Genomic DNA, 57,671 nt, shown 5'->3' with positions numbered 1-57,671 from the left:
TGGAGTGGGCGCCTTCACGGGTGAAAGCAAAGCCGCTGCCCTCCCGTCTGAAATCCACACCATAGCGGACCAGCTCGTCGATGATGTGCGGCGAGCTGTTAATCATCACCGATACGGCCTGCGGGTCGTTCTGGTAATGGCCGGCCTTCATGGTATCCTCGTAATAGCTTTTATAATCCTCAGGGCTCTTAAGCATACAGATCCCGCCCTGGGCCAGGAAGGAATCGCTGTTTTCAGCCTCATCCTTGGTAATCATGATAATTCTCAAATTCTGGGGCAGCTTAAGGGCGCAGAACAGGCCTGCCGCCCCGGTTCCGACGATAATAACATCGGCATGATTCTTCATTTTCACACACTTCCTTACTGTGCTAACGCGTGCATTTTTTTAAGGGAACGGGATGCCTGCACGCGTTGTGTTTCATCCATTTCCATTGTATTGTCAAAGGTTTCCAGGGTATGCAGCATCTTTTCCAGAGTATTCTTCTTCATGTTTTCACAGACGCAGAGCTCATCGACCATATAAAAGGCCTTGTCCGGGTACTGCTTTTTCATCTGGTGCAGAACCCCTTCCTCGGTGGCGATGATATAGCTGTCCCCGCCGTCCTTTCCCGGGAAGTCGATGATGCCTGAGGTACTGCCGATGTAGTCAGCCAGGGCCAGGGCTTCGGGAATGCACTCGGGGTGCATGAGTACCTTGGCGCCGGGATGCTCTTCCTTTGCCTTTCTGACAAGGGCTTCGCTGATCCGGGCATGGGTCGGGCAGAAGCCATTGTGAAAGTAAAAGGTCTTCTCCGGCAGCTTTTCGGCGATATGACGGCCCAGGTTGGAATCCGGCACAAAGTAGATTTCCTTCTCGGGCATGGCGGCCACCACACGCTCAGCATTGGACGAGGTGACGCAGACATCGGCCCAGGCCTTGGTTTCGGCGGTTGAATTGATATAACAGACCACTGCTGCGTCAGGGTATTCTGCCTTGAGCTTTTGAATATCCCCAGGGGTAACCATGTGGGCCATTGGGCAGTCGGCCTCCAGGTCTGGCATGAGCACCGTTTTATCCGGACTCAGGATTTTCGCGCTCTCTCCCATAAATTCGACGCCGCAGAACAGGATGACCTTTTCACTGGCCTCCGCCGCTTTTTTGCTGAGCAGGTAGGAATCGCCCACATAGTCAGCTATATCCTGGATGTCACCGGTCACGTAATAATGGGCCAGAATCACGACATCCTTTTCCTTTTTGAGCGCCAAAATCCGCTCAACCATTTCGTTCATAATTCTCCTCCGTGTATACAGTCTTTCCAACCATTATAGCATCTGTCTTGTCACATAACAAGCATCGTTGTAAATTTATCAAAGTTTTAGCTGAAAAAGCGCATAAAAAGACCCCTTTGTCATCAAAAATCGTTGACGAAGGGGCATGAGGACTCAGAGAACGGGCTTAACCGGCTCAGCCTGTGATAAACTGCGCCACGAAGATATTACTGTTGAGGATCAGCAGAAAGATCAGAACGCTGATGATGGAAACGTAGACTCGCTTCTGGAGCTTACTGGGTGTCTCCCGCCCCAAAAGGACCAGATCCCGGATGCCAAAGACCATGATAAACACAATGACTGCATTGACGCCCAGGGTATCGTAGGAAGCGAAATCGGTGGGGAGAAGGCCCAGATAATACATAAAGGCCAGAGGAACAAAGAGCAGCAGCAGGACCAGGTCTGCCGCCTTACGTCTGGTTTTATAATAGGTCACCAGCGACAGGATAAAGAAAAACAGGACGCAGAATACAAAGATGCCGGCCACCATCTGGTTGTACGGGGTTACCGCCAGACTGACGGGGTCTTTGTAATAGACCGCTGAGCCAAAAAAGGCTTCGACGATCTTGTTTAAACAGCCGGGCACCACGGTGCCGAAGAACCACAGCAGGCGGCCGCCGAATTCGCCGAGCGAGCCCACCGGATCCAGTCCCAGGTTCAGCACCCGCTCTGCCGAGCCGGCCAGCGCCTGGGCGATGCCGAAATAAATGGCGGTCCCCCACACAAAGAGCAAAGCGAAAAAGCCGACGTATTTCACCGAGGAATGGGCTGCCCGGTTAAAATAAACGTAGCCGGTCAGCAGCACAAAGGTCACCATGGTGGGAATCTGGGCCAGCAGGAAGGTTACGAGTAAAAAGACCAGGGACAGCAGCAGCGCGATGTAGGCGGTTTTGAGGTCGCGGTCTGCCAGGGCGCTGTCAAAACGGTCATACAGGATAACACACACGCCGGCACAGCAGACGGCCGGAATAAAAGCCACCAGGCTCGCGTAGGCCGTGAAATCTGTGATCACTGAGAAGGCCATGAGGACTGTGGTTACCAGAAAAGCCACCAGGTCGTTGTGGGATTTGCTGCGGCGCCACTGGTCCAGAAGCAGGCCAAAAAGCACAAGAAAGGCCACGTTAAAGGCTCTGAGCATCCAGGCACTCTCTGGTGTCAGGCCTGAAAAAATATTCTGGAGGACACCCTCAAAGGCCCGCCCGTTCTCGATGGCCCTTGGAATATTCTCATCAAAGGTCTGGGTAAAGAACAGATAGTCCGTGGGATAGCGGAACTGTGGCAGCAGTAAAAACAATGCGGTCAGAATAATGACCGCGGACAGCACCACGCCGTACCAGTTGTGCTGAATCCACTGCCTTGGCGTCTTTTGGGGGCCATTATTGGTAATGTACCAGACCACCGTGCCGGGAATACCGGGAAATAGGATCAAAAATGCAATTTCAAGGGGCAGCGGCCCTCCTGGCATCACGGGAATGAGCACAGCCCCCAGGGCGATCAGGACAATAAAATATGCGATAAAGCCGTTTCTGAGTTTTCGATTGTCTCCAATGGTTTTTTCCATTTCAATTTTCTCCTTTTTTCATCATATTCTTTGATTACCCAAAGGAGTCTGAAATGAAACAAATAAAAAAACGCGGCGTGCCATACCGGTACGCGGCGCTTCAGTATTAAAAAGTGTCCGCCCTATTTCAGCCGTTTCAGGTCAAAGACCATGCCCTGGCAGAACTTGAGGTTTTCTGCGGGCTGGTTGTCGATGATCTCAAAGCTTTCGTGGGGAATGTCGGTTCGGTAGGACCAGACATAGGGGCCCTTGCACCATCTTACCTCGATGGGGCTGGCCTTTGCCTTAGCCTCATGCGAATAGATGCAGTTGCAGGGGCAGTCCTCGAAAAGGCCTTTTTCCGTTATATAAAGAGTGCCGCCGTCAACGGTCTGGCGTTCCTCTTCGATGGCGCCGTGAAAAACCGTCCGGTCGTCGGAGCAGCCAAAGACAATGACAAAGCCATGTTCTCTGGCCTGTATGATTTCATCCTCTGTCATTTCCTTTTTGTATTCTCTGCCGTCTAACAGTGCCGCAAAATCCTGAATTGTTTTCATACTTACCCTCCTCAGCACGATTTCTAACTCTTATTATAGCGCAGATTTTCCATAATGAAAAGCCAGAGGCTAAAAAACCCGGATCTATGGGGGAGATCCGGGTAAAGTTTACTACATGTCGAATTTTTTATGAATATGGATCATAGCTTCCTTGGCGCGTTCCTTATCAATGAGACAGGAAATCTTGATTTCAGAGGTGCTGATGGTCTGAATGTTGATGCCCAGTTCAAAGAGGGCTTCAAAGAATTTAGAGGCGATTTCCGCATTGGCGACAATGCCGGTTCCCACAACGGACAGCTTGGCAACGCCCTTGTCAAAAGCAACCTTCTGGGCTTCCACCTCAAAGGCGAATTTCTGGGATACCTCTACGGCTTCCTGAAGCTCGTCGGCGTCCACGGTGAATGAGATATCGTTGACCGCGGTGCGGTTGACGTTCTGCACGATCATGTCGACGTGAATATTGGCAGAGGCCAGCATGCTGAACAGCTTGAAGGCAATCCCCGGCTGGTCTGGTACTTCAAAAATTGATATTTTAGCGATATTTTCGTCTAACGCGATTCCTCTGACTAACACTTTTTCCATTTTAACATCCTCCTTGATAATCGTTCCTTCGTTATTATTATAGCTCGATCTTACGATGAGCGGCATCTTGAATTTTTCGGCAAGCTCCACAGAGCGCGGGTGCAAAACGCCTGCACCGAGGCTGGCCATTTCCAGAACCTCCTGATAGGAGACCTCGTCCATTTTGGTGGCTGTGGGCACAACACGCGGGTCGGCGTTGTAGACCCCGTCCACATCGGTGTAAATTTCGCAGCATTTTGCCTCCAGGGCCGCCGCCACTGCCACCGCACTGGTATCTGAGCCGCCGCGGCCCAGGGTCGTGATATCGCGGTTTTCGTCCACTCCCTGGAAGCCGGCCACGATGACGATTTTCTCATCGGCCAGCTCTCTCTCGATGCGGGCCGTGTCGATACCGCTGATGCGGGCACGCTTGTGCACATCCGACGTCTGGATGCCGCACTGAGCGCCGGTCAGGGACACCACGTCATGGCCAATGGTCTGAATGGCCATGGCTAAAAGGGAAATGGATACCTGCTCGCCCGTGGCCAGCAGCACGTCCATCTCACGGCTCGGCGGGTTCGGGTTAATGGCCATGGCCAGGTCCACCAGCTCATCGGTGGTTTTGCCCATGGCAGAGACCACCACAACCACCCTGTTGCCGGCGTTTTTGGTTTCCACGATCCGCCGCGCGACGCGTTTGATTTTTTCAACCGTGCCGACGCTGGTACCGCCGTACTTCTGCACAATTAAATCTTCCATAAATACTCCTCTTTAACAATGTTCTCTTTTATTTATTCATAGATGCGCGCGTAGAAGCACTCGCTCTGTTTTTCCTTGATTTTGTCAACCATGGCGTCAAAGACATCGGCCGCCACCGGCTCTGTCATGAAGAATAACCGGTTGTCGCTGACAATGATGTTTTTGCGTGCGCAGACCTCGTCCACAGCGTTTAAGGCATGCTCGAAGGTCTCATGGCTGTCAATGTCCACACGCAGGTAATATTTGCCCTTGAAGGCGCCCACGCCTTTTTTTTCCAGCTGCTTTCTGAAAACCAGTGGTTTTGGGAAGTTATTATCCTTAATACAGTTGATGATGTAAAGGGCGTCGCCCACCACCGCGTTGGCGGTGGCGTCCTTGCCTGCGCCCTTGCCGTAGAACTGAAGCTCGCCGATAATATCGCCCACAATGGAGATGATGTTAAACTCGGAGTTAACATTACTCATGATGGAGGCTTCCTTGAACATCACCGGTTCCACGGTGGTGTAGACCTGGTTCCCTTCCTCTAACCGGGAGTGGCCCAGATACTTGATGACATAGCCGTAATCGCCGGCCATCTCGATGTCCACTGCACGCACGTCGGACAGGCCGCGTTTGCGCACATCCTCATCCTTAATGATACCGCCGTAGGCCAAAGAGGACAGAATCGCCAGCTTTCTGGAGACATCGTAGCCTTCAATATCCGCTGTCGGGTCGGCCTCTGCGAAGCCGATGCTCTGGGCCAGCTTCAGGGTATCTGCAAAATCCGCGCCTTCCTCGGTCATCTTGGACAGAATGAAATTGGTGGTGCCGTTGAGAATGCCCTTGATTTCATTGACACGGTTGATCTTCAACTCTTCCTTTAAAGAGCCAATGATGGGAATCCCGCCGCCGACACTGGCTTCGTAGCGCAGAATCACATTGTTTTCCGCCGCGATGGTCAGCAGCTCCTCGAAGTATTCGGAGATAACAGCCTTGTTGGCGGTTACCACATGCTTGCCGCTCTGCAGCGCCCGCTTGATCAGGCCATACTCAAAATCCATACCGCCGAGAAGTGCGATGACAATCTCGATATCCGGATCGTCCATGATGTCGTCCGGGTTGGTGACCACGCGGGCCACCTTGTCCTCTCCGGCTACCTGCTTGTTGGGATCCTTATCCAGAATTTTGGTGATCACAACCTTTTCGTCCAGGTTCTTGGCGAACCGTCCCTTGTTTAAATTGATGAGCTCGTAGACACCGGTTCCGATGGTTCCAAACCCCAATAATCCAATATTCAAATGATTTTCACCTCTGTAAATGTATTCATTAAAAAAACACTTGTTTTTATCTCGAAAACATTCTATCATATATATTAAGGATATTCAATAAAAATTTTGGAGGAACTATGAAAGAAAAATATGTCAGCACACGCGGAGGCGAAACGAACGTGTCCGCGTCGGAAGGAATTATCAAAGGAATCGCCAAGGATGGCGGCTTATTCGTCCCTTCATTCATCCATGACATAAAAATTGACCTGACCGCCCTGAAGGATGCAACCTACGGAGAAGTGGCTTTTGAGATTTTCAAGCATTTTCTGGACGACTTCAGTGAGGAACAGATTAAGGACTGCATCCACAATGCCTATTATACCGGAAAATTTGAAAATGAGGAACCCGTTTCCCTCAAAAAAGTCGATGACCGTTATTTTCTTGAGCTGTACCACGGCCCTACCTGCGCGTTCAAGGACATGGCCCTGACCATTTTACCCTACCTGATGACCACTGCCATGAAAAACGCCGACATCAGCAAGGACATCGTCATTTTAACCGCCACCTCCGGCGACACCGGAAAGGCGGCCCTCGAGGGCTTTGCCAAGGTGCCGCACATCAATATTGTGGTCTACTATCCAAAGGACGGCGTCAGCACCATTCAGGAAAAACAGATGCTGACCCAGGACGGTGACAACACCTGCGTCATCGGCGTGGCCGGAAACTTTGACGATACCCAGAACGGCGTCAAGGAAATTCTGAATAACAGCGGCCTGATCGAGGAGCTGCGTGAACAGGGCTATGTCTTCTCCTCGGCCAATTCCATCAATATCGGGCGCCTGCTGCCCCAGATCGTCTACTATTTTTACAGCTACATGCAGCTTTATAAGAAGGCGGTCATCGACCTGGGCGAGGCTGTCAACTTTGTGGTGCCGACCGGCAACTTCGGAAATATTCTGGCCGGCTACTATGCCCGCGCCATCGGCCTGCCGGTCAGCCGCCTGATCTGCGCGTCCAATAAAAACAACATCCTGACCGATTTCTTCAATACCGGCAAGTATGACCGCAACCGCGATTTCTACAAGACCATGTCCCCGTCCATGGACATTCTGATCTCCAGCAATCTGGAACGCCTGCTCTACGACGTTACTGGCGAAAACAGTGAGATGATCACAGACCTGATGAATAAGCTGAGCGCCGACGGCGCCTATGAGATGGACCGCCAGCTGCTTTTCCTGGGCGACGACCACGTTTTCTACGCTGGCTGCGCCAATGAGGACGAAACCGCCGGCGCCATAAAACGCATGTTTGAATACGAGCACTATCTCATGGACCCGCACACCGCTGTGGCCAGCAAGGTCTACAGCGAATACCGCGAGGACACAGGTGATGTTGAAACCCCGACCATCATTCTCTCCACTGCCAGCCCCTACAAATTTGGCCGCAGTGTGTACGAAAGCATCTTCGGCGAGGTGCCCGAGGGCATGGACGATTACGCGGTGCTCAAGGAGCTGGCCGCCCGGACCGAAACGGAAATCCCCGCTCCGCTGAGGGATCTGGATCAGAAGGAAAACCGACACGATAAGGTATGCAGCCCGGAAGAAATGGCCGGCTGTATCACAGCATTTTTAGAGAAATAGGAGCGTGAACCACTCATGATAAAAGTACGCGTACCCGCAACAACAGCCAATATCGGACCTGGCTTTGATGCCTTCGGTATGGCTTTTCAGTTATATAATATTTTCAGCTTTGAGGAAAGGGACAACGGCAAGCTTACCATCCGCGGCGTCGAACGGCGCTACCAGGGTAAGTCCAATCTGGTCTACAAGGCCATGCTCAAGGTCTTTAACCATGTCCATTACCGTCCGAAGGGCATTTACATTTACACCGATGTCAACATCCCTGTAAGCCGCGGCCTGGGCAGCTCTGCCGCCTGCATTGTCGGCGGCCTGGTGGGGGCCAACACCCTCTGCGGCGCTCCCCTGACAGGCAAGGAGCTCTTTGACATGGCAGTCGAGATGGAGGGCCACCCCGACAACGTGGCCCCGGCCATGTTCGGCGGCCTGGTGGTCTCCCTTGGGCTCAAGGAAGAAAACCACTATATCAAAAACGAGGTTTCCAAATGCTTTGAGTTCTACGGCATTATCCCGGACTTTACCCTGTCCACCATGGAGGCCCGCAGGGCCCTGCCAAAAAAAGTATTCCATAAGGACGCGGTGTTCAACGTGTCCCGCGCGACCATGACCTACCTCGCCCTGTCTGAGGGGCGGCCGGATATCCTGAAGGTCAGCGTCGAGGATAAACTGCACCAGCCTTACCGTCAGGGCCTTATCGCCCATTACGATGAGGTGGCCCAAAAAGCGCAGACCCTGGGGGCGCTTAACACCTGCATCAGCGGTGCCGGCCCCACCATTCTGGCCATCACCACCAGAGACAATGACCAGTTTTATGAAAAAATGGGTAAGTATTTGAAGGATAAGCTGCCGGGATGGACCCTGCTCAAACTGGAGCCGGACAACACCGGCGTTTGTACCGATCAGCACTCTTAAGGAGGAGCCTATGATACGTGATTATCTGATTGTCAGTAAAAAGATACTGCCGGAGTATTACAGCAAGGTGGTGGAAGCCCGCATTCTGCTGGAATCCTCCCAGTGCAAATCCGTCAGTGACGCGGTAAAGCGCGTTGGCATCAGCCGGAGCACCTACTACAAGTACAAGGATTATATCTTTAAGCCCTCGGAGGATTTCGGACGGAAATTCACTATTTCCATGATCCTCGACGATGAGCCTGGTATCCTGTCCAATGTGCTCAACATCCTGCGCGAGCACAAGACCAGTATTATCACCATCCATCAGGACATTCCCATCAACCATGCCGCAGTTGTCATTCTGACCCTGGACGGCAAGGACCTTTTGGGAAGCATTGAGGACCTGGTGGGCGACCTGGTGGTGCTGAGCGGCGTCCACAATGTCAATCTGGTGGCAATGGAATAGCCATGGAAATTCTGGAAGAAGTTCTCAACACCATTGTCCAGTACGCGATCCTGTTCTTTGAGTACGTGGGCGTGGGCGTACTGATCTGGTCCGGCATCAAGGGCATCTGGGGCTTTATCCGCCGCAGGCCCTCCACCCGCCTGGACCTGGCCAAGGGCATGGCCATGGCACTGGAGTTTAAGCTTGGCAGTGAGATCCTGAGGACCGTCATTGTCCGCCAGGCCAGCGAGCTCATCATCGTCGGCGGGATTATTCTGCTGCGGGCCGCCCTGACCGCCCTGATTCACTGGGAAATCAAGAATGAGGAGTCGGAGGTGCACAAGGACCGGATGGTCGAAGAACAAGGGCATGACCAAAATAAAAACAGCGGAGAGTAGGCACTCTCCGCTGTTTTTTTACCAGATATTTTATCTAACTAGATTTTTTCAATGCTGTCAATGGTCGCACCGCCCAGGCATACCTGGCCGTCGTAGAGGACGACCTCCTGGCCCGGGGTGACGGCTTTCTGGTCCTTGTCGAAATCGACATGGAGTCCGCCGTCGGCTTTGACGGTGACGTGGACGCCCTGGTCGGGCTGGCGGTAGCGGAACTTGGCCGTGCAGGCAAATTCCCCTGCCGGAGCCTCCCCGGCGACCCAGCTGGTGTCTGTGGCCTCCAGAGACCTTGAATACAGGGCCGGGTGCTTTTCACCCTGCACCACGTAGAGCACGTTGTCGCCCAGGTCCTTTTCAACCACAAACCAGGGCTCGCCTGTGCCCTGTCCGCCGATGCCCAGGCCGCGGCGCTGGCCCAGCGTGTAGTACATGAGGCCCTCGTGCCGTCCCTTGACATTGCCGTCGAGGTCCCGGATTTCTCCGGGCTGGGCGGGCAGATACTGGCTCAGGAACTGGGTGAAATTGCGTTCCCCGATAAAGCAGATGCCCGTGCTGTCCTTCTTGTCCGCGGTGATGAGGTTGTTCTTTTCCGCGATCTCACGGACTTCCTTTTTGTCCAGGTGCCCGATGGGAAACATCACATTTTCCAGCTGGCGCTGGCCGAGCTGGCAGAGGAAATAGGTCTGGTCCTTATTGTGGTCAAAGGCCCGGATCAGGCGGAATTTCCCCTCATGCACATCCTTCTGGGCATAGTGGCCGGTGGCGAGCACGTCGCCGCCGACCACACCCAGGGCGTAGTCTAAAAAGCGTTTGAATTTAATCTCTTTATTGCACAGGACATCGGGATTCGGAGTGCGGCCTTTTTTATATTCATCGAGAAAATAAGCGAAAACGTGATCGTAATATTCCCTGGTGAAGTTCACCGTGTAATAGGGAATATCAATGGTCTCGCACACGCGCTGGACGTCTTCATAGTCCTCGGTGGCGGTACAGACCCCGTTCTCGTCCTTTTCCTCCCAGTTTTTCATAAAAACGCCAATGACGTCATATCCTTGCTGCTTTAAAAGCAGGGCCGCGACGGAAGAGTCTACCCCGCCGGACATACCTACTACGATTTTCATTTTTTCCTCCTCCCAGTGCGGTCAGGCCGGCGAACGTCTTATTTGATGGCGGCGGCCATGGCATCTGCCAATGCCTTGAGCTTCGCTTCGTCTTCGGCGTCTGCCAGGCCCTGTATGTTGACCATATCGCCAACCACATCGGCCTTTGCCTTTTCGATAAACGCGTCGAAGTAACGGTCTGCCCCGTTGCTCCAGCTAAAATCTGTAAAGAAGCCCAGCTTGTGGTTCTTTACGCCAATTTCTTCCACCTTGTATAACAGGTTGGCCATTTTCGGGAAAATGCGGCCATAATAGGCCGGCGCACCCAGAATAAGGCCTGTGTACTTCCACATGTCGCTGACAATGTAGGAAATATCGGTTTTGGAAACATCGAATAATTTAACGGTCTTGACCCCGGCGTCCTTCAGGTAGCCTGCCAGCAGCTCTGCGGAGTGCAGGGTATTGCCGTACATGGTGCCATAGGCGATGACAACGCCCTCCTCGGTCTGGTAGCGGCTCATGCGGTCGTAGAAGTCCACAATATAGCCCGGGTTGCTTCTCCAGATGAGGCCGTGTGACGGGCAGATGGTCTGGATGTCCAGTGGTCCGAGCTTCTGCAGGGCCTTCTGGGCCTGTCCGCTGACCTTGCCCACAATGCAGGCGTAGTAGCGTCTGGTATTATCCTCGTAGGAGGCCACGTCATTTTCATCGTCAAAGATGCTGCCGTCGGTGCTGCCGAAGCTGCCGAACACGTCCATTGAGAACAGGACCTTGTCGGTTGCGTCGTAGGTGACCATGGATTCCGGCCAGTGGACCATCGGAGTCATGTAGAACTGCAGCTCGTGATGGCCCAGGTCCAGGGTGTCGCCGTCGGCGACTTCCATGATGTTCTGATCGATGTTGTAAAAGTTCTTCATGATCGGGAAGGTCTTCTTATTGCCGATGATCTGCATGTCCGGATAGACGGCCAGCAGGTCCGCGATGGAGCTGGAATGGTCGGGCTCCATATGGTTGACGATGAGGTAATCGACCTTCTTGTCACCGATGATGGACCGGATCTTTTCAATATATTCGCCCTGCTTAAAGGACTTTACCGTATCCACAACAGCGACCTTGTCGTCGTTGATGATATAAGCGTTGTAGGCCACGCCGTCCTGGTCGATGGGCCACATGCCCTCGAACAGGTAGGTTTCATGGTCGTTGACGCCGACCCAGTAAATATCGTTTTTAATTTGTACTGTTTTCACTTGATTTCTCCTTTGCACTTTAATCTTATAGTTTCATCTTACCCTGATGTCTTAAAGATACACAGTTGTTAGGTTAAGTTTAACCTTATTTCTATATGGTTTCAAGGGTAAAAAAGAGGTACAACCTTTTCAATTAGTGTACGTCGTAATCTTTGAAGCCCTCATTCAGTTTTTTCAGCTCTTTGTAGCTTTTTCTCATACCAAAAGACTGAATGATAAAGAAAAACCCAAGAATCCCCAGCACAATTCCAAGAAAGACAATGAAGAACACTGCCTGTCCCACAGGGTTCATAAACGTAAAAATACCAAAAATGATCAGAAGCACGCCGAGCACGATTTTCACCGCCCGGCCGACGCCCAGGGAGCTTCCGCCCATAACCAGCAGCACAATGCCGGTGATGATGGCCCAGATGCCCACAAGCACGACAAAGAAGGATATGATGGTGGTGGGCCAGAGCAAAAAGGCCGCCCCCACTAAAATATCGACAATGCCCCGCCCAAAGCTGAAGCCGTTGCTGACGCCGTACTCTACCCGGTTGGCGATGCCGACAATCAGGTAGAAAACCCCCATGGCCACACGGTAAATCCCGATGACCATCACGAGGAAGGATAAGGTGACATCGGGCACAAAAAGTGTCATCCCGCAGATGACCACCAGACAGATGCCCTCGAGCAGCATCATCCACCACTTGCCGTAGGCGCGGTCCAGAAGCTCGATGCCCTTCACTCTCATGTTTTCTTTATTCACGCTGTTTCCTTTCCGCCTCTATTCCTCCGCGTTCATTTTTTCAACGACACGCGCCAGAACATCGGCTGCACGTTGTTTTACAGGATCGCAGGCTTTTACCTCATCGCGGTGGTGTTCCTTGATGTAGCTGCAATCCAGACTGCCAAATTCCTTTTCAAATTCTTCGACTAAAAGCTTAGAGGCCTTCTTGGCTTTGTCCTGAGTGCTGGGACGCTCCTCGCCGTACATGGCGCTTAAGGTGGCCAGAGCGCCGCAGAACGCGCCGCAGGTACGGCCGGAGTTAAAGCCGCCGCCGAAGCCCTGCATCATTCTAAAGGCTTCCTCGGGCAGGTTAAGCTCATATTCCGAATTCCCGGTGCGCAGCAGAACCTCTGCACAGTTCATATGATACTGTTCTCTTTTGTCCGCCGGCTGGTCGCTGCCGTAAGCGTTGTAAACATCCACATAGTTAATTGACATTTTACTCTCTCCTTTATATTAAATCAACTTGATTTAATTATATATGGTTCTACCCAAAAACGCCACTACTTAATTAATATATTCGAATATTTTTAGTATTGCTCCGCCCTGGCCCCACCTTTACTTAACTGGTTAAATGGTGTATGATATATTCTTGTACGGAGATAAAAACAACACACCACATCAATTTACTTATGAGGAGGTCCATTATGGATAAAATATTAAGCAATCTGGAGCCCCAGCCGGTCTTTCACTATTTTGAAGAAATCTGTGAAATTCCCCACGGCTCCTTTGACACCAAGCGCATCTCGGATTACTGTGTCCGTTTCGCCGAAGAACGGGGACTGGCCTGCCATCAGGACGAGGCCAATAACGTCATCATCATAAAAGAAGCCAGCGAAGGCTATGAAAACGCCAAACCCGTGATCCTGCAGGGTCATCTGGATATGGTCTGTGAAAAGGCAGACGGCTCAGACCACGACTTTAAAACCGATCCGCTTTCGCTCATGATCGACGGCGACTGGATCACCGCGGACGGCACCACCCTGGGCGGCGACGACGGCATCGCCGTGGCCTACGGCCTGGCCCTGCTGGACGATAACACCCTGTCCCACCCCAAGCTTTATGTGATCTTTACCACCGAGGAGGAGGTGGGCATGGAGGGTGCGCACGCCATCGACCTGGCGCCTGTCAGCGACGCGGCTTATATGATCAACCTCGATTCCGAGGACGAGGGCATTATCCTGGCGGGCTGCGCCGGCGGTGTCCGCGCCAGCTGCACCTTTGACGTCAGGCGCACAGCCCGGAGCGGCCTCTCCTGCGAGCTGGCTGTATCGGGCCTGCACGGCGGCCACTCCGGCCAGGAGATCAACCGTTTCGGCGCCAACGCCAGTGTGCTGCTGGGCACCCTGCTGAACGACCTGGCCCAGGAGCTGAGCTTTGACATCATCGACCTGACCGGCGGCACCAAGGACAACGTCATCACCAAAAAAGCCACGGCCACCATTGTCATTGACCCCAACGACGAGCCAGCTGTAAGAGCGCGTCTGGAAGCCCTGGAGGCCTTTTATAAGAAGAATTTCGCCGCCAAGGACCCCGAGCTTGCCCTGAGCCTGAAAGCCCTGGAAAAGGGCGATTTCATGGTTTTTAACGAAGCCTGTGCCCGCCGCGCTGTCTTTGTGCTCATGCAGATCCCCAACGGCGTCCAGGCCATGAGCCTTGACATCGAGGGACTGGTGGAAACCTCGCTGAATCTGGGCATCATGTACACCCGGGAGGACGACTTCCTGGTCAGCTTTGCCATGCGCAGCTCCATCGGCACGGCCAAGGAGGCCCTGAGCGCCAAGGTCCGCGCCTTTACCGAATACCTGGGCGGCACCTACACCGAGGCGTCCTCCTATCCGGCCTGGGAATACCGCCGGGAATCGGCCCTTCGGGACATGATGTGTAAAACCTTTGAGGAAATGTACGGAAAGACCCCGGCCGTGGAGGCCATCCACGCCGGGCTGGAATGCGGCCTGATCTCCGCCAAGCTGCCGGAGCTGGACATTGTCTCCATCGGGCCGGACATGCACGATATCCACACCCCTGAGGAACGCCTGTCCATCTCCTCAACCGCCCGCACCTGGGATTACCTGCTGAAGGTTCTGGAAAATTTAAAATAAATTACTGCCACAAGGAGGAAGAAAAGAAATGAACAACATGCAAGCCCTTAAAACCAACCTGCCCGAGGACGTGGCCCTGCTCAAGGCCTGGGGCGACTTTGACAAAGCCGCCGGCCTCATCAAAAAGTATCTGGAACGCCCCATTCCAAAGGCCCTGGCCGAACGGCTGGAGCTGGAGCTGGCCATACTGGCCGAGCTGCCCATACAGTACCCCTACGCCTACGACGAGGCTCTGAAAATGATGCAGGAAAAGGTGCCTGGTTTTACCAGGGAAGACCTCGAGACCCTCAAGGACGACGGCTACGCGGACTGGATCTACGTGAACGGCACCGTGCATTTTCAGGACATGTTTGTGGCCAGCATTGCCAAAACCGTGCCCAAATACAAGGACATCGAGGTGGACGAGGACCAGAAGACCATTGAGGTAAGCCCTGTGGAAATCCTGGACGAGACGGTCAACGAGATGATCGAAAAGGGTGAAAAGAACTACTTCATCCACATCCGCCACAGGGTTAAGATCAAAAAAGAAGCCGAGGAGCTGGGCAGCCTCATCCGCGTTTACCTGCCCATTCCGCAGAACGCCGACCAGATCAGCAAGATCAAGCTCATTGACATCTCACCAGAGCCGGTGAAGATCGCGGACGAAACCTACGGCCAGCGCACCGTCTATTTTGAAAAACCCCTGGAAGCGGGCGACACCTTTACCGTGGAATATTCCTATGAAAACCGTGCGAAATACGTGAACCCGGACCCCGAAAAGGTGGACCCGGTGCAGCCGGATTTTGAGACCCAGGAGCTCCAGCCCCACATTGTCTTCTCACCCTATATCCGCGCCCTGTGCGAGGAGCTGACCGGCGGCGAAACCAATCCGCTGATCAAGGCCCGCAAAATTTATGATTTTATCACCACCCGGGTGCACTACTCCTACGTGCGCGAATACCTGACCATTGTCAACATCCCGGACTACATGGCCACCGGGCTCAAGGGCGACTGCGGCATCCAGGCCCTGCTGTTCATTACCCTGTGCCGCTGCGCGGGTATCCCGGCCAAATGGCAGTCCGGCTCTTACGTCAATCCGGCCAGCATCGGCAACCACGACTGGGCCATGTTTTACGTCGCGCCCTACGGCTGGCTGCACTGCGACTGCTCCTTTGGGGGCAGCGCCTACAGAAACGGCGCTGAAAACCGCTGGAATTTCTACTTCGGCAATCTGGAGCCCTTCCGCATGGCGGCCAACTCCGAGTTCCAGCTGGACTTTGACCCGCCGAAAACCTACCTGCGGGCCGATCCCTACGACAACCAGCGCGGCGAATGCGAATATGAAAACCGCCGCCTCACCTTCCATGATTTCGACGAGGAGCGCGTGATCGTGGAGATGGTTCCCATTGACTGACCACGCCTTAAACGCCGGCCTCCGGGCCTGGCGTTTTTTCTTTATCCAAACAAACCGCTTTTTGTTTTGAAAACGGTTTATCTGTGTTATAATAAATTTAATACCGATTATCCTATGGAGGAAGTTATGAAAAAACTATTTGCCCTGTTACTCACCGCGTTCCTGGCCCTGGGCAGCATGCCCGCCGCTGCTCTGGCCCAGACCGCGGAAGCCCCGGCGCCCATCACCGGCGATTACGTTGAGGGTGAGGCCATTGTCTGCGTGACGGACAGCCCCGCAGGCCTTTACAGCCGCAGCGCTGTCTCACCCCTGCTGGCCGGCGCCGAGGAACTGATGCCTTTAGCCAGCCCCTCAGACACCTACAGCCGCAGCGCCGGGCCCGCCGAAAGCCTGAAGCTGGTGCGCTCCGGCACCCTGAGCACCGCTGAGCTCATCGAGGCGCTGCGGGAGCTGGACACCGTCGTCTTCGCCGAGCCCAATTATCTCTACAGCGTCACCGAGGACCGCGCTGCCGCTTCTGGCACCAAGGACCTGACCCCGGACCAGTGGGCCTATGACAAAGACGGCCGCTTCAGCATGGCCGTTGAAGGCTGGAACTGCTACAAGAGCGACGGTACGCCAGACCCGGCGGTGGATACCGGCGGCACCGTGGTCGCCGTGCTGGACTCGGGCGTGGATTACACCCACGAGGACCTGAAGGATGTGATGTGGACCGCGGACGAGACTCTCCAGGCCGCCCTCGGCGGGGGCCAATACGGCTACAACGCCGTTGCCGCCAACAGCAGCGGCGCGCCCTACGACAGCCGCGACCCCATGGACGACAACAGCCACGGCACCCACTGCGCAGGCGTGATTGCCGGCTCCTGGAACCACACGGGCATCAGCGGCATTACCAGTGGCGCGCAGATCATGGCCGTCAAAATCGGAAACGACAGCGGGAGCATGCTGAGCTCAGACATTCTCAAAGGCTTTTCCTATGTGCTGAACGCAGTCCGCCAGGGCGTGAACGTCACGGTTACCAGCAACTCCTGGGGCGGCCCCAGCGGCGGCCAGGCCATTGACCGCGCCGTTACCGCCCTGGGCCGTGACGGCGTCGTGAGCGTTTTTGCCTCAGGCAATGAATCCTCAGACTGCGACACCGCCTCCAAGACCGTCTCTACCCTCCGGGACAACCCCTACGCCGTGGCGGTCAACGCCTCGGACATCAACGGCGATCTGGCGTCCTTCAGCAATTACGGCGCCATCACCACCGACGTGGCCGCTCCCGGCGACGAGATTTTATCCGCCATTCCCACCAGCATGGGCACCGCCGACCCGCGCTATGTCAAAAGCCCGCTCATGAACGGCTTTGAGGGCGGCGGCGCTGACACCTGGACCGTTGACCTTGAGCCCGGAACCGGGAGCACCGCGGAGCTGACCGGCACCCGGGCCTTTGAAGGCAGCCAAAGCCTGATGCTCACCCACGACTCGGCCGCTCCGGTGCTTGTCAGCCAAGCCCAGGATTTATCCCTGACCCCTTACCGCTACCTGTCCTACATGCTCTGGGCCGATCCCACCAATGAACAGAGCCTCTACCTGATCAATACCTTCATCGAGGTCCGGACCACCGGTCTCGACAGTGAGAACCAGCCTGTGTGGGAGGCCCTGACCCCTTGCTACGGCAGCGTGGACAGCTGGACCAGCGCGTCCTTCACCCTGCCGGCCAATACCGACTACGGACATTTCCAGGTGCGGGTATACACGGCTGGGCAGCTTCTGGACAATACCCCTATCACGCCCGGCACACTCTACTTTGACAATTTTTCCCTTGGCGATCAAACCGCTGCCTACGAATCCAAGAGCGGCACCTCCATGGCCACGCCGGCCGTTGCCGGGGAGGCCGCCATCCTGGCAAAACACTTTGACGATAAAGACGCTGCCAAAACCGCGGCCCGTGTCATTGGCAGTGTCAAAAAAATCGACAGCCAGGCCGGCAAAAGCGTCTCCGGAGGCCTGGCCCAGCTCGACCTGGCGCTGGCCGGGAATACTGTGCCAGTCATCAACAGCGCGGTGCCCACCGGGGACAACCAGCTGGCCATCGGCGGGTATTTCTTCGGCAAGACGCCAACGGTCACCATTGACGGCGTCCCCGCTGCAGTGACCGCCTCATCGGATGAAAGCATTGTGGCGGCGCTGCCCGAGGGCATGACCGCCGGCCTCAAGCGGGTTGAGGTGACCTCGGACAAGGGTCCGGGCCACCAGTCCTTTGAGCTGGGCGCGGTCAGCAGCCTGTACGAGCGCCTGCCCCTGCCCGATGACACCCGCTTTTACGACAGCACCTCCGGCAGTCTCACCGGCCTGGGCGGCAGCCTGTATTACGCGGGCGTTAACCAGAGCGGCAGTCTTGAGTTCTGGCGCTACACCCCGGGCGCTGCCGAAAGCAACGGCTGGACCCGGCTGAACAGTGATCCGGCGGTCTACCCGTCCGCCAACAGCGCCTGTACCTGGGAGGGCCGGCTGGTCATCGCCACCGAGTACGACGAAAAGGCCGGTATTGCCGTCTACGACCCGGATACCGACGCCTGGACCCGCTTTACCACAGACCAGATCGCTCCGGTTCTCAACGCCTCCCTGGTCAACACCGGCAGCGAGGTGCTGTTCATTGGCGGCAAGACCACAGTGGGCAATGACGTCTATTCCCAGAAATCCATTATCCGCCTGGATATCGCCGCCCAGACCAGCGAGAAAATCGGCGAGCTGTCCACCGGACGTGTGGCGCCCGCGGTGGCCTACACCGGGGACGGCGCTGTTTACGTGGCCGGCGGCACCAAGGCCGAGCTGGTCGACGGCCTCGAAAAAATCGAAAACGGCCAGAGCACCCTGGTCCGGGATAACGTCCTGCCCCAGGGGCTGGCCCAGAGCCAGGACTACACCGGGACCTGGGGAACGGTCGACGGCGGCATGCTTTTCTCCGGCCCGGTGGTCACCGATCCTGGAAGCGGCCAGGTCACGGCCGACACCTACGCCCTGCGGTTTGACGCGGGCGGCTTTGAGCCCACGGGCAAAATCGTGAGCACCGGCCGGGTTTACAACGGCGTGGGCACTGCCTATCAGGACGCCTTCTACGTTTTGGGGGAAACCAACTACGCCGAAAATAACCGCGTGTTCAGCGTGGACCGCAGTGTCAAAACCCTGGCCCAGCCCGGCGATAAACCGGAAAAACCCGTTGATCCCGTAAATCCGGTGACGCCGGAAACGCCGGACAGCCCGGGCGCCGGCGGCAATGCTTCCACCGGCTTTGTGAGCGGCAGCGCGGCTATCCTGGCCGCCGCTGTCCTGCTGGCCGCCTGCGCAGCGGGGCTGCTCCTGTACCGAAAACAAAAGCTTCATTAGTGCCATAAAGGAGCATCTGACAATAAAAGAGGGACGATCAGCAACAGGCTGGTCGTCCCTCTTTGTGTTGGCCGGACGCCGGAGCGCCGGGCCGCTTATCCAATCCGTTTGGCGTATACATCAAAATTCACCTGCCACGCGCCGTCCTCTTTTACGCTCACATCCTGCCAGTGAAAATGGCTGTCCTCAATTTCGGCGAAAACCCATTTTCTGCGCGCATCCTCAAGACCTGTGAGAACGATCCTGCCATCCTGCTTTCTGGCCTCAAACCGCATGATTCTTCCCGTATAGCAGTACGCCACGTCCCAGGCGCAGGTGGCCGGGTTGTAGACCCGCAGGGTGGTGCCGTATTCAAAGCCGGGCAGGACAATAACGTCCTGTATGGCCATTCCCTCAAGAACCCGTGAAAAATGCCACTCGCCTTTTATGACACGGCCACTGCCGTTGTCAACATAGTCTATTTCCCAGCTGCCAACCAGCTTTCCAAAATAATCATAGGCCTCAGGCAGCGCCTTGTTTTTTCCTTCGCTTACCAGTGCTTCAATAAAACCCTTCATAGGCTGATTCCTCCATTGTTATCCATTGTTTTCGGTACGTTCCTTAGCCTTTGTTCGCGGGCATCCACAGCTCCATGTAGGGCACGGCCTGATCCCGCTGATAATAGAGCTCCGGCGAGTAGGCCGCCATGACCAGGCCCTTTTGCTCAAGCCACTGGGCGCTGTATTTGACCGCCTTGTTGAGGGCGGCGGTGACCAGCTCCTCAAAGCTCTCGGCCTCAAAGCCGCAGACCACGTACTCCCGGGCCGGCAGCTCCCAGGCCGTAAATCCGTCATCCTCGGCACCGGGCGCCACCTCGGCCCCGGTAAAATAGGTAAAGCAGCCCCCGGGCGCGTCTCCCATATAGGCCACGCCCACCTCCCGGCTGTCCGGCACCCGCGGGATCCGGTGCTTCTGGCAGTGGAACCGCTCCCAGATCTGCCCGGGAATGTCCACGCCGGTGGCCTCGCCCAGGGGCATCTGGCCGTCGATGGGCACGTAACCGCTGATGCCCATAAACCGGATGGGCTCCCTTAACGCCCGGCGGTTCATTTCCAGCACCAGTCCCTCGCTGATGAGGGGCACCCCCTCGTCGACCAGCACGTAATTTAACAGCAGGTCCGGCTTGTCAAACTGGTTCAGGGCCACGGGGCGCTCCCGGTACTGGGCCGGAGTCAGGCCAAAGGCGTCCCGGAAGGCCCGGGTAAAGCCCTCGTGGCTGCCAAAGCCGCAGTCCAGGGCAATGTCCAGAATACGGACATCCCCCTCCCTCAGCATGGTGCTGGCCCGTGCCAGACGCCGCAGTCTTATGTACTCCCGCACCGGCTTTTTGACCAGCCGGGAGAACAACCGCTGGTAGTAAAAGGGCGATAAGGCCGCCCGCTGCGCCAGCGCTTCAATCCTGATTGTTTCGTCCATATGTGTCTCAATATAATCCAGAGTGCTCTGGATCGCTTCCCATGCGTGCATTGTGCGCACCTCCTTTATCTAAAGGATACCCGATCCGGGCAGGGCGCGCTTGACGCCCTCTGCCCTTTGTCTGGCCGGGTTCACCTTCGGGCCCGCTACTGCATAAACAAAAACCGCAGCACAAACAGCAGGGCCAGCACCGTGGTCACAGGCTGAACAGCCTTATAATGCCCGGTTAAGGCTTTGAGCAGCACATAGGTGATAAGCCCAAAGGCAATGCCGTCGGCAATGGAGAAGGTGAGCGGCATGAACAGCAGGGTCACAAAGGCCGGGATCGCCTCTGTGATGTCGTCAAAATCAATGCTCCTGATGGGGCTGATCATCAGCACGCCCACAAAGATAAGGGCCGGCGCCGTGGCCGCGGACGGGATAATGCCCAGCACTGGCGAAAGGGCCAGGGCGGCCAGAAAGAGCACGGCCGTGACAAAGGCCGTCAGCCCGGTGCGCCCCCCCTCGGAGATGCCCGTGCTGGACTCCACAAAGGTGGTGACCGTGGAGGAGCCCATGAGCGCCCCGGCGGTGGTAGCCACCGCGTCGGCCATGAGGGTGCGCTTGAGGGCCGGGAACTCGCCCTTTTCGTCCAGCATGCCCGCCTGCTGGGCCGTGCCGATGATGGTGCCCAGGGTGTCGAACATATCGACCAGTGAAAAGGCCACGACCACCATCAGAATGTTGAAAAGGGTGCCGATGAGGCTGCCCTCATGAATCAGAGAAGAAAAATCCAGACGCAGCAGGGAAATCTGGACCCAGTCCTGGAACTGGAGGCCGATGCGGCTGAAATCAATGGACTGGGGCAGGGCCGTAACGCCCAGGGGAATACCGATCACCGCGGTGATGACAATCCCGATGAAAATATAGCCCCGGCATTTGCGGGCGTAGAGCACCCCGATGATAATGAGCCCGAGAAGCGCCAGAGCCGCGCCGGCGGTCTCAGGCGTCCAGGTCGAAAAGTCCACCAGGCTGGGAATGGCCGAGGCGTTTGCCACAATGGTGCTCTGGCCCAGGGCGGCCGCCGGGTTGGTGACCTGATAGGTGCCCGGATCCAGGGTAAACTGGATCAGGCCGGCGTTTTTGAGGCCGCTGTAGGCGATAAACAGGCCGATCCCCCCGGATATGGCGACCCGTATGTTGGCCGGTATGCCCCGCACGATGGCCTCCCGCAGGCCGGTGACCGTGAGGATAATGAATAAAAGGCCTGAGATGAGCACAATGGCCAGGGCCTCGGCGTAGGTTTTGCCCATGCCCAGCATGATGGTATAGGCAAAAAAAGCGTTGAGCCCCATGCCCGGCGCCTGGGCAAAGGGCACCCGGGCCAGAAAGGCCATGAGCAGGGTGCCCATGCAGGCGCAGAGGCAGGTGGCCACAAAGAGGGCCGACTGGACGGACTGGGCGTCGGCCCCAAAAAAGTAAGCGGCGTCCACGCCTGCCGGGGCCGCGATAATGGCCGGATTGACAAATACAATGTAGGCCATGGTCAAAAAGGTCGTAAACCCGGCGATGATTTCCGTCCTGACGGTTGAGCCCGAGGCTTTGACTTTCCAGAATCGTTCAATAAAGTTTTCTTTCTCCATTGGTACTCCTTCATTTTCTTCTTTTTCTTCATTATAACCTCTTTTTTGGCTGTTGAACAGCTTTTTTGCAGGCAGATCTCCTTTAAATGCAAAAAGAGACGCCCCTGACGGGACGTCTCGTTAATACCTGATTTCTCCTTAGCCGAAGGCCGGCTCTTGTTTAGCGCTTCCGCCTTCTTCCCACAGCCAGCGCGGTCAGCACGGCCAGGGCTGCCAGGGTGGCGGCGCTGCCGCTGACCTGGCCCAGGGTGAGGGCCCGGCCGGTGGTCGGGTTTTTGAGGCGGGTTTCCCTGTCCAGGAGGTTCCCGGGCTGGGTTTTGCCGGGATCTCCGGGCTTCACGGGATCCACCGGGTCCACGGGGTCTACAGGGTCCACGGGATCCTCGGGATCCACCGGGTCCACCGGGTCCACGGGATCCACAGGGTCCACAGGGTCCACAGGGTCTACGGGGTCCACAGGCTTCGCCGTGATGGTGAGGCTGGCCTCGAGGGTGAGGCTCTGGTAGTTGGGACCGCCGTCGATCATGGCCTTGGCTTTGTAGGTGCCCGGGGCGGTCTGGGTGTTGTTTTCGTAGGCCACGGTCGCCCCTGGCGGCAGTTCTCCGGTAATCTCGATGCTGTGGGGCTGGCCATCCTCCTTAAAGGTGGCGCCCTCGAAGGTGACGCCGGTGATGGCAGCTTTTTCCACGGTCAGGGTCATAACGGCCTGGGTGCTCTGCCAGACGGCGCTCCCGGGCACACTCACGGTGAGGTGGGCCGTTCCGGCACCGGTGATGGTGACCTGGCCGCTTTCGTCCACTATGGCTACGCCCAGGGTGTCGCTGGCGTAGCTATAGGCTTCGCCGTCCTGGAGACTGCCGCCGGTGGGCGTGAGCCTGAAAGCGGCATCGCCATAGGTTTTAGTCTGGTCATCCACCATGATGGGCTCCCGGGTTTTCTTGCCCGCGGTCAGGGTGATGCTGCCACTGGCCTCGGTGTAGCTGCTTCCCTCTTCCGGGGCATAGCCCGCGGTCAGGGTTCTGGGCTGATCGTCGGCCGGGGTGTAGGTAAAGGCGACCTGGCTGTTGACAAGGGCTCTGGTCTCGCCGTTCAGGGTGACGCTGCCCGCTACGTGGTCGGCTGTTACACCGGCCAGGACCACCTCAAGGGTAACGGGCTGGCCGACGAGGATATCCTGGCCCGGGGCCGGGTTAATGGCAACCAGCGGGGTGGCCGCTTTAATGGTGAGGGTGGCCTCCAGGGTTTTGGTGGTGTAGCCCTCGCCGCTGATGGTGGCCTTGACTGGGTAGCTGCCGGCGTCGATGGCGCTTTCGGGCACGTAGGTCACGGTGGCGCCCGGCGGCAGAGCGCCGGACACGGTCAGGCGCTGGGGCTGGCCGCTGTAGGTGACGGTTTTATCCTCAAGGGTGAGGCCCATCTCGATGGCAAAGTCGGCCGTGGCGGTGGCTTCTTTGTAGTTGGCGGTTTCGCCGAAAATGGCGCGCACCGTATAATCACCGGGCAGGGTGGGCTTGTCGTTGACATAGGTGGTGTCGTCCGCGCCTTTGGCTTTATATTCAAAAACGGGTTTTACGCCGGTATTGGTGGTGCTTTCTGCTGCCGGGTCAGCTGGCGTATGGCCGTAGACCCAGCCGTCCATTTTGACGGTGGCACTGCCGTTCGCTTTGTTCACGGTGATGGTTTTGGTGGTGGTCTGGTCGTTGTAGTTGATCCCGCCGGCTTTGGTGGCTTTGAGGTCAAATCTGCCGCAGCTCGTCACATTCAGGGTGCTGCCGCTGATGTTTCCCTGGCCGGTGCCGCCGCTGTCCAGACTCCAGGTGACGGCCCCGCCGCCGGTACCGCCGTCCGCGGTCAGGGCAATGCCCGACGGGCTGTAGGAGGTGTCGGTGTTTTCGATGGTCAGGGACGCCTGGTTGATCTTGTCGATGTTTACGGTGATGTCGGGTTGCCGGGTCAGGCTGTAGTTGCTGCTGTCATTGCCTGTGAGGTCTGGCAGCGCAACGGTCACGCGCTTATCCTTTCCCACGTCGGGGTCCGCCATGGTGCCGGTAGCCGGTATGGTGGCCTGGACGTCGTCATTCTCTAATATGCCGTCCAGACTGGCCGCGGTGGTGTTGAGCTGGACAATCTTCGATCCGTCATAGGGCCGGTTAACGGCTGTCAGGCCGGTGATGGTCAGGGGTTGGGGATTGATGGTGTAGAGAGCCATGATGATTTTCTGGCCGTAGCCGGCTTCGGCAGCGATCTGGGCGATGACGCCGTAGCCGGTGCTGGTGCTGGCCTGGATGTTGCTGTTGGTTGTGCTCCAGGAGCCGCTGGCATCTTTGTAATACACACTGGGTTTGGCCACCCCGCTCTGACACCGCAGGGCCGGAGCCAGGGCGGTTTTATCGTAGGTCAGCTCGGTGGTGGTGTCAAAGCTGCAGCCCGGGTTCTTACCGATCTTCAGTTTGTTGTCGTGGTTCGCCGCCACCCAGAGGTCGCCGGTGGCCAGCTCGCCGTCCGAACGGTCTTTTCTCAGGCTGACGGTGGTAAAGTCCCCGAGGTCGCTGGCATCGTCGACGGGCAGGTAGAAGTAGAGCTTGCCGCCCGCATCAGTCTGGACGTCCTTGAGGCCATAGCCTGCCGGGGGCGGAGTATCGTCCTGAAAGACGGGCGTGCCGGCAGCAACGCCGGAGATGGTGACGCGGTAGACGTCTTTTGCGGCGCTGTTTTTAAGGGTGCCGGGGGTTTTGTCGCCGCCGCTGCTCACCCCACCGTGACCGATGTCCTGGCTGTTATCGTTGCCCTTTGCCGCCACACTGCCCCCGCTGATGACCACGGCGCCGCCAGCGCTGGTGGGCGTTTTTGAACTGGATTGGGCGTATCCTCCGCCGATCCCCGCTGCGCTACTGCCTCCTTCGGCCGTGACCGTTCCGCCGGCGATGGTGACCGCTCCGCACTGGCTGGCGGCATCTTCCTGTAGGGAATAGGCAAATCCCCCGCCGATCCCCGCTCCGCTATCGCCACCGTTGGCCGTGACTGTGCCGCCCTCGACGGTGACCGCTCCGCACTGCCTGGTGGCAGCTTCTGCTTCGGAATTGGCGCGTCCCCCGCCGATTCCCGCTCCGCCCCAGCCGCCGTTGGCCGTGACCGTTCCGCCCTCGACGGTGACTGCTCCGCACTGGCTGGTGGCAGCTCCTGTATCGGACTGGACGAGTCCCCCGCCGATCCCCGCTCCGCCCCAGCCGCTTTTGGCCGTGACCGTGCCGCCGGCGATGGTGACCGCTCCGGACTCACTGGTGGCCGCTCCTGAATTGGAATAGGCATATCCCCCTCCGATTCCCGCTGCGTATTGGCCGCCGGTAGCCTCGATCGTTCCGCCGGTGATGGTGACCGTTCCGGACTGGCTTTTGGCCGCTCCTGAATTGGAATAGGCCCATTCCCCTCCGATCCCCGCTCCGCTATTGCCGCCTTCGGCTTTAAGCTGGTCGGGGCTGTCGGCGCTGCTGTTAATAATCAGTTCCGCACCATCGGGCAGGCTGAGCCCGGCATGGTTTGTACCACTTTTCAAGGTGTTCTCTTTGCCGGCCGCCAGGGTCAGCTCAAGTCTCACCCCGCTGTCCACCGTAAAAGCGCAGCTGCCCGTCGGACCGCTCACATCAATATTCACTCCGTTCAGAGTGACGGCGGCATCGCCGGCCACCACGATCCTGTCCGTGGTCGGGCTTGGATTCGTGTTTGCAATACAGATCTCGCCGCTGTTGATGGTCAGGATATAGTCGGCGGCATCGTAGCTGTAATCCTTATCCTTAATTCCGCCCTCCACCGTAAAAGCCCCGGCGGTCTCCCCGGCGCGCGCGCTGCCGGGCAGCACTAAAAACGCCGCCAGAGCGAGGACGGTCAGGATCAGGGTTTTGACGAAAAGGGTTTTGCTGGAGGGGGTGGCATGGTTCATGGTGGGCTCCTTCACACTTGTTTTTCTCTATGTTCTATTATAACCTCTTTTGGGGCTGGTGAACAGCTTTTTCACCCGATGGACCGGGTTTTAAGAAAAAGAGACGCCCCTGACGGGACGTCTCTTTAACGCCAGATTTCTACATGGTCAAAGGCCTGACCGGGGTACTCGATAACCCCAAGCCCCAGGGCGCGGGCCTCGGCTGCCACCTGGTCATAGGGCACGCCGGGGCAGTACAGGTCGGCGGCGTGGCCATAAAGGTGCCAGGAGCCGTCAATGCCGCCCACCTCGGCGTTGCGGGCCGGGCACCGCACGCCCGAGGTGATAATGACCGGCCGGCCCAGGGCGTTCCGCAGGGCCTCGACGCGCTCCAGCAGTTCCGGGTCCATCTCGGCGGGCCACCCGTCGCAGTAGCCCGGGCAGTCGCAGGCGTATTCGTCCATCATAAAATGCTCTGTGGCCCAGAGCCCGTCGGTGAGAATGGGGTCCTCGGGCAGGGGGTGCTCGATCACTGCGCCGTCGGGCGGGCTTTCGGGCTTCGGCGCTGGCGCTGGTTTGGGCGGCTCTGGCGGCGTTTCCGGTTCGGTTATGCCCGGCTCTGCCGCTGTGGCCTGCGGGGGCCGGGCCTCCGGCGGGTCCATCGTCCCTGCCTGAAGGCTGGTCAAAAACACGCCGGAAACCAGGACCAGAATGGTCAGGATGATTCTTCGGCTGATATGTTTGTAACAATTTTTCATACAGGTCTCCTCTCTGCTTGTATCATCAAAAAAAAGGGGGCTTTCGCCCCTTTTTTACACGGTGTCTTCAATGACCACGTCGGTTTTGGTGGTGTCGATTTTCACGGCCCCCACCACCTTGGCCAGGGCGAAGCCGTCGGGCTCAAAGGCGTCCTGGTCCACGATGGCCTGGGCCCCGGTCCTGATCTCGGCGTCGGTGATGCCCTCTTTGTAATCCGGGATGGTGATTTTGTGATCCTTTCCGTCTGTCCGCTGGAAGGTAATGGTTAAATCTTTGCTGGTTGCTGCTGCCATGTTTTTGATCTCCTTTAATTTTTAATTTTTCTGCCTGTTTGCGGCACGGCGGGGGCGCCGTGCCCTACTGTAGGGAACCACGCCCCGTGGTTCCGCGCCGTTTTCCATTGTGGAGCTGGTAAAACCGCTTACCCGACTTCCACCAGCTCCTCTGCTGTCACCTTCACGTTCTTTTCGAGAATGGGCTCCTGCATGCCGCTGATGGCTTTGACGGTGGCCAGAAAGGCGTCGTCGGTCACGCTCTCCTTGACGTCGCCGTAGGTTTTAGAGGTCTTGACGATCTTCCCATCCACTTCGCCATGATTGACGGTAATTTTCATCCCTACCGATTCCACTGTTTTTTCAATTGCCATGTGCTTACCTCCTGATTTTGGTTTTGGCGTTTTTGCCTTACACTCATACAATAGAAAAAAGCGTCCAAATTTTCCCGTTTTTTGAAAAAAAAATAAAAAACAACCAAATTTCTATAATTTGGTTGTTTTTATGGGTTGTTTATCGCTAAATCAGTTGATTTTTATGCTTTTGCAGCTGCTGAATGCCGCGGTGTATCCGGGTGCCGACAGTGCCGACGCTGATGTGCTGGAGACTGGCGATCTCCTTGAGGCTTTTACCCTTCAGGTAGAACAGGCGGATAACGCTGGCCCGTTCCTCGGGCAGTGCATTGAGCTGCCGCTGCAGCTTCTGGGTCCGGGCTTTGGTGTATGCCTTGTCCAGCATTTCCTGCTCTGCCGAAGGGGCTTCTCCTAAATCTGCTGTGCTGGTTTCGCCCTCCTCTCTGCCCATGGGGCATTCGTTTTCGCTCTGTTTTCTTTTTTTCTTCGCCGTGTTGCTAAAATGATGGAACAGGCGGTTTTTTAGATAAAAGGGGAATACGACGCCTAAATCCGGATCGTAGGCCTGTACGGCCTCCAGCACAACCAGCGCGCCGTCCTGCAGGGCGTCCTCATAGGCTTCTGTGTCGTAGATGTATTTTTGCATGACGGACAGGATCAGAGGCTTAAAGGTGTTGATCAGCTGCTCTTTAGCTGCTTGGTTACTGTTTTTTGCTTCCTGGACCCAGGTATCGATCAATGTGTATTTTTCTTTCAATAAGCCTCCTATGCATCTTCATAGACGTCTGTGATCTCAAGCACAAGGCCGGGAAACCGGTCTTCAATGGCGGCGCTGAGGTCGTTAAAATCATCTTCGGCTTCCTCGGCGCTGCGGGCATAAAAGCCTGCTTTCATCCGGCACTCAGCTTCGACCATGTAGCTTCTTCTCCGTCTTACTACGCTGGGGCCGATTCCGTATCGGTTCATGTTGTTTCTCCTTTCTGTTTTTCTTCTCTGGCGGCCCAGATGGCGTTAAAGGCGGCCACGTCGTCTCCGGGGTACTGTGCCCGGATGGCGGCTTTCTCCTCCTCGGTGATCTGGGGCAGCAGATTGAACTGGGGCATAAAGGGCGCGTCCTCCTGATTAGAATACAATAGAGAAGCATGTTTATTATTTACAGGATTTATTAACGGTGCGCCTGTGCGTGCGCTCTGTGTGTCGGGCTGCGTCCAGACCTGTGTGCGCTTGCCGCTCTCTGGGCGGGTTATCCACAGGGTAGAAAGCTCAGTGTCAAAGGGGATGAGCTCGTACTCGCCGGCCTTGTTTCCACCGTGCGGGTGATAGTGCAGGCGTCCGTGACGCACCAGGTGCGCCCTTGCGCGCGCCACCTGGAACCGGTTTTCAAGCTCCAGGGCCTCACACACGCGGCTGTTGGCGATCTTAAAGCGGATGGGCCAGTACCACTGGCCATCATCGGCCAGAACGGCGGCGCTGTTATTGACGTACATGAGCAGGTGCCAGTAGGCCTGCAGCACCGGCCCCAGGTGATGGTCCCTCAGCCATTTAAAGAAAGCCAGCAGCTCGGTCAGGTAGTTCATTTTGTGTCAAAGAGCAGGTTCGCGATGCCGCAGACATCGCCCTTGCGCAGCTGCATGATCATAAACCCGTCCAGAAAAAAGTGCCAGTCCTTTGCCTCCTCTTTGGTGAGCCGGCCGCTGTCGCGGGCGTACTGCAGCAGATCGCACATGCCGCCGACGTCCAGAAACTCCATGACCTCCAGCAGCATGGGGTCGTGATCGGAGGGGAAGTGCCTGCGCCAGACGGTCAGCTTCCGGGACTGGCGCATCCGGTCGAGAAAGGCGTCCTCCGGCCCGATGCCCAGCTGCCCGGCCAGGTCCTCCATATGCCAGGCCAGGGAACGCCCCCCGACGATCATGGCGCGCAGCTGGTCGTGGCCGCCGGGAAACACATGGACACGGTAGCAGAAGCAGGTATCCAGGCTTGGCACATCGTGGATCATACGCCCACCGCCTCTGCGGCGGAGCTCCGCTCTGCTCTCAGGGCTTTGATGAAAAAGTCCTGGCCTCTGCCGGTTACCAGAAGTCTGGTGTTGTAGTTAAGCCTCCCGGTTCTTTTCTCGCGGCAGGGAACCTTTTCGGTGACCATGTAGTTTTGGGCCAATGCTTCCTCGGTGGGCAGATGCTGAGAGGTTCCTTGACTCTGGTAGCGCGCATAGCCGTTGTGCCGCAGCCAGGAATAAAGCTGGTTCCGGCCAATGTCGATGCCGGATGCCTGCATTTTTCCGGCCAGCTCCTGCACGCTGCACGCCGGCTCTGGGTCTGCTGCTTTGGGCTCTGACGTCTGTCTTTTTATACAGCCCATCTTTTCGTTGTAGTCCTGCTGCAGGGCCTCCAGCTGCTTTTCGATAAAGAAGAGCTCGATGTACTGATCGATGTCGGAAAGGCTCTCAAAGCCGCCTAAAACGCGGTCTTCCTGTTTTAGAGCGCACGAAGCACACCAGGGGCGGAGCTTTTTTTGTTTTACCGTTGCGGCCGGGGTTGTTTGTTTACGATTCATTGTAAACCTCCTGTAAAATATAATGGTTTTCTTTCAGCAGTGCTGTTTTCTCATTGGCTCCTGCTGATGAGTCTATAATACAGGAATTTTTAACAACCTTGGACGCGCAAACGTGTTTTTTATTATTATAAATTAAAAATTATTTTCATTTTCTGACGCCAGCGGTAGACGGTGCTCAGCTCGCCGTAAAAGGGCATGGTGATCGTGGGACGGCCGAAACGCCGTTTCAGCGGCTTTTCAGTGAGTTCATCGTTTTCAAATAAATGTAAAAGGGTCTGGGCCACCGTAAACAGGCTGTGGCGCATCCAGCGCCCCGCAAACACGGGCAGCACCCGCTGGCGCCTGGCGCAGTGCTCACACTCGCAGCTGCACACCCAAAGCACGTACAGGTTTCCATCGGCGTCCTCCACCTCCTTGGACAGGCCGTTGACCACGTGGTTTCTGCCCTCTTTTACCACAAGGCGCATGGTTTTCTTTTTAAGCCCGCGCCGGCAATAGCGGCAGACATGGCTGTTGTGCCCGTGGTAGATGAGCTCTGCCAGATGCCGCCGGCCATCCTTGGCTGCATAGCCGGTATCCACTGCCTCAAAAAGCGTGTAGTGCTTTTTGATATAGGTCTTCAAATCCAGTTCCAGTGCTTTCAGCAGTTCTTTTAAATGTATTGCCAGTGCCATTTTTTTCTCCTCTTTTTATGTTTTTATGATAAAAAAACCCTGAAAACCACATGCGGATATCCGTATGCGGCCTTCAGGGTTTTGATGGGTGACAGCCAGTGTCCCATTTGCTCTAAATATTTAAGATTACTACTATTACTATAATATCATGAAGTTGAGAAATTCACAAGCCTTAAATAAAAATAATCCCCTACCGTTTGTCTCAAAAAACGACCGTTTGCATAATATCGGTTTACAGGTCTGGCTGTTTAGAATAGAATAGAAACAAACCATTCAATAAAGGAGTTTGACATGAACCTACTAAAAAACGGGTGCCGCAGGCACGGTATTCTCGCTGCCCTTATCCTGGGGCTGGCTGCCATCGCGGTTCTTTTTGTTCTGGAGCTGCTGCTCCTAAGGGGCTTTGGCCTGAGCGCTTTTTCCACAGCATTCATCCTGACCGACGCGGCCCTTCGCTTTGGGCTGGGTATTTTTGTCCTCTTTCTGCTGTTCAGGCTGGAAATTACCAAAAACCCTGGCTTCAGGGCCAGAGGCCTTGGGAAATCCCTTCTGCTGGCCTGGCCTTTTTTTCTGCTCTTTGCCGGCATTCTGGTTTTTTCTTTAATCTCGGCCAATCTCACAGGCCGGTCTTTGGGCCTTGGATGGGTGCTGACTCAGATTGTTTTTATGGCCTCTGTGGGATTTTTTGAGGAGCTTGTCTTTCGGGCCGGCGTTGTCAATCTGATTAAAAACCAGCTGGGCAGCTCCCGGAGCGCCCTTATCAAAACCGCGGTCATGGCGGCGGTCATCTTTTCCCTTGCCCATTGCCTGAACCTCATCGGCCATGCGGATCTCACCTATACCCTGTCTCAGGTGATCACCAATTTTGGCATGGGTCTCTTTCTGAGCACCCTCTACCTGCGCACCGGAAACCTCATCGGCCCCATGATTTTCCATACTGTGAACGATATTGTGCCGGCCATCGCCGGACAGACCCTTGTAGATGCTCAGGCGGCCGCCACAGCTTCTTCCGGGCTGAGCCCCTCTATTCTGGTCACCTTTGTCCTTTACCTGGCCCTCAGTGCTTTTTATCTGAGACGGGTGACGGGTGAATAAAACCCTGTTCCAACCTAAAAGCCCCTGCGGTACGCTGGTACCGCAGGGGCTTCTTTTTAGTCTCTCAGGTTTTTACGGTGGCGGTACAGGCCCATCGATATGAGGGCGGCGGCCAGCAGCAGGCCTGCTGCCACTGTGCCGGCCGGGCCGCCCAGCACGCCGGTCGAGACGCTGCCAGGCTGGGTGTTCTGGCCGGTCTGCGTATCCGGGATGTCCGGTGTGCCGGGGGATTCCGGCGTTTCCGGCTGAACCGGAGTGTCGGGATCCACAGGCTGGGCCGGCTCGGCCGCATCGCTGGTGTCGGCGGCCATGCGTTTAAAGACCAGTCCTGTCCCGGCCTGGGGCGAGGAGGCCAGCACGTAGTAGCTGCCCTGATAGGCCAGACCTCTGACATGGATCAGGGCGATATCTGCCAGGGGCTCTGCCAGAAAGCGGGCGCTGCCGTCGGCCGCGAGGCTTAGGGTGTCTCGGTATTCGGCGCTGCCGCTGCCGCCGATGGTGTAGCCTGTCATGAGCGCGCCGCTTTTAAGGCCGCCCGGGGTTGCCACGTCCTGCGGCGCGGCTGTGTTTTCTGGCAGCTGGCCTTTGATCCAGCGCTGGCCGTCGTAATACCAGGGCGTGTCGGAATTGGCTGTTTTTTGTTCGCCGTTTTCCAGATAGTCGTAGCTGTAATGGTTCATGACCAGCTGATCCCGGTTTTGGCCGCAGACGGCGATGGTGGGCTCGTAGGCGCAGGTGCCCTCAAGCATGGCTTCGTCGGCGGGCAGTGAAAGGGCCAGGGCGGTGGTCTCCCCGGTTTCGGGGTTCAGCGTCAGGAAGCTGTTGTCCGGTTCCCGGCTGACGCCGGCCAGCACGAGCTGGTCCTGATAGTTGATAAGGGCCGCTTTATAAATGGCGAGGTCGGACTGAAACGGACCCCTGGTCCAGCGGTTATCGGCTGGGTCGTAGCTGTAAAGGCCGGATTCATAGCCTTCCTTTGTCTCGTTCAAAAAGCCGCCGATCAGGTACAGCTTACCCTGCCAGGCGCAGACGTCCTGCAGAATATAGGGGGTCTCGGGCAGGTCGGGCAGCCGCTGCCAGCTGGCGGCCGCCGGATCATAGCACCAGAGCTCGGTGACGCACTTATCCCAGTCGCTCTCGATGAGCTGGTTTTCGTAGTTGATGTCGCCCACGGTCAGGTAGAGCTTCTGACCCACACCGGTTAAGATGCTTTTGGCTGTGCCCAGCCGCTGGAAGTAGGAGCCCTCGTAGCCCGGGGTGCCCGCATCGGGCAGGGGCAGGGTCTCGTACAACGACTGGACCGGGGTGGTCAGGGTCTTGTAGTTCCGTCCCCAGGCGTTATCGGGCCTTGTGATGCGCACCTCGGCCATATTGCCGGGGATTTCACCATTCACCACTGCGGTGATTTCGGTGTCGGACCAGCCGGTAACCTGGGCTGGCATGCCGTTCACGGTCACAATGCCGGCCGCGCTGCCAAAGAAATGACCGTCAAGGGTCAGGGTTTGGCCGTCCTGGCGGATCTGCCGCAGAACCGGATCGGGGTTTTGGCTGGCTTTTGCTGTGTCCAGGGCGCCGCCGCTCAGGCATTGGGCGTCCATATCCGCGTCCAGCCCCCGGTTCGCACCGCCCATGACCCGAGCGGCGATGGTGGCGGCGTCCTCGGTGGGGTGGGCCGCGCACAGCAGGGCCACGGATCCGGCTACGGCCGGGGCGGCCATGGAGGTACCAGACATGTTGGTGCAGGCCAGCTTTTCGCTGCCAATGCCCACGGCATCCAGCTCGATATGGCCGATGATCTCGGTGGTATCGCAGACATCAAAAACAATCTGGAAGGTGCCCTCCAGCCACTCTGGCTTCAGGCTGGCATGATAGTTCAGCCAGTCATCACCGCCGATGACCACGTAATTCTCCTCGACGCTTTCCCAGCCGGCGTTACAGGTCGCACCCAGCGGGTGCAGGGCCGTGTTTCCCTGGGCGTCGGTGGTGAGGATACTGGCACTGATAAAGCCCTGGACGTCCGGGCCATTGCCGGTAAAGGACAGGCTCATTTCCCTGTCTGTGCCAAGATTTTTAAGCGTAATGGGGGCTGAGATGATCCTGCTCCACGCATCGCCCTGGGTGGGCACTGACAGCACCCGGCTGCCGTAGACCGTGAGACTGCTGTCCTCACTGGGTGTGATGGCCCCGCCCATTTTATGGGGTTGTGAATCGTCGTAGGTATAAAAGCTCAGGGTCTTTCCGTCGCTGTCGGCCACGTCGGCGTGGTCGGTGGCGCCTGCTCCGGTTTCAAAGCCTGTGTACAGGACATTGTCACTGGCCAGCAGGGCGTTGTACTCGGCCTGTCCGGTGAGGATGGTGGACAGAATCTGGGTGCCGGGGGCATAGATATCGGTGCAGCGCTGGCCGTAATTGGAGAAAAGGCTGGCCTGACCGTACTCGTTCATGGCGTTGACGTTGATGGCCCAGGGGCTCTCGCCGAAGCTGATGCTGGTGCCAGCCACGTTGTCCGCGTCCTCATTGCTGTTGCCCGAGGCAAAAACAGAGACCACACCCTTTTGGCCCAGGGTGTTCACGGCCAGCCTCAGGGACTCGCCGTAGTAGGTGCCGCCCCAGGAATTGTTGACGGCTCTCAGGTTCACGCCCGCGTCCACAGCCCGGGACATATAGTCGTAGGCCTTGAGGGTGTCACTGTTGTAGGAGGTGCCGGTGTCATCGCCGTGGCGCAGGGCCATGAGCTTCACGCCGCCGGCCACACCGGCCACGCCCTGGCCGTCCCAGGCCGCGCCGATGATGCCTGCGCAGTGGGTGCCGTGGGTGTTGACCTCAGGGTTAGTGTCGGTGGTGTCTTTGTAAGCCCGGCAGACGTTGATGCCGTACCGGCCGCCGCCCATGGCGGTCAGGGCGGAATACTCGAGCCCCTGATCCCACATCTGGCTCTGGAGATCGGGATGGGTGTCGTCGATGCCGCTGTCCAGCACGGCCACCACCACGTCCTGGCCGGTAACGCCGCTGTCGTACACAGGCTGGACGTTTAAATCCGCGCCGGATCTGATGGGATTGTCAAGGGCCCACTGGAAATTGCTCAGGTCGGCCGCATTGGTAACACTGGTGCTTTCGGCCGCCGGGCTGGCTTCGGCGGCGGTGGTTTCATGATAAATGTAGTTGGGCTCGGCCAGGGTGACGGCCGGATTGTCCTGCAGCTGCCCGATCAGCTCCCCGGTGCTGCTGCCGTCCCGGGACCGGACCAGCACCAGGGTCTGTTCCTCCGTGTCGGCGGCAGAGCGCAGGCCATCGATCTGGGCTTCGGCGTTTGTGTTGTCCAAGGTCATGAGCGCTTCGGTTTCGTAGGCCGGAGCGGCGTTCCGCCCTAGAGCGTTCTGGCGATTTAAGGCGGCGGCGCCGCCCGTTACCAGTGCGATGGCCTCGCCGGAGACATAATCCTCCCCGGGCGTTCCGTCGCTTACAGGGTCGTCCGATTGTGCCAGCGCTGGGACAGGCACAGTGGAAAGCATAAAAATCAGGCTCAGAAGCAGAGCCCCTAATTTCTTTTTCACGTTCTTTCTCCTCTCGAAAAACATTTCTTTTTTTATTATACCATAAATTCCGGCCATCCCTGATACCGTTCACATCATATTTTGGCATTTCATCCCTCAACGGGCTGGGACAGGGCGTGAAAAACCCCCGGGGCCGTTTGGCCCCAGGGGTTCTGGGCTGCCTGTTGCCAGGATCAGCTGTTTTTGCGTTTGCGGTAGACGACGAAGCCGCCGCCGGCAGCGATGAGCAGGATGGCCGCGATGGCCAGGCTCATGCCGGCCGTGGTGTCGAACAGGCCGGTGCCGGCGTTTTTACCGCCGTTATGGTCTGTTGGCTGAACCGTCGGATTCGGGTTGACGCTGGGTTCAGGCTTTACCGTCGGGGTGGGCGTATCGCTGCCCGGGTCCGCGGCCGGGCCTGTGTAGTCCACAGTGGTGGCGCGGAATACCAGCGGCTCTGCGCTGTTTCCGGTATAGCCTAAAACGTAAAACTGGCTGCCCGAGGCCGCGCCGATGGTCTGGGTGGTTTTGGTCTGGCTGTAGAGCCGGGTGGCGTCGCCGGACCAGACGCCGTCCCGGAAGCTCCAGGTATCCAGCATTCCATCTGTGCCGAGCCCGCTTACCGGGCCCACGCCGATCATGCCGTGATTGACCGTGCCAAAGGCGCAGTCCAGGGTCTGGCTTTTGTCAAAGGCCGGATTGTCAACCAGGAATTGATCTGGATGCTCGGTCCAGGCTGTGCCGTCAAAGCTCAGGGTATTGGCATAGGTGACTGGTTCCGGGCTCATTATACCATTGGTTCCGCCGCGCACCATGAGGGTGCTGCCCGAGGCCGAGACCATCGCGCTGCTGCGCCCCTGGGGCATGTCGGGCAGGCTTCCGGTGGTCTTGCCTGTCTGTGGATTGACCACCTTGACACTGGCCTTGGCCTGGCCGCTGATGCCTGACCCTTCTTCATTCGTAAAGGTGTTGCCTCCGACGGCCAGCAGCTGGTCTTTATAAACCACCAGCCGTTCGCTGCCGTCCAGATCCTCTGCCCTGACGGTTGTCCAGGAGCTGCTCCCAGGATCATAGGTTCCGATTTTCACAAGACCTTCCCCGCCTTCCTGAATATTGTACAGGAAATAGAATTTTGTCTTGCCCCCGGTCAGGGAATAGAGCGTGTCCACTTTCATAAAGTTGCCTTCCTCCGGCAGGGCAATGCTCTCTGGGCTCCAGGTTCCGGATGAAATGTCGTAAAGGGACAGGTGCAGCGCGTCGGTTTCCAGCATTGCGCCCAGATAGGCGATTTTGCTGTCGGTGGCGGCCATGGCGGTGGGGATTAAATCCGCTGATCTCAGCGGATAGCCGCTGCTCTCGCCCAGCTTAAGATCCGGCGCGGTCAGGGTCGTGTAATTTCTGGTGCCGGCGCTGATCGCGAAGCTGGCCCGGCCGTATTTTGTTTCTTCCCCGGGTCTGGTGACCATTACTTCCCGCTCGCCGGTCAGGCCCTCGGGCAGGGTGAAGGTAATGCTGTTATCCGACCAGCCGTTTTCCACAATGGCCGCCGGCTGTCCTGCCACGGTCACAGCGCCTTGGGCGCTGCCGAAGAAATAGCCGCTGAGGGTGGCCATGCCGTTCTCGATTTTCAGGTCATTGAGCACGGGCACGCACTGGCTCTGGTCAAAGGCGGCCCCGAAATCCACAAAGCCGTCGGACACGGACATGTTGACCAGGTCCTGGGCCTCGGCACGGTTGACCCCGCCCTTGATACGGGCGCAGATTTCTGCCGCGTGGCCGGCCCGGGTGGCCTGGCTGTCAAAGGTGGCGGACAGCAGGGCGGCCATGCCGGCGACCACCGGCGTCGCCATGGAGGTTCCGTCGGAATAGAAATAATCCGAAGCTTTTTTGCCAAAGCCCAGGTCGTCCAGCCGGAACAGGGCACTCTTACTGTCGTCCCTGCCGCTCATGACACCCGGCTGGTCCTCGGACGCGGGCATGGGCACCAGACGCAGCGTCACTTTGCTGCTTGGGTCTGTGCTGCCGTACTGGCCGAAATCGGGCAGATTCACCTCCTGGCTTGACTGGGTCCAGTTGTGGTCGTACATACGCAGGCGTGCCGGGAGATAATCGGTGGGTTGTCCAGCTTCATCCGTTGACAGCACCTGGGTGGAGTTGATGCCGGTCCATTCTCCGGCGGCGTTCTGGTACTGGACCAGAAGGGTCTGGCCGTACATGGCGTTATCGCAGCCGCCCTGGAAGGCCATGTAGAAAGGGCTGCTCCGGTCAATCCCCGCCAGGTCGCTCCGGTTAAAAACCAGCTCGATGGCAAAGCCCTGCCCGTTTTCGATTTTGTCCAGAGACAGCTGAAGCCCCTTGTCACTGGCGTAACCGGGCGATAAGGCGCTGCCTGTCACGTTCTCCACGATATTTCCCTGGGCGTCCAGGAGGCGCATGCCCACCTTCGGGTCGGCTCCCTCAAAATCCTCGTAGAAATAATTGTCGGCAGCGTCCTGCAGCTGCGGCAGGTACTGGGCTGGCATGGTGTGCAAATTCATGGCGAAGCCTTTTGTGTTGGTGGTGGTGGCGGATAAAATCTGGCTGCCCGGGGCAAAGACGTCCACGGTCTTCTCACCATAGCAGGAGAAGCCGCTGCGGTAGCCCTCGCTGTCCATGGCACCGACACGGATGGCGTAGGGGCTGCTGATATTGCCGCCGCTGTTCAGGTCGTTGTTGGTGTTGGAATTGCCCGCCGCGAAGCAGGAAACCACGCCGAACTCCTGGCCGATAGCGGTGACCGCGGTGGAAACCGAGCGCAGCTCACGGCCGGCATAATTGCCGGGGCCCCAGGAATTATTGACGGCGGCTACCTTGACGCCGTCTTTGGCCGCTGCCTGAATGTAGGCATAGCCCTTGATGGCCGCGTCCACTGTGCCCACGTTGCCGCTGCCCAGAAAGCGCACGGCCATGATCTTGACGGCAGGACTTACACCGGCCACGCCGAGGCTGTTATTCCACCGGGCGCCAATAATGCCCGCGCAGTGGGTGCCGTGGCCCACGCTGGTATCCATGGGGTCATTGGTTCCCCGTTCGCCCTCCAGGCCGCCCACTGCGTTGTAGCCATAGGTCCCGCCGCCCATTTGGGTGAGCGGCTCATGGTTCATACCCTCGTTCCACATGACTTCCTTGAGATCCGGGTGGTTGTAATCCACGCCGCTGTCCAGCACCGCCACCACGGGGGTGTTATCGGTACCGGCCTTTGACCAGGCCTCCACAGCGTTGATGTCAACAGCGGGGTTGGGCGCTGCCGGAGCCTTGTTGTTGAGCTGATTTCTCAAGGCCCACTGGTAAGCATAGCCCGGGTCTGTGGGCTCGCCTGTGGTGTAGGCCTCCACATAGTAGTTGGGCTCCGCAAAGTCCACATTGGGGTTGCTCTCCAGCTCGGCGATGAGACTCCCGGTATCCTGGCCGCTCCGGACCAGCACCAGGCTCCTGCCGGCTTCCACCGCCGCGCTGCGCAGCAGGGGGCTGCCTGTATCGGCGGACGTGGCGGTGTCCTCCACGGTCATGAGCTCCTCGGTCTCATAGGCCGGGGCCGCGCTGCGGCCAAGGGCGTTCGGGCTTCTCAGGGCCTGGGCGCCGCCCTTTACATAGACGATGGCCTCGCCCTCGGCGTAGTCCACGCCGGGTGTTCCGTAATCTGCCGGGGTCTCCTCCTGGGCCAGCGCTCCTGCCGGCACGGTGGAAAAGACCAAAAGCAGGCTCAGCAGGATGCCTGAAATTCGCTTTTTCATAAGGTTTTCCTCTCACTTTTTATTTCGAATAAGTTTATTATACCACACTTTTCACGTAATGCTTATTACCGTTTACATGGAAATATGACCATTCGTCATTCCGGGGCGGCTTTACCGGGCTCTGACAAATTTTCCCTCAAAGGCCTTTTCGGTGCGTCCCTCCTGTTTTTCACTCTCATACAGGTACAGGGTTTCGCCCTCGATTTCGTAGCGGCGCTCAAGGCTGTTATCACCGCCCAGGTCCATCAAGGTTTCCGCCTCCATGCCGCCGCCGGAAAAGCCCGTGACCTTAAAAGTAATTTTGCCGTTGTCCACGGTATACTGTCCGCTGACCGTGGTGGCTGAGGCCTGTTCGTTTTTCGGCTCGATCCGCTCCTCAAAGGTGCCGTCCGGCTCCAGGCTCAGGCGGTAATCGCTCTGGTCGGTTCCGGCTGTGGTCTCCTCACGCCAGTCGCCGGCAACGCTTCCGGATCCGGCGGTGCAGGCCGCCAGCGCCAGGCAGGCCGCCAGGATCATCATTCCAATTAATACTTTTTTCATGTTTCTTTCCTCCTCTTTGCTTCTGTCCCTTTATGGGTACAGATCATACTGATTTTGGTGATAAACACCCCTTTTTCGCAGTGGTATTCCACATGGCCGTAGTGGGCATCCACAATGCTCTGGACGCTCTGCAGCCCAAGGCTCTGCCGTCCGTTCTGTTTGGTGTGCCGGAGCTCTGCGGTGGTCAGGGCTGTTTTTGAGGCGGCCACGTCCGCGCTGTTTTTCAGGATAATGACCAGGGAGCTTTCCACAGAACCGACCCTCAGATCAATAAAGCCTCTGGAATCCTCCATCTCCCGGCAGGCGTTAAAGGCGTTTTCCAGAATGTTGGAGAACAGAACCGTAAGATCCACCTGGCTGATGCCCGGCTCCGGTTCCAGTCTGACCCTCGCGCTCAGCCGGATGCCGCTTTCCGCGCATTTTGCCCGGTAATACTGATAGATGCTGTTAAAAATATAGTTGTCTGAGACCTGCACCATGGCCTCGGACCGGACGCGGTCGTCGTAGGCGCGGATATAATCCTGAATGGCCCCGGTATTGCCGCCTTCGGCCAGCTCGCCGATGAGCCGCAGATGGTGCCGCACATCGTGCCGGATCAGCCGGGCGTTCTCCAGATTGCCGACGATATTCCGGTAGTTGAGCTCCTCGAGCTGGATCTGGTGCTCCAGCTGGCGGGCTTTCTCCTCGGTTTCACGGGTTTTGTTCATCTGCCCGGCGGTGTAGAAAAAGACGCCAAAGGCCCCGAACACGCACAGGGTCAGGCAGTAAAACACAAAGACCACAGTGTCAAAATCAAAGGTCACCTGGGTGTAGCTGGCGCTGTAGAGCAGCAGCATGACAATGATGGTCAGGCACAGGTAGCGGCTGGTTTTGGTGTCCATCACCCGCAGCACCGGACAGACCATGCGGCGCATGAACAAAAGCAGCGGCGGCAGGGTCAGAACCTCGACCAGCAGGATAATGTAGATGGAGCCCCCCTGCAGCATAACGCCCCTCTCCAGAGCGTCCGACCAGAAGGGCACACTGCCGAAGCGCACCAGAAAAAGGTTGGCGCAGGAGGCCGCAAAAACCGCGTAGGCAAAGCCCATGGAAAAAACCAGCAGCTTTTTGACCACCGTGCTGCGCACGCAGAACAGAAACAGCCCAAAGCACAAAAGCAGGGAGATGTAGAAAAGCAGGCTGTTGCCGCTGAAGGCCGACTCGTAGTCCTGGCCGTGAAGCTGTTCGTTCCAGATCCAGGCCAGGGTCTGGAGTATTGAGAGCAGCAGCATGGCGGCCGCGTTCAGGCCTGCCAGCCTTCCTGCCGGCAGGCGGTAGTCCTCTGGATCAAAGGCCAGGTAGCACAGGGCCGCCACCGGCGCCACCTGCACCCAGAAGCCCAGAAAATAACGGATAAAAAGGTTGGATTCCAGCACCGGCCTCAGCTCCCCTCGATCTGTGAAAATTGATAATCATAGAATTTTTTCCGAATCTCCGCCTTGTTTTTCCGGCTGATGGCGTACTCCTCACCATTTTTGAGCACGCAGTAATCCCCCTCCACAAGCTCGATGTAGCCCAGGCTGGCGATGAGGCCCCTGCGGATGAGCAGAAAACGCCCGGGGTCCAGCTGTTTTTCGATTTCCTTGAGCGGATAATAGGCGCTGATCACTCCGGTTTTCGTGTAAACGCTGGTTTCGTTGCCCACGGTCTTAATGTACAAAATGCCCGCCTCCACGACTTTCACCTCGTCGCGGCCGCGTTTGATCACGATGTGCCGCGGCGCGGCCTTCCGGCTTTTCATACACTGCTCAAAGATCCTCTGCACCTGGTCCGGCGACGGCGGCTTGAGCAGGTAGTCCATGGCCCTGACCTCATAGGATTCGGCGGCAAACTCGTTGGAGCAGGTTAAAAACACGATCTGCGCCGTCTCGCTCTGGCTCCGGATTTCCCGCGCCAGTGCGATGCCTGAGGCTCCGCCCATAAAGATATCCATAAAGACCAGGTCTGGAACCCCTGTCCCAAGCCAGGCTCTGCAGGCCAGGGCGCTGTCGCAGACCTCCAGCACACAGTCCTCCGGGCAGGCCTCTGCGGCGGCGGCAATGCAGGCGCGGGCTTCTTCCATGTCTTCGATATTGTCTTCACACAGTAAAATTTTCATCAACCGTCACTCCATTTCTGTTCATGGCTTCATTATAACAAATCTTAGTTTAAAAAGCATTAATGAAGTGACAAACGCTTTAGAAATACATTTTCGGCTCTTGCTCTGCCCGCATATAGGAACTGCCCGGCCGCGCCGGATTAAAAAAGACAGATGCGCGGGCCGCATCTGTCTAAAGGGCATAAAAGGTTCTAACGTGATTTTCTTCTCCGGCAGAGGTAAGCGCCGCCAAAGATGAGGGCCAGTGCCGCCAGGCAGATCATGCCGGCGTACTGCGGGGTTTCAAGAATACCGGTGAGCACATTGCCCGTGGTTTTGCCGCCCCCGTCAAGCGGAGTGGCGCCGCTGCCGTTATCCGTTGTTCCGCCGCCCGGTGCCGCTTCCTTTTCCAGGGCAATGGCGTAGGTGCCGTTGAGCACAGCGGTGTCCACATTCAGCACTGTGCCAGCCTTTTCGGTTTCGGTGGCGCGCAGGGCCTTTGTCTGGGCTGCCGGCGCGGCCGCGGTGGTGGCAAGGGGCGTAAGGCTGCCGTCCTCATTCACGAGGTGCACGCCGGTTTTGGCGGCGTCGTAGCCCTCGGGCAGCGGGAAGCTCATGGCAACCGTGCGGCCCTGGGGCAGGGTCAGCGGCTGGTGATCACTGTTCAGGGTTTTTACCTGGTACAGGGTAAAGGCCTTGAAGCTGTTTTTAAGATTGGTCCGGGCCGCTTCTGGCAGGGCGGATTCCTCCAGAGCGGTGGCGCTGAAGGTGGCGCCCGGCGGCAGCAGGTCCCCGGTGCCGGTTATGGTGACCTGATTGTCGGACAACACTTTGATCACCTTAAAGCTTAAGGTGTACTGGGCTCCGCTGTTGCCCCTCGGCTGGGAGGTGGTATCAATGGTAACCACGCTGTCCGGAGAAATCGGTGTCCCCTCGGTATAGGCTGCGCCGTCCACACTCAGGCTGGCCGTGCCGTTCTGGACACTGCTGGTCAGGGCGATCTGCTGGGTATTATCCGGCAGTACCACTGGCGCGCTGAAATCGGTGACGGTCTGGCTTCCCAGGCTCTGGCCGTCCTGGCCAAGGCTTTCCACATTCAGGGTGACCGCCGGGGCGGCGTCCTTATCCACGGTAAAGGCCTTGATCATGGCGTTGCCGAAGTTGACGGTTTCGTCGCCGCTTGGTATTAATGGCATATCGATCATATCCGACCAGGCCATCCGGCCGTCCTGCTCAGCCCCGTAGATATAGCTCTGTCCCGGCTCGATTTTGGCAATGGCCTGAATCCTGCCGCCGCTGGCCTGCTCCAGCTCGCCGCTGTAGCCCATCTCGATGGGCAGGTAGCCGCCACTTCTGCCGGTGATGGTCTCGACCACGGCAAAACGTTCGCCGGCCTTCAGCTCAACCGGGGTATCCAGCGCGATGGTGTGGTAACCGCCGTAGGTGGGATAAGCCGTTGTCCTGGAGAGGGCTTCCCCGGCGTTTGAGAGATCGGCGCCGGCGGCCAGCCTGTAGATTTCAACGTCCACCTGGCTGTCTGTGTCCACGGTGATGGCAGACACGGCCTTTAAAACCTCGTCTTTTTCCGCGGTAAAGACGTTGGCGACTTTACTGCCTGCAAGGCCCGCGCTCGGTGGAAGCGAAGAAAAGGATTTGTAACCTAAGTAGTCATACTGATAGTTGTTGTCATAGCTGAACAGACCGTTTTCCTCCACGTCCACCTGGTAGGAGCTGAACTCGGTGATGGTCTGGTCGTAGTAGGAGATGTAGAAGTACCCCTCGGCGTCCACCCAGTCATCTCCGCCAGTACCGGGGCCCCAGCTGTTCTTAATGATCCAGGCGCCGTTCAGCTTATTGCCGCTCTCATCCGTCGGCTTGATGATAAAGTTGTCCGCCGGATAGCTGTCGTCCCATCCCACAACAGAGACCTCATGGTTGGCGCTGATCTTCTGGGGGCTGTACTGGGCATGCTCTTTGGTGTTGAAAATCTGGCCCGCTTCCCCTTCCTGTCCCGGAAGGCTTTTGCCAGCGTAATAGGACACGTCCAGCACGCCGTTTTCCATGAGGGCCTGCTTGATGATCTTCTGGGCCTGGGCGTCAAAGCTGTAGTTGTCCTCAGCGTCAAAGATACCCGTTTCAGGCAGGTAGTCCACGTTCTGCACATGCACCTCGTCGTTGTCCGGATTCCGCAGGCTTTCCGGCAGGCTCCAGTCACCTGGTTCGTCTGGGGTTCCCAGCTCACCGGCAGTGTTGACATAGGGCACCAGCGTCTCAGCCACCGGGCCGAACCAGGCTGTGGTATCGGCCGTGGCCATCTGGCGGCGTCCCCCAAAGTTCATGGCGATGGGCTGGTTCGCAACCACCCGGTAACCCTCACCCTCATATGGCTGGAAGGTAAACCAGGCCATATAGTGCTCGGAGTAGTCCAAAGAACCAGCATTGCCCGCGCCCTGCCGGACCGCGTTGGACTCAATGCTGGAGGTGTTGCCAAAGGACCAGCAGGAGCCCCAGGGATTCTGGTTTCGGATACCGGTCACAAGGCCTTGCTCCCGCAGGTCATATTTTTCCGGCAGCTGGGCTTCCCGGCTTCTGGGCGCAATGCCGTTGGTATCCTGGGGCAGAGTGTAATAGGACGAATCCAGCCCCGCGGGCAGACGCCCGCCGTCGTAGCTTTCAATGCCGCTGGTGTCTACCGGAACTTCCGGGGCCGCCAGCGCAGTGGGACCGGTAAAGGCTGCAAAGCTCAGGGTTACGCCCAGGGCGGCGGCGAGCGCGTGCCGCCTCAGGGCTTTCACATTTGGTAACTTTTTCATACATTTCCTCCATTCGTGCAAGTATGTGTTTTAATTATAACTCAAACGCCATGGTTTGTGTCATACCGTTTAAATCCAAAAGGCGACCGTTTAAATACTGGTGGCGCTGAACACCCGCAACCCATCTGCTTTTTCAGCTGCCGGTATGACGAACGGTCGTATTTATGATGTAAATGGTCGCACCGCCTTATCCTGAGAGCTTAAATTCCAACCAATTTGTGTTATAATATTGAGTAGAATACAAATGATTGGGGAGGATTGCTTATGAATCAAATTGCTGTATGTGATGATTTAAAACAGGATTTTTATGCCCTGAAGAAACTCATCCAACGCTTCCTGTATGATTATGACCTGGAGTACGACATCATGGGCTTTGAAACCGCCGAGGCCTTTCTCGAGGCCTATGAGCCTGGAAAATACGCTGTGATTTTTCTGGACATGATACTGCCCGGCATGAGCGGCATTGATCTGGCCCACCATATCCGGCAGAGAGAGCCCCAATGCCAGCTTATTTTTACAACGGTCAGCAGCGATTACGCCCTCGACGGCTACCGGGCCGGGGCGCTGGATTACCTGCTCAAGCCCGTCTGCTACCAGCATCTGATTGAAGCCCTCACCCGGTGCGATTTTGACGCCGCTCCGAAGATGGTTCCCATCTCGCTGATCAACGACCAAGGCACCACCCTCATCCGGGCGGCGCGTATCCTGTTCGCCGAGATTTTCGGCAACCACCTGATGATCCATACCAACAGCACGGTCATGAAAACCTACCTGGCCCTGTCTGCCTTTGAGCAGCGGCTGCCTCCGGACACCTTTGTCCGGGTATCCCGTTCCCACCTTGTCAACATGCGCGCCATTGTGGAGATCGAGGGCGATTCCGTGCTTCTGGTAAACGGCGAGCGGGTAGCTGTGAGCCGCCGCCGTAAAAAGACCGTCCGGCAGACCTTCAACGATTTTCTGATCCGGACAGGCAGGTTGTTCCCATGCGGCTGAAAACCGGACTCCTGCTCCTCCTGCTCATTTTTGTCTGCCCGCCCCTTTGCCGGGCGCAGGCCCAGTCTCCTGCGCCGGACGCAGTGGCCACGGCCGAAGCGCTGTCCCAATGGCTCGAGAGCCATCAGGATACCGGCGGCAGTCTGCGCCTGGAGGCCGATATCGAATGGAACGGCTACCAGAGCGTTCAGGCCGGGGCGCCCGTCACCATTGACGCCGGGCCCTACCGCATTCACCTGAACCACCGGTCCTACCTCGGCCTGGCCGGCCCGGTCACGGTTGAGGGGGCTCCCCTGCCCGGAAACGCGCTCTTTGACACCGAGGCCGTCTCCCAGCTTTCCCTGGACGATGGCGCCGCGGTCAGCGTCCAAGGGGACGGCACAGTGGCTGTCCGCACGCGCTGGGACCAGGGCTTCGTCTCCTACGCCGGAACCGTCCGGGCGGCCGGAGCCGGAGCCACGGCCATCGAGGTGCTGGACGGCACCCTGAGCTTCAGCTATGCACGGATCAGCGCCGAGGGCGATAACGCCGCCTGTGTCGACGCCACCCGGGGAAGCGCTGACATCCTCTTTTCCATTCTCGAGGCTGACGGCAGCGGCTCGGCCTCGCTGCGCTCCGGCCCGGACGCTGTTGTGGACGCTTCCCGCTGCCAGCCAGCGCCTGAAAACGCTGTTGTGATCCCGGCCAGCCGCCACGGGCTCTCCATTTCCACCGGGTCCGGCGGTTATCTCTACCACCGGAGTATTCTGGACAAAGCGCCCCTGCCCCGGCGTATCAACCTGGTCTTTGGCCCGGCCGGCGGTCTGCCGGAACGCTGCCTTCCCCTGTACTGGACACCGGACACCCATGCCCTGCCCGGCGTTCCGGGCCGGTACAGCGTCTCCGGCAGCCTGGACCTGCCCGGGGATTTCGCGCAGCTGCTGGAGGGCTTTCAGCCCGTACTCGACGTACAGCTGGTCGACCCCGCCAGGCCATACCTCATGCCCATGTACCGGTACTCCTCCTCCGGCGTATACGCGATCGGTTATTTTGAAACCCTCTACGCCCACGACCACCACGAAGCCCTCTACATCAGCCAGGACCTGGGAAAGAGCTGGCATTACACGCCCCCCGGCGATGATACGGCCGACAGCTTTATCACCTACAACCACCTGTCGCTCCAGTTCAAAAATTACTTTGAGCCCGGACAGACCTACCTCTTAAAAATGGAAGCCGAAAGCCCGGATATCTCCGGTGTCTCCAATATTCTGGAGCTTTACCTGTCCCCGGACGGCGAGCTCCGGATTGATGATTTCAACGGCGACCGCGACTTTTCCGACCGGGGAGACAACGTGGTCACGCCCACCCCTGCCCTGCCGGACAGCCCGCCGGACACGGTGTCCGAGGCTGCAGACCCGCCTGTAACCTACAGCCACAGCCAGCTCCTTGACCTGGCCGCCGCCAATCCGGAAACCCTGACCTTTTTCGGCAGTGGTATCCAGGCCTCTGTGTCTTCACAGGCTCTGACGGCAGCGGTTTCCGGGGAAAACGACACCCTGACCGTTTACTGCACGCCCCTCGGCGGCGGACGCTACCAGATCGCGTTCATCAAAAACGGAACCGAAGCCGCAGCCTTTTCAGCAGCACCCCTGCGGGTGCGGATCAACTGCCGCCTGCGGGAAAACGAGACCCCGGACCAGCTCAGCTTCAAAACCGGGGACGGCGCCGCCGCCAGCATTGTATCCTATGATGAAAAGACCAGCCAGCTTGAGCTTCTGGTCACCGCACCCGGCATTTATACCCTGAGCTCCACCTGGACAGAACCGTCAGCCCCCCCGGCCCCGGCGGAGCCCGGCCTGGCCGGAGAGCTGACCACCGTGGCACTGCTGGCTCTTGCCGCCGCTGTTCTCGTCCTGCTGCACCGGCGGTCCAAAAAAAGGAGTGCATCTTGAAAAAACACGCCCTGCATTCATTCCTGCTGCCTGTTCTGGCAGCGGCGGCGCTGGCCTTTGGCCTCTTTACCGCCAGCGCGACCTTCAACAACAAATATACCGCCCCAGGCCCCGGTACCACCGGCGGCGTCACACGCCTGACGGCCCCGGACCTGTCGGACAGCCAGGCTGTTTTTCTCGCCAGAGGCTGGGAGTTTTACCAATACCAGTACCTGACCCCTGAGCGTCTTTCCCAGGACAAGCCGCTGCCCAATGCCCTCATCACCATCGGCCAGGCTCAGGGTTTTGATCTGGGCGCCGAGGAGCCCCACGGCAGTGCCACCTACCGGCAGACCCTGCTTCTGGACAGCGCCCTGGCCGGAACCGCCCTGTTTCTTGAGGTGCCGGAGGTCTACGGCTCCTATGCGCTTTATATAAACGGCGTCCTCTCGGCCGAATCCGGGGATGACGGCGCCGCTGTCCGGATGGTGTCCCTGCCCCGGGGCACTGAAAAAATTGAGCTGCTGCTGGCTGTTTCCGACGACCACCATTTTTACAGCGGCCTGACCTATCCGCCTGCCCTGGGCACCGCGAACGCCCTGAACCTGCTGTGGCTCAAGCGGCTGGCCGCCACTCTTTTTGCCGGCTGCACCGCCCTGCTGGCCGGTGTTTTCTACCTGGTGCTCGGGCTGAAAACAAGGGCCTTTTCCACCCTGGTTCCCTATGGCCTGCTCTGTCTGGCGTTTATCGGGGCCTCGGGCTACCCCCTTGTCCATATGCTGGCCCCAGGCGGCGAATTCTGGTACAGCCTGGAGCATCTGTGCGGCTACCTGCAGTTCCTGCTGCTTCTGCTGGTCTGTGGGCAACTGTGCGGGCTGTCCCTTAAAAAACAGGCGCCGGCTCTGGCCGCTGCTGGGCTCATCTGCCTGGCTGTTGTGCTCTTTCCCCTGTGGGGTAGCGCGGGAACCCTGAAAACCCTGACGGGCTTCAGCCTGCTCATCGACTTTTATAAATGGGGCGTGGTCTTGTACCTCGCGGCAGCGCTCCTTACCGGAAACCCGGAACCCGGCTGGCAGCAGACTGCTCTGGGCTGCGGCCTGGCGGTCTTTGCCGCCGCCCTGGTCTGCGACCGCCTCTACCCGCTGTACGAGCCCATTGTGGGCGGCTGGATGGTGGAGGCCGCTGTGTTTATCTTTATCCTGATTCTGGCAGCTATCCTCCTTGCTCAGAGCGCCCACGCCTTCCTTGAGGTTTACCGGCTGAGGACCCAGAACCATTATACTCAGCTCCAGCTGCGGCTGGAGGAAAACCGCTATTCGGAGCTCAAGGAGAGCATTGAGGCCACTGCCCGCCTCCGCCACGACCTGCGCCAGCATTACCGTCTCATGCGGCACTGCCTGGACTGCAGCGATTACGAGGGGCTTCGGGACTACCTCGACGCCTGCTCTGGTTCCATTCCGCAGGGTCCCTCCTCTGTGTACTGCGCCCACCGCAGCGCCAGCCTCATCATCGCCCACTACCTGGATACGGCAAAGGCCCTGGGCTGGCCGGCTGCCTGCCGCGCGGTGCTGCCCCAGACCGTGCCCTTTTCCGACACCGACCTCTGCGTGCTCCTGGGCAACGCCCTGGAAAACGCCGTGGATGCCTGCCGGGATACCCGAGAGCCTTTCCTGGACCTGAGCATCTCCATAAGAAACAGCCGCTATCTGGTCATTATCCTGACCAACCGGTGCCGTCCCGGCGCCGTGCCCCCGCCGGGACACTCCTCCAAGGGCGGCCGCCACTGCGGCATCGGCCTGACCAGCATGGCCGCCATCGCCGAAAAATACCAGGGCACCCTGCGTTATGAGGTTCAGGATAGTGTCTTTACCCTGTCGGTCATTCTTCACTCCGGCGTGCCCCTTTCCTGATTTTTCAGCAATCCATTTGACCTCCTGTGCTATAATAAATTTATTATGCACAGGAGGTTTATTATGATCCAGAACCGTATCCTTTTAGTTGAAGACGACACAAGCCTCATTGACGGGCTCGAATATACCCTGGTCAAAAACGGCTTTGCCATCCGCATTGCCCGGACCGTGCAGGAGGCCCTGGCCCTTTTCGGCCAGGAGTCCTTTGATCTGCTGCTGCTGGACCTCACCCTGCCCGACGGCACCGGCTTTGACATCTGCCGCAGCGTCCGCCGCCGCTCCGAGGTGCCCATCATATTCCTGACCGCTTCCGACGAGGAGGTCAACGTGGTCATGGGCCTGGACATCGGCGGCGACGACTACATCACCAAGCCCTTTAATCTGGGCGAGCTGGTCTCCCGGATAAAGGCTCTGCTGCGCCGGGCCAGAAGCCTTCAGTCCACCACCCTTGAGAGCCGGGGCATTGCCGTGGACCTGCTGCGGGGCAGCGCGGCCAAAAACGGCCGTCCCCTGGAGCTCACCGCCGCCGAGCAGCGCCTGCTGGTGCTGTTTTTACAGAACCCCGGCCTGGTGCTGAGCCGGAGCACCATTCTCGAGCGCCTTTGGGACAGCTCCGGTGATTTTGTGGACGACAACACCCTCTCCGTCTATATAAGACGCCTGCGCAGCAAGATCGAGGACGATCCCAACCGTCCCAGCCTGCTGGTCACCGTGCGCGGCATGGGCTATAAATGGCAGGCAGCGGGTCCGGAGGCCGGAGCATGAGCGCCATTCTCAGCAACCGGGACATCCGGCGTTTTTATCTGGCCCTCGGTGCCGCGGCCGGGTTGCTGCTGCTCGTGGGGCAGCTCATGGCCTTTTCCCTCTTTGGCAGCACCCGGAGCGCCCTGTACAGCCGGGATACTGAGCTGGCCGGCGCCCTGCTCGACAAGGGACTGCCCGCCGCCGAGGTGGCCGCGGTCTTTACCCAGGACCTCAGCGCGGGAGAGGGGGAGGCCGGGGCCGCCCTGCTGGCCCAGGCCGGCTATACGCCGGACACCCCGTCCGCCTACCTGCCTTTTCTGTCTGCCTTCCGGCACAGCGGCATGCTCACGCTGCTGGCCTACGGCCTGCTTTTCACCCTCTGCGCCGCAGCGCTCAGCGGGCTGTACTTCCAGGCCCAGCAGCGCACCATCACCCGGGCCGGCTGCCAGCTTAAGCGCTTTATGGGCGGCTGCACCGAAGCCCGGCTGGAGGACAGCGCCGAGGGCAGCCTGTACCGTCTCTTTGGGGACATCAACAGCCTTGCCACCTCCCTCACCGCCCACCTCGATACCGAGAAAAAGGCAAAGGCCTTCCTCAAGGACACCCTTTCCGACATTTCCCATCAGCTGAAAACACCTCTGGCCGCCCTGAGAATGTACAACGAGATCCTGCAGGCAGACGGAACGGACCCGGCTGTGCTGGCCCGCTTTACCGGCAAGGCCGCCGCCTCTCTGGACCGCATGGAAACCCTGATCCAGAACCTGCTGAAGATCACCCGTCTGGACGCGGGCGCCATCACCCTGAAGCCAGACCTGCTGCCCGTCCAAACCATGATGGACGCCCTGCGCCTCAGCTTTGAGACCAGGGCCCGGCGCGAGCAGAAAGCCCTGCGCTTTTCCGGAGACCCGTCCCTGAGGCTTCTTTACGACCCCGACTGGCTCACCGAGGCCGTCAGCAACCTGATCAAAAACGCCCTCGACCACACCCGCGCCGGCGGCTGTATCACAGTTAGCTGGGATACCAGCCCGGCCCTCACCCGCATCACGGTACAGGATGACGGCAGCGGCATTGCCCCCGAGGATATCCACCATATCTTCAAGCGCTTTTACCGCAGCCGCTTCTCCCAGGATACCCAGGGCGCCGGGCTGGGGCTCCCGCTGGCCCGGGCCGTTACCGAGGCCCACAGCGGCACGCTCTCGGTGGAGAGCCGCCCCGGACAGGGCGCTCTGTTTACCATGACTTTTTTGAAGATGACAGAATTGTAAGCTTGCCGACACCTGCCCGTAAGCTCACCGTGTTATCCTGACAGCAGATCAAGAAAGGTGGTAAACAGTATGAACCTGCTTACAGTAAAAAAACTGACCAAAACCTACGGAGACGGCAACGCCCGGGTCGAAGCCCTGAAAAACGTCTCCTTTAACATCGCCAAAGGCGAATTCGTGGCCGTGGTGGGCGAATCCGGCTCCGGAAAGACCACGCTGTTCAACACCCTCGGCGCGCTGGACACCCCCACACAGGGGCAGATCCTCATCGACGGCAAGGATATCTTCTCCATGAAGGAGGAGCAGCTCACCGTTTTCCGAAGACGCAGCATTGGCTTTATCTTCCAGTCCTACAACCTGATCCCCGAGCTCAATGTGGAGCAGAACATCATCTTCCCCCTTTTGCTCGACTACCAGAAGCCCGATCAGGCCTATGTGGAGGAGCTGCTGACCGTACTCGGGCTGAAGGACCGCCGGAGCCATCTGCCCCGGCAGCTCTCCGGCGGACAGCAGCAGCGCGTGGCCATCGGCCGGGCCCTCATCACCCGCCCCATGCTCATTCTGGCCGATGAGCCCACCGGCAACCTGGACAGCAAAAACAGCCGCGAGGTCATCTCCCTGCTCAAATCGACCTCACGCCGCTACCGTCAGACCATTCTCATGATCACCCACAACCCGGCCATCGCCCAGCAGGCCGACCGGGTGCTCCAGGTCTCCGACGGCATACTCACCGATCTGGGAGGTGCCCGGCAATGAAAAGCTATCTCGATCTCATCCCCCAGTACGCAAGGGCGCACCGGAAGAAAAACCGGATCACCGTGCTCTGTATCACCATTGCGGTCTGCCTGGTCACAGCCATCTTCGGCATGGCCGACATGGCTATCCGGGCCGAGGTGGACCGGGCCATCCGGGAGGTCGGCAATTTTCATGTGATCCTTAAAGACCTGGACGCAGCCGCCGGCCAGATGATCAGCCTCCGGCCCGACGTGGCCGTTTCCGGCCAGCTCACCGCCGCTGCCAGCACAGCCCTGGACGGCAAAGAACTTCTGCTCCAGGGCAGCAGCGAAGCCCTCGCACAGGAGATGGGCCTCACGGTAAACGAAGGAAGCTTTCCAATGCAGCCGGGCGAGGCCCTCATCGACCGTCAGGCCCTGGAGCAGCTGGGCCTGTCCATCGGCGACACAATCACCACTGAGGCGGTGGGCGGCCCGCCGGTCACCTTCACCATCAGCGGCGTCTTCAATGATTTTTCCGCCCTCAAATCAAAAGACCGCCACGCTGCCTTTTTCAACGAAGCCGGCATCCAGGCCCTTTCGGGCCGGGATACCCAGTCCGCCTGTTATGTCCAGTTCAAAAGCCCCCTTGACATCCGTCCCGGCATCGCGGATATTCAGGCCACCTACGGCCTGTCCCCGGACCAGATACAGGAAAACCAGCGTCTCCTGGGGCTTTACGGCGTCAGCGGCGATCCCTACGCCTATTCCCTTTACGGCATCGCGCTGGTGCTTTTCCTGCTCGTGCTGACCGCAGGCACCATCATGATTTCCAGCAGCTTTAACATCAGCGTTCTGGAGCGGACCCGGTTCTTTGGCCTGCTGCGCTGCCTGGGCGCGTCGAAAAAGCAGGTGCGCCGGTACGTGCGCCGCGAAAGCCTTGGCTTCAGCCTGCGGGGCATCCCTCTGGGGCTGCTTGCCGGCACGGTCATTATCTGGATCTGCTGCGCGGTGGTGGGGCATTTCAACCCGACCTTTTACGGCGGCCTGCCCCTGTTTCAGCTCAGCCCCATCGGCCTGGCCGCCGGCGTTGTCGTCGGCTTCCTGACCGTATTCCTGGCGGCCATGTCCCCCTGTAAAAAAGCGTCAGGGGTTTCTCCCCTGAACGCGGTTACCGGCAATCTGGAAAGCAGCCGGCCCAGGGTGCACAGGGCGGCCCGGACCAGCCGCCTGCCCGTGGAGCTGGCCATGGGCGCCAGCCACGCCTTTGGAAACCGGAAAAATATGGCCCTCATGGCTGCCTCCTTTGCCATCAGCATTATCCTCTTTCTGTCCTTCACGGTATTCATCGACTTTATGTCCCATGCCATGCGCCCCCTCAAGCCAAGCACGCCGGACATCACCGTGGCGCTGGAGCAGGAAGGCCTTTATCTGCCCGATGAGCTGGTTGCCCAGCTGGCCGCCGTTCCGGGCGTCGAGCGGGTTTTTGGCCGGAAGTACGCCCCGCTGCCCCAGGAGGGCGGCCCGGACCTCAGCCTGATCTCCTACGAGGATCAGCAGCTTGACTGGGCTGGGGCCACTCTGGTAGACGGCAGCCTTGACACGATCCGCGAAAAGCCGGATACGGTGCTGGTCAGCTATGACAACGGCCAGGGCTGGACCACCGGCGACACCATCACCCTGGCACTGCCCGGCGGCTCCAGAACCGTCACCGTGGGCGGGGTGCTCTCCTCCCTGCCCTTTAACGCCGGGGACAGCGGCGAAATCCTCATCAGCTCCGAGGCTGCCTTTGACCATCTCGTGGGCCGCCAGGGCTATACAGTCATCGACCTGCAGGTCGGCGACGCCGCGGGCAGCAGCACCATCGACGCGGTCAACGCCCTGGTCCAGTCCGCCGAAAAGACCCACAGCGGTACCCCGGGCTATGACATCGCCGTGGCCGATTCCAGGCAGAGCAATCAGGAGGCCCGCTCCGCCTTTTACACCATGTCCACCTTTGTTTACGGCTTTCTGTTCATCATTGCCCTGATCACCGTGTTCAATATCATCAACAGCATGAACATCAGCGTCTCCAGCCGCATGGGCCAGTACGGCGTCATGCGCGCGGTGGGTATGTCCGGCCGGCAGCTGGTGCGGATGGTCGCCTCCGAGTCTGCCGCCTACGCTCTGGCAGGCTGCGCGGCCGGCACAGTTCTGGGCCTGCCCCTGCACGCCTTTCTCTACGGCCAGATGATCACCGCCCGCTGGGGCGACGCCTGGGCCCTGCCCTGGCTGCCTCTGGCCATCATCATCGGCTTAGCCCTGGCCACGACCCTTTTGTCCATCATCGGCCCAACCCAAAAAATCCGCCGTATGGACATCGTGGATGTCGTCAACGCGGAATAGAAATAATGGAGAATACAGAATTGAGAATTTACGAACCCTTTTATCAGCGCAAAAGCGGTTGAGATTGCGGCCGCAGGCCGCGTCCAATCAAAATGCATAGCATTTTGTTTCGTAATTCTCCATTTTCCATTCTCAATTTTCCATTTAAAAAACAGCCGCCAGACTGCAAAGAGCAGCTGGCGGCTGTTTTTTCGTTTATTCTTTAATTTTCTTCCTATCTTTCCAGACCCAGGCCTGGTTTTTCAGGCAGGATCATGGTCTTGCCGTTTTCCATGATAACGCCGCCCTTTACGGCCACGTCGGTCAGGGTCAGGTGTGCGTCCAGATCCGCTCTTGTGATGTTTTTCATGGCAGCGCCCAGGCTGGCGGCAGCGGTCACGCCAATGTTGCTTTCTTCCGCCATACAGCCCAGCATGCACTCAACGCCGGCCGCTTCTGCGATGGCGTTGATCTTGAGCGCTTCGCGGATACCGCCGCACTTCATGAGCTTGATGTTGATCAGGTCAACGGCGTGCATTTTGATGGCGCGCATGGCATCCTTGGAATTAAAGACGCTCTCATCACTCATAATCGGAATCGGAGAATGGGCGGTGACGAATGCCAGACCGTCAAAGTCATGGTAAGGTACAGGCTGCTCGATGAGCTCGATGTCGTAGTCGGCCAGCTTGTTGATCACAGAGATGGCTTCCTTTGGCGTCCAGCCCTGGTTGGCGTCCAGACGGATTTTGACGTCCGGACCCACCGCGTCGCGGATGGCCTTAACGCGGGCCACGTCAGCCTCCACCGTGGTGCCGACCTTTGTTTTGATGGTGTCAAAGCCTTCGGCCACATGGGTTCTCGCCTTTTCAGCCATATAAGCCGGATCGTTGATCCCAACCGTCATGTCTGTTTCAAAGGTATTGGAATTTCCCCCTAAAACCTTGTATAACGGCATTTTTGTGATTTTACCGATCAGATCATAGCAGGCGAGGTCAATGGCGGTTTTAGCCGAAGGACAGTGGGCAATGGCACGGTCCATGATCCAGTAGATTTTTTCAATGTCCATCGGATCGCAGCCGATAATATCCTTTTCCATGATGCGGATACCGGCTTCAATGCTTTCCAGGGTTTCACCGCTGATCAGAACAGCGGCAGAGCCTTCGCCGATCCCCACCAGGCCTTCATCGGTTTCAATTTCCACCAGAATCTGCTCCGCGTGGGTGATAACGCCCAGTGAGATATGAAACGGTTCAACCAAAGGAATCTTGACACGTTTTGTGTTGATTTTCGTAATTTTCATTTAGATACTTTCTCCCTTTATTCTGCTAAAGTTCCTGTATACAGCGCAAAAGCCTGGATTTCCAGGCTTTTGTCAAACTTCATCGTAAATGGTCTATTTTCCCGGGAAGTGGCAGGCGCACATATGGCCGTTGCCCAAATCCTTAAGCTCAGGGGTGCATTCCTTACAGATCTGCTGCGCTTTGTAGCAGCGGGTATGGAAGCAGCAGCCGCTCGGCGGGTTGGCCGGGCTGGGCAGGTCACCCTGAAGAATGATCTTCTCCCTCTGGGTTTTCTCAACCGTCGGGATAACCGACAACAGCGCGATGGTGTAAGGATGGGACGGGTTGTTGTAGAGCTCGTCCTTTTCCGCATACTCGACAATATGGCCGAGGTACATGACCGCAACCTTATCTGAGATATGGCGCACAACGCTCAGATCGTGGGAAATAAACATAAACGCGATTCCCATATGGTGCTGCAGGTCCTCCATCAGATTGATGATCTGGGCCTGGATGGAAACGTCGAGGGCCGATACGGGCTCATCACATACCAAAAGCTTTGGCTGTAAAATAATTGCCCGGGCAATACCGATTCTCTGGCGCTGTCCGCCTGAGAACTCGTGGGGGTAGCGCCGGATATACTGAGTATTAAGCCCAACCAGGTCCATGATTTCAAGGACCTTTGCCTCGCGCTCCTTGCTGTTCATATCGGTCTGAATCTCCAGAGGCTCGCCGATGATTTCACCGACGGTCATTCTCGGGTTCAGCGAAGCGTAAGGATCCTGGAACATCATCTGGAACTCCTTGCGCTTTGTGCGCAGAGCCTTGCGGTCCAGGGTCATGATGTCCTCACCCTCGTAGATGATCTGGCCCTCCGTCGGCTCGATCAGACGGAGAACCGAACGGCCCATGGTGGATTTACCACAGCCGGACTCCCCTACGATACCGAGGGTTTCACTGCGGTTAAGGGTAAAGCTGACGCCGTCCACCGCCTTGACAAATGACTTTTCCTTGCCGAAACCGCCTTTGATGGGAAACCACTTTTTCAGGTCTTTAACTTCCAGCAACACATTGTTTTTTTCTTCTGCCATTAGTTTTCTTCCTCCCATCCATCGGTATATTTAAAGCAGCGCACCTGGTGGCCGTCAAGGTCGACAAGCTCCGGACGCTCCCTGCGGCAAATATCCTTTGCGTACTCGCATCGCGGGCAGAACAGGCAGCCCTCCGGCATATCGTTAAAGCTCGGCACCATGCCCTTGATGGTCGAAAGCTTTTCTTCCTGGCCGCCCAGCTTAGGAATACAGCTGATCAGGCCCTGGGTATAAGGGTGCAGAGGCTTTTCAAACACGGTGTCCACATCGGTGTACTCAACCACCTGGCCCGCGTACATAACCATAACGTTATCGGCCACCTCAGAGATAACCCCAAGGTCATGGGTAATCATCATGACTGCGGTGCCGGTTTTTTCCTTGAGCTCGTTGATCAGATTCAGAATCTGGGCCTGGATGGTAACATCCAGAGCGGTTGTCGGTTCGTCACAGATCAAAAACTCAGGGTCACAGGACAGGGCCATGGCGATCATAACACGCTGGCGCATCCCGCCTGAAAACTCATGGGGGTAGGAATTAAGACGCTTTTCGGCATCTGGGATCTTAACGAGATCCAGCATCTGAATTGCGCGTTCCCGGGCCTGCT

Annotated in this window: 47 protein-coding genes (2 of these 47 running past the window's edge); 15 read left to right on the top strand and 32 right to left on the bottom strand. The window is 57.9% G+C overall.

Annotated features, from left to right (window positions below):
* From I2B62_RS16805 to I2B62_RS16780, 6 genes are all read right to left on the bottom strand, one after another.
* On the bottom strand, window positions 1-346 hold the 5' portion of the coding sequence (locus I2B62_RS16805; protein ID WP_195270197.1) for an L-aspartate oxidase. It extends 953 nt beyond the left edge of the window; 346 of the gene's 1,299 nt are visible here — the first part of the coding sequence; its start codon is at window positions 344-346; its stop codon lies beyond the left edge, outside the window.
* A gap of 14 nt (window positions 347-360) precedes the next feature.
* The gene (gene nadA / locus I2B62_RS16800; RefSeq protein WP_195270196.1) at window positions 361-1,269 is read right to left on the bottom strand and encodes a quinolinate synthase NadA; all 909 of its coding nucleotides are present in this window, start codon (window positions 1,267-1,269) and stop codon (window positions 361-363) included.
* Between the two features lie 175 nt (window positions 1,270-1,444).
* A complete protein-coding gene (locus tag I2B62_RS16795) occupies window positions 1,445-2,869 on the bottom strand; it encodes a hypothetical protein (RefSeq protein ID WP_195270195.1) in 1,425 nt (474 codons plus the stop codon).
* A gap of 122 nt (window positions 2,870-2,991) precedes the next feature.
* On the bottom strand, window positions 2,992-3,405 hold the full coding sequence (locus tag I2B62_RS16790; RefSeq protein ID WP_195270194.1) for a hypothetical protein: 414 nt from the start codon (window positions 3,403-3,405) through the stop codon (window positions 2,992-2,994).
* A 111-nt stretch (window positions 3,406-3,516) separates the two neighbouring features.
* On the bottom strand, window positions 3,517-4,725 hold the full coding sequence (locus tag I2B62_RS16785) for an aspartate kinase (protein ID WP_195270193.1): 1,209 nt from the start codon (window positions 4,723-4,725) through the stop codon (window positions 3,517-3,519).
* Window positions 4,726-4,757: 32 nt separating this feature from the next.
* Window positions 4,758-6,002: a homoserine dehydrogenase gene (locus I2B62_RS16780; protein ID WP_195270192.1), complete on the bottom strand. Its 1,245-nt coding sequence runs from the start codon at window positions 6,000-6,002 to the stop codon at window positions 4,758-4,760.
* Between the two features lie 107 nt (window positions 6,003-6,109).
* Between I2B62_RS16780 and thrC the strand changes: the two genes are divergently transcribed.
* The 4 genes from thrC to I2B62_RS16760 are packed head-to-tail and all read left to right on the top strand — an operon-like array spanning window position 6,110 to window position 9,343.
* On the top strand, window positions 6,110-7,612 hold the full coding sequence (thrC, locus tag I2B62_RS16775; protein WP_195270191.1) for a threonine synthase: 1,503 nt from the start codon (window positions 6,110-6,112) through the stop codon (window positions 7,610-7,612).
* A 15-nt stretch (window positions 7,613-7,627) separates the two neighbouring features.
* Window positions 7,628-8,521, top strand: coding sequence for a homoserine kinase (gene thrB, locus I2B62_RS16770; protein ID WP_195270190.1), 894 nt, complete (start codon window positions 7,628-7,630; stop codon window positions 8,519-8,521).
* 10 nt (window positions 8,522-8,531) lie between these two features.
* On the top strand, window positions 8,532-8,966 hold the full coding sequence (locus tag I2B62_RS16765) for an ACT domain-containing protein (protein ID WP_058693796.1): 435 nt from the start codon (window positions 8,532-8,534) through the stop codon (window positions 8,964-8,966).
* Between the two features lie 2 nt (window positions 8,967-8,968).
* Window positions 8,969-9,343 carry a DUF1622 domain-containing protein gene (locus I2B62_RS16760; RefSeq protein ID WP_195270189.1) on the top strand — a complete coding sequence of 125 codons (375 nt, stop codon included), beginning with the start codon at window positions 8,969-8,971 and terminating at the stop codon, window positions 9,341-9,343.
* 38 nt (window positions 9,344-9,381) lie between these two features.
* Here I2B62_RS16760 and mnmA read toward each other — a convergent pair whose 3' ends face one another.
* The 4 genes from mnmA to I2B62_RS16740 form a co-directional block, all read right to left on the bottom strand.
* The gene (mnmA, locus tag I2B62_RS16755) at window positions 9,382-10,461 is read right to left on the bottom strand and encodes a tRNA 2-thiouridine(34) synthase MnmA (protein WP_195270188.1); all 1,080 of its coding nucleotides are present in this window, start codon (window positions 10,459-10,461) and stop codon (window positions 9,382-9,384) included.
* Between the two features lie 38 nt (window positions 10,462-10,499).
* A complete protein-coding gene (locus I2B62_RS16750; protein ID WP_195270187.1) occupies window positions 10,500-11,687 on the bottom strand; it encodes an FprA family A-type flavoprotein in 1,188 nt (395 codons plus the stop codon).
* 133 nt (window positions 11,688-11,820) lie between these two features.
* Window positions 11,821-12,435 (bottom strand): DUF308 domain-containing protein, encoded by a 615-nt coding sequence (locus tag I2B62_RS16745; RefSeq protein ID WP_195270186.1) that lies wholly within the window; start codon window positions 12,433-12,435, stop codon window positions 11,821-11,823.
* Between the two features lie 18 nt (window positions 12,436-12,453).
* The gene (locus I2B62_RS16740) at window positions 12,454-12,894 is read right to left on the bottom strand and encodes a C-GCAxxG-C-C family protein (RefSeq protein ID WP_195270185.1); all 441 of its coding nucleotides are present in this window, start codon (window positions 12,892-12,894) and stop codon (window positions 12,454-12,456) included.
* A 209-nt stretch (window positions 12,895-13,103) separates the two neighbouring features.
* On the opposite strand from I2B62_RS16740, the gene I2B62_RS16735 reads away from it, so the two are divergent.
* The 3 genes from I2B62_RS16735 to I2B62_RS16725 all read left to right on the top strand — a co-directional run bounded on the left by I2B62_RS16735 (window position 13,104) and on the right by I2B62_RS16725 (window position 19,323).
* Complete coding sequence (locus tag I2B62_RS16735; protein WP_195270184.1) at window positions 13,104-14,558, top strand: aminoacyl-histidine dipeptidase; 1,455 nt, start codon at window positions 13,104-13,106, stop codon at window positions 14,556-14,558.
* Between the two features lie 28 nt (window positions 14,559-14,586).
* Entirely contained in the window at window positions 14,587-15,951 is a 1,365-nt protein-coding gene (locus tag I2B62_RS16730; protein ID WP_195270183.1) for a transglutaminase domain-containing protein, read from the top strand.
* 126 nt (window positions 15,952-16,077) lie between these two features.
* On the top strand, window positions 16,078-19,323 hold the full coding sequence (locus tag I2B62_RS16725; RefSeq protein WP_195270182.1) for a S8 family serine peptidase: 3,246 nt from the start codon (window positions 16,078-16,080) through the stop codon (window positions 19,321-19,323).
* 95 nt (window positions 19,324-19,418) lie between these two features.
* Here the strand turns inward: I2B62_RS16725 and I2B62_RS16720 are convergent, their stop codons facing one another.
* The 13 genes from I2B62_RS16720 to I2B62_RS16660 all read right to left on the bottom strand — a co-directional run bounded on the left by I2B62_RS16720 (window position 19,419) and on the right by I2B62_RS16660 (window position 30,930).
* A complete protein-coding gene (locus I2B62_RS16720; protein WP_195270181.1) occupies window positions 19,419-19,880 on the bottom strand; it encodes a hypothetical protein in 462 nt (153 codons plus the stop codon).
* A gap of 43 nt (window positions 19,881-19,923) precedes the next feature.
* Entirely contained in the window at window positions 19,924-20,829 is a 906-nt protein-coding gene (locus I2B62_RS16715; protein WP_195270180.1) for an AraC family transcriptional regulator, read from the bottom strand.
* Window positions 20,830-20,924: 95 nt separating this feature from the next.
* Window positions 20,925-22,400 carry an NCS2 family permease gene (locus I2B62_RS16710; RefSeq protein ID WP_195270179.1) on the bottom strand — a complete coding sequence of 492 codons (1,476 nt, stop codon included), beginning with the start codon at window positions 22,398-22,400 and terminating at the stop codon, window positions 20,925-20,927.
* A gap of 160 nt (window positions 22,401-22,560) precedes the next feature.
* Entirely contained in the window at window positions 22,561-26,337 is a 3,777-nt protein-coding gene (locus I2B62_RS20705; protein WP_279354802.1) for a YDG domain-containing protein, read from the bottom strand.
* A gap of 125 nt (window positions 26,338-26,462) precedes the next feature.
* A complete protein-coding gene (locus I2B62_RS16700) occupies window positions 26,463-27,074 on the bottom strand; it encodes a D-Ala-D-Ala carboxypeptidase family metallohydrolase (protein ID WP_195270178.1) in 612 nt (203 codons plus the stop codon).
* Window positions 27,075-27,128: 54 nt separating this feature from the next.
* Window positions 27,129-27,368 (bottom strand): DUF2922 domain-containing protein, encoded by a 240-nt coding sequence (locus tag I2B62_RS16695; RefSeq protein WP_195270177.1) that lies wholly within the window; start codon window positions 27,366-27,368, stop codon window positions 27,129-27,131.
* Between the two features lie 128 nt (window positions 27,369-27,496).
* On the bottom strand, window positions 27,497-27,721 hold the full coding sequence (locus tag I2B62_RS16690; RefSeq protein WP_195270176.1) for a hypothetical protein: 225 nt from the start codon (window positions 27,719-27,721) through the stop codon (window positions 27,497-27,499).
* Between the two features lie 145 nt (window positions 27,722-27,866).
* Window positions 27,867-28,457, bottom strand: coding sequence for a sigma-70 family RNA polymerase sigma factor (locus tag I2B62_RS16685; RefSeq protein WP_195270175.1), 591 nt, complete (start codon window positions 28,455-28,457; stop codon window positions 27,867-27,869).
* Window positions 28,458-28,465: 8 nt separating this feature from the next.
* On the bottom strand, window positions 28,466-28,666 hold the full coding sequence (locus I2B62_RS16680; protein ID WP_195270174.1) for a hypothetical protein: 201 nt from the start codon (window positions 28,664-28,666) through the stop codon (window positions 28,466-28,468).
* Complete coding sequence (locus I2B62_RS16675; protein ID WP_195270173.1) at window positions 28,663-29,277, bottom strand: restriction endonuclease subunit S; 615 nt, start codon at window positions 29,275-29,277, stop codon at window positions 28,663-28,665. The genes I2B62_RS16680 and I2B62_RS16675 overlap by 4 nt, the downstream gene beginning before the upstream one ends.
* A complete protein-coding gene (locus tag I2B62_RS16670) occupies window positions 29,274-29,699 on the bottom strand; it encodes a hypothetical protein (protein WP_195270172.1) in 426 nt (141 codons plus the stop codon). Before I2B62_RS16670 ends, I2B62_RS16675 begins: the two co-directional genes overlap by 4 nt.
* Window positions 29,696-30,256: a phage antirepressor KilAC domain-containing protein gene (locus tag I2B62_RS16665; RefSeq protein ID WP_195270171.1), complete on the bottom strand. Its 561-nt coding sequence runs from the start codon at window positions 30,254-30,256 to the stop codon at window positions 29,696-29,698. Before I2B62_RS16665 ends, I2B62_RS16670 begins: the two co-directional genes overlap by 4 nt.
* A 125-nt stretch (window positions 30,257-30,381) precedes the next feature.
* Window positions 30,382-30,930 carry a hypothetical protein gene (locus I2B62_RS16660; protein ID WP_195270170.1) on the bottom strand — a complete coding sequence of 183 codons (549 nt, stop codon included), beginning with the start codon at window positions 30,928-30,930 and terminating at the stop codon, window positions 30,382-30,384.
* Between the two features lie 291 nt (window positions 30,931-31,221).
* On the opposite strand from I2B62_RS16660, the gene I2B62_RS16655 reads away from it, so the two are divergent.
* On the top strand, window positions 31,222-32,025 hold the full coding sequence (locus I2B62_RS16655; protein WP_195270169.1) for a CPBP family intramembrane glutamic endopeptidase: 804 nt from the start codon (window positions 31,222-31,224) through the stop codon (window positions 32,023-32,025).
* Between the two features lie 56 nt (window positions 32,026-32,081).
* Here I2B62_RS16655 and I2B62_RS16650 read toward each other — a convergent pair whose 3' ends face one another.
* From I2B62_RS16650 to I2B62_RS16625, 6 genes are all read right to left on the bottom strand, one after another.
* A complete protein-coding gene (locus I2B62_RS16650) occupies window positions 32,082-35,579 on the bottom strand; it encodes a S8 family serine peptidase (protein ID WP_195270168.1) in 3,498 nt (1,165 codons plus the stop codon).
* 173 nt (window positions 35,580-35,752) lie between these two features.
* A complete protein-coding gene (locus tag I2B62_RS16645; protein WP_195270167.1) occupies window positions 35,753-39,331 on the bottom strand; it encodes a S8 family serine peptidase in 3,579 nt (1,192 codons plus the stop codon).
* Window positions 39,332-39,442: 111 nt separating this feature from the next.
* Window positions 39,443-39,871 carry a hypothetical protein gene (locus tag I2B62_RS16640; protein ID WP_195270166.1) on the bottom strand — a complete coding sequence of 143 codons (429 nt, stop codon included), beginning with the start codon at window positions 39,869-39,871 and terminating at the stop codon, window positions 39,443-39,445.
* Window positions 39,868-41,286, bottom strand: a complete 1,419-nt coding sequence (locus tag I2B62_RS16635) for a sensor histidine kinase (RefSeq protein WP_195270165.1) — start codon at window positions 41,284-41,286, stop codon at window positions 39,868-39,870. The genes I2B62_RS16640 and I2B62_RS16635 overlap by 4 nt, the downstream gene beginning before the upstream one ends.
* Before the next feature lie 5 nt (window positions 41,287-41,291).
* Complete coding sequence (locus I2B62_RS16630; protein WP_195270164.1) at window positions 41,292-42,008, bottom strand: LytTR family DNA-binding domain-containing protein; 717 nt, start codon at window positions 42,006-42,008, stop codon at window positions 41,292-41,294.
* 191 nt (window positions 42,009-42,199) lie between these two features.
* Complete coding sequence (locus I2B62_RS16625; RefSeq protein WP_195270163.1) at window positions 42,200-44,800, bottom strand: lectin like domain-containing protein; 2,601 nt, start codon at window positions 44,798-44,800, stop codon at window positions 42,200-42,202.
* Between the two features lie 264 nt (window positions 44,801-45,064).
* On the opposite strand from I2B62_RS16625, the gene I2B62_RS16620 reads away from it, so the two are divergent.
* From I2B62_RS16620 to I2B62_RS16590, 7 genes are all read left to right on the top strand, one after another.
* A complete protein-coding gene (locus I2B62_RS16620; RefSeq protein WP_195270162.1) occupies window positions 45,065-45,793 on the top strand; it encodes a LytTR family DNA-binding domain-containing protein in 729 nt (242 codons plus the stop codon).
* Window positions 45,784-47,724 (top strand): hypothetical protein, encoded by a 1,941-nt coding sequence (locus I2B62_RS16615; protein WP_195270161.1) that lies wholly within the window; start codon window positions 45,784-45,786, stop codon window positions 47,722-47,724. The genes I2B62_RS16620 and I2B62_RS16615 overlap by 10 nt, the downstream gene beginning before the upstream one ends.
* Window positions 47,721-49,613, top strand: a complete 1,893-nt coding sequence (locus I2B62_RS16610) for an ATP-binding protein (protein WP_195270160.1) — start codon at window positions 47,721-47,723, stop codon at window positions 49,611-49,613. Before I2B62_RS16615 ends, I2B62_RS16610 begins: the two co-directional genes overlap by 4 nt.
* A 63-nt stretch (window positions 49,614-49,676) precedes the next feature.
* Complete coding sequence (locus I2B62_RS16605) at window positions 49,677-50,378, top strand: response regulator transcription factor (RefSeq protein WP_195270159.1); 702 nt, start codon at window positions 49,677-49,679, stop codon at window positions 50,376-50,378.
* Complete coding sequence (locus I2B62_RS16600; RefSeq protein ID WP_195270158.1) at window positions 50,375-51,622, top strand: HAMP domain-containing sensor histidine kinase; 1,248 nt, start codon at window positions 50,375-50,377, stop codon at window positions 51,620-51,622. The genes I2B62_RS16605 and I2B62_RS16600 overlap by 4 nt, the downstream gene beginning before the upstream one ends.
* A gap of 69 nt (window positions 51,623-51,691) precedes the next feature.
* The gene (locus I2B62_RS16595; RefSeq protein ID WP_195270157.1) at window positions 51,692-52,375 is read left to right on the top strand and encodes an ABC transporter ATP-binding protein; all 684 of its coding nucleotides are present in this window, start codon (window positions 51,692-51,694) and stop codon (window positions 52,373-52,375) included.
* Window positions 52,372-54,717: an FtsX-like permease family protein gene (locus I2B62_RS16590; RefSeq protein ID WP_195270156.1), complete on the top strand. Its 2,346-nt coding sequence runs from the start codon at window positions 52,372-52,374 to the stop codon at window positions 54,715-54,717. The genes I2B62_RS16595 and I2B62_RS16590 overlap by 4 nt, the downstream gene beginning before the upstream one ends.
* A 214-nt stretch (window positions 54,718-54,931) precedes the next feature.
* On the opposite strand, the gene I2B62_RS16585 is transcribed toward I2B62_RS16590, so the two are convergent.
* The 3 genes from I2B62_RS16585 to I2B62_RS16575 all read right to left on the bottom strand — a co-directional run.
* Window positions 54,932-55,996: a dipeptide epimerase gene (locus I2B62_RS16585; protein ID WP_195270155.1), complete on the bottom strand. Its 1,065-nt coding sequence runs from the start codon at window positions 55,994-55,996 to the stop codon at window positions 54,932-54,934.
* 93 nt (window positions 55,997-56,089) lie between these two features.
* Entirely contained in the window at window positions 56,090-57,067 is a 978-nt protein-coding gene (locus I2B62_RS16580) for a dipeptide ABC transporter ATP-binding protein (RefSeq protein ID WP_195270154.1), read from the bottom strand.
* Window positions 57,067-57,671: the 3' portion of an ABC transporter ATP-binding protein gene (locus I2B62_RS16575; protein WP_195270153.1), read on the bottom strand. The gene runs 373 nt beyond the window's last position; the window shows 605 of its 978 coding nt (coding positions 374-978); its start codon lies beyond the right edge, outside the window; its stop codon occupies window positions 57,067-57,069. Before I2B62_RS16575 ends, I2B62_RS16580 begins: the two co-directional genes overlap by 1 nt.

Source organism: Eubacterium sp. 1001713B170207_170306_E7 (genome assembly GCF_015547515.1).
Lineage (GTDB): Bacteria > Bacillota > Clostridia > Eubacteriales > Eubacteriaceae > Eubacterium.
The sequence above is the reverse complement of the archived record's forward strand: the minus strand, read 5'-3'. Positions and strand labels throughout refer to the sequence as shown.

Bases quoted from the DNA above. Each gene is read 5' to 3' on its own strand.
- nadA (WP_195270196.1), bottom strand. From the start codon at position 1,269: ATGAACGAAATGGTTGAGCGGATTTTGGCGCTCAAAAAGGAAAAGGAT.
- I2B62_RS16795 (WP_195270195.1), bottom strand. From the start codon at position 2,869: ATGGAAAAAACCATTGGAGACAATCGAAAACTCAGAAACGGCTTTATC.
- I2B62_RS16790 (WP_195270194.1), bottom strand. From the start codon at position 3,405: ATGAAAACAATTCAGGATTTTGCGGCACTGTTAGACGGCAGAGAATAC.
- I2B62_RS16785 (WP_195270193.1), bottom strand. From the start codon at position 4,725: ATGGAAGATTTAATTGTGCAGAAGTACGGCGGTACCAGCGTCGGCACG.
- thrC (WP_195270191.1), top strand. From the start codon at position 6,110: ATGAAAGAAAAATATGTCAGCACACGCGGAGGCGAAACGAACGTGTCC.
- thrB (WP_195270190.1), top strand. From the start codon at position 7,628: ATGATAAAAGTACGCGTACCCGCAACAACAGCCAATATCGGACCTGGC.
- I2B62_RS16765 (WP_058693796.1), top strand. From the start codon at position 8,532: ATGATACGTGATTATCTGATTGTCAGTAAAAAGATACTGCCGGAGTAT.
- I2B62_RS16760 (WP_195270189.1), top strand. From the start codon at position 8,969: ATGGAAATTCTGGAAGAAGTTCTCAACACCATTGTCCAGTACGCGATC.
- mnmA (WP_195270188.1), bottom strand. From the start codon at position 10,461: ATGAAAATCGTAGTAGGTATGTCCGGCGGGGTAGACTCTTCCGTCGCG.
- I2B62_RS16740 (WP_195270185.1), bottom strand. From the start codon at position 12,894: ATGTCAATTAACTATGTGGATGTTTACAACGCTTACGGCAGCGACCAG.
- I2B62_RS16735 (WP_195270184.1), top strand. From the start codon at position 13,104: ATGGATAAAATATTAAGCAATCTGGAGCCCCAGCCGGTCTTTCACTAT.
- I2B62_RS16730 (WP_195270183.1), top strand. From the start codon at position 14,587: ATGAACAACATGCAAGCCCTTAAAACCAACCTGCCCGAGGACGTGGCC.
- I2B62_RS16725 (WP_195270182.1), top strand. From the start codon at position 16,078: ATGAAAAAACTATTTGCCCTGTTACTCACCGCGTTCCTGGCCCTGGGC.
- I2B62_RS16720 (WP_195270181.1), bottom strand. From the start codon at position 19,880: ATGAAGGGTTTTATTGAAGCACTGGTAAGCGAAGGAAAAAACAAGGCG.
- I2B62_RS16715 (WP_195270180.1), bottom strand. From the start codon at position 20,829: ATGCACGCATGGGAAGCGATCCAGAGCACTCTGGATTATATTGAGACA.
- I2B62_RS16710 (WP_195270179.1), bottom strand. From the start codon at position 22,400: ATGGAGAAAGAAAACTTTATTGAACGATTCTGGAAAGTCAAAGCCTCG.
- I2B62_RS20705 (WP_279354802.1), bottom strand. From the start codon at position 26,337: ATGAACCATGCCACCCCCTCCAGCAAAACCCTTTTCGTCAAAACCCTG.
- I2B62_RS16700 (WP_195270178.1), bottom strand. From the start codon at position 27,074: ATGAAAAATTGTTACAAACATATCAGCCGAAGAATCATCCTGACCATT.
- I2B62_RS16695 (WP_195270177.1), bottom strand. From the start codon at position 27,368: ATGGCAGCAGCAACCAGCAAAGATTTAACCATTACCTTCCAGCGGACA.
- I2B62_RS16690 (WP_195270176.1), bottom strand. From the start codon at position 27,721: ATGGCAATTGAAAAAACAGTGGAATCGGTAGGGATGAAAATTACCGTC.
- I2B62_RS16680 (WP_195270174.1), bottom strand. From the start codon at position 28,666: ATGAACCGATACGGAATCGGCCCCAGCGTAGTAAGACGGAGAAGAAGC.
- I2B62_RS16675 (WP_195270173.1), bottom strand. From the start codon at position 29,277: ATGAACTACCTGACCGAGCTGCTGGCTTTCTTTAAATGGCTGAGGGAC.
- I2B62_RS16670 (WP_195270172.1), bottom strand. From the start codon at position 29,699: ATGATCCACGATGTGCCAAGCCTGGATACCTGCTTCTGCTACCGTGTC.
- I2B62_RS16665 (WP_195270171.1), bottom strand. From the start codon at position 30,256: ATGAATCGTAAACAAACAACCCCGGCCGCAACGGTAAAACAAAAAAAG.
- I2B62_RS16660 (WP_195270170.1), bottom strand. From the start codon at position 30,930: ATGGCACTGGCAATACATTTAAAAGAACTGCTGAAAGCACTGGAACTG.
- I2B62_RS16655 (WP_195270169.1), top strand. From the start codon at position 31,222: ATGAACCTACTAAAAAACGGGTGCCGCAGGCACGGTATTCTCGCTGCC.
- I2B62_RS16645 (WP_195270167.1), bottom strand. From the start codon at position 39,331: ATGAAAAAGCGAATTTCAGGCATCCTGCTGAGCCTGCTTTTGGTCTTT.
- I2B62_RS16640 (WP_195270166.1), bottom strand. From the start codon at position 39,871: ATGAAAAAAGTATTAATTGGAATGATGATCCTGGCGGCCTGCCTGGCG.
- I2B62_RS16630 (WP_195270164.1), bottom strand. From the start codon at position 42,008: ATGAAAATTTTACTGTGTGAAGACAATATCGAAGACATGGAAGAAGCC.
- I2B62_RS16625 (WP_195270163.1), bottom strand. From the start codon at position 44,800: ATGAAAAAGTTACCAAATGTGAAAGCCCTGAGGCGGCACGCGCTCGCC.
- I2B62_RS16620 (WP_195270162.1), top strand. From the start codon at position 45,065: ATGAATCAAATTGCTGTATGTGATGATTTAAAACAGGATTTTTATGCC.
- I2B62_RS16615 (WP_195270161.1), top strand. From the start codon at position 45,784: ATGCGGCTGAAAACCGGACTCCTGCTCCTCCTGCTCATTTTTGTCTGC.
- I2B62_RS16605 (WP_195270159.1), top strand. From the start codon at position 49,677: ATGATCCAGAACCGTATCCTTTTAGTTGAAGACGACACAAGCCTCATT.
- I2B62_RS16600 (WP_195270158.1), top strand. From the start codon at position 50,375: ATGAGCGCCATTCTCAGCAACCGGGACATCCGGCGTTTTTATCTGGCC.
- I2B62_RS16595 (WP_195270157.1), top strand. From the start codon at position 51,692: ATGAACCTGCTTACAGTAAAAAAACTGACCAAAACCTACGGAGACGGC.
- I2B62_RS16590 (WP_195270156.1), top strand. From the start codon at position 52,372: ATGAAAAGCTATCTCGATCTCATCCCCCAGTACGCAAGGGCGCACCGG.
- I2B62_RS16585 (WP_195270155.1), bottom strand. From the start codon at position 55,996: ATGAAAATTACGAAAATCAACACAAAACGTGTCAAGATTCCTTTGGTT.
- I2B62_RS16580 (WP_195270154.1), bottom strand. From the start codon at position 57,067: ATGGCAGAAGAAAAAAACAATGTGTTGCTGGAAGTTAAAGACCTGAAA.